The sequence below is a fragment of the Candidatus Thiothrix sulfatifontis genome, from assembly GCA_022828425.1.
GTDB classification, from domain to species: domain Bacteria; phylum Pseudomonadota; class Gammaproteobacteria; order Thiotrichales; family Thiotrichaceae; genus Thiothrix; species Thiothrix sulfatifontis.
In genome coordinates this window covers 1,833,898-1,891,568 of record CP094685.1, presented here as the reverse complement: position 1 = coordinate 1,891,568, position 57,671 = coordinate 1,833,898, and the positions used below count along the sequence as shown (strand labels likewise).

Below are 57,671 nucleotides of genomic sequence, written 5' to 3'. Positions count from 1 at the left end.
ATCCACACCGAACTGTCATCACCGAGATCGCGCAATGCTACAATTTCGCCAACCCGTGCGCCCGACACTTCCTTGCCTTCCCAGCGCAAACCGTAACCGCCCACGCTGGTATTCATCACGCGCCAGGTTTGGATACACGCCCCCTCATCCTCCGCCACGCGCTGAATCACCGCTTTGCGTGCCTCACCCTCGTCTTCGTAATCGCTGGCCATGAACACATTGAACAACATGTCTTCGGCTTCCGCATCTTCACTCACCTCGGTTTTCTGCGCACGGCGAATCACCGATAACACGTCAGGCATCCGCGTGACCATGCCAATCTGCGCATTTTTTGGAAAGCGGTTATAACTGCGATTCTGTACCGCCGTCAGGTGATAAATCACCCGTTTCGCCAGATTGCGACTCAAGCCATCCTGAAGCATCATCGCGGGTACACCCTTCGCCTCCAGCTCGCGAATATGCGCATCCATCTGCGCCACCAACGCGCTCAAATTCAGCACCCGCACGGTCGGGGAATGCGGCAAATCACTCGACAACATCATCACTGCCGGTTCATCGCTGTTGAGAATCGCAGCATGAACATACGCACCCACCTGTTCCCCAGTAGTCTCCCGCGCAATCGTCACCAGATGCGTGTATTGCGTGAAATACTGCACCAAACGCGCCACTTCGCCCTGCCGCAAGCAATAGGGTTTAGCCAGCGCCAACAAATTCATCTGGGTGTAACGGGTTTCAATCGTCGGAGCACCGGGAACAGCATCCCGCAACGCGATTTTTTCCACCTCATTTTCAACCGCCAGCAAATAGAGGTGATGAATGTCATGCCACAAGGTTTCGCGAGTGCGCACATAGACCGAACAGGTAAGCAATAGCACTTTACCCATGAAATCCAGCGCTCGATAAATTGCCAGTTGCAGGGCTTTTTTATTGCCCTCTTTTTTGGTCATCATATCCAGCGCCGCAACCTGATACGACCCCGCAAATTCCAGCATCAACGATTGCGTCAGCTCGAAAATCTTCTGACTTTTCAACGTTAATGGAAAGGCACGTGCTTCCAGATGACGCTGCAACGCCTCCAGCGCTACATCAACCGCTGGGCGTAACATTTCACTGATTTGCAACCGTGCCATTGCAGGCAGCGCCCGCCGGTTCAAATCCACCAGACCGTGAAAAATGCGCCGCGTGGTTTCACCGGGGTCGGTTAATGGCAAGGCGGCAATCCAGTCACGCGCCTTGCTGGGTGACAGGGGAATAAACCGATGGTTGGAAATCTGCGCTTCGTCGGTAGCCATGTTCGCTGTGTCCACTCTTATTTTTTATGTATTTGCAAAGTGTAGCAGTATTCCAGACAGCAGACGAACACGAGACGACAATCGCACCATTTCCCCTCACGCTTTTAGCAGAGACAGCGGCAATACATTCAGCAAACTGCGTAAATTCCAATACCCCGCCACGCCCACTAACAGACTGCCCAGCACTGTTCCAATCAGTAGCGGCAATACATTCAAACGCAAATCCAAATCAAACAAATAATACGCCAACACATTCCCCGCCGTTAACGCCAGCAACCCTGCCAACGCCCCCGCCAATGCGCCCAGCAATAAAAACTCACTCCAAATGCGCCGTTGCAACAATGCCCGCCCTGCCCCCAAGGATTTGAGGATCGCCAATTCGCGCCGCCGCTCCGCCTGTTGGGATTGCAACGCCGCGACCAACACCACCACGCCAGCAATCAGGGTGAACACAAAAATTCCCTGCACCGCCAAACTCACCTGATTCACCAAAGAACGCACTTCGCCCACCACCGCACCAATATCAATCGCGGTCACGCTGGGAAATTCACGAATCAGCGCCGTCACCAACGGTTTTTGCTCACCCAAATGGATGCTGGTAATCAAGGTTTGCGGCAATGCATCCACCGTTCCCGGTGCCGCGACCACAAAGAAATTCGGCTGCATACTGTCCCAACGCACTTCGCGCACACTGGTCACGGTATCGCTCAGCCGTTGCCCGGCAATATCAAACGTCAGTTTGTCGCCCATGCCAAACTTGAGCGTTTCACCAATGCCTTGCTCAATCGACAAACCGCCCTGCTTGCCGTCAAACCACTGCCCTTCCAACAAGGCATTGCTCGCCGGAAATGCTGCAAACGATGACAGGTTAAATTCGCGTTCCAACAACCGCTGCGCCCGCTGTTCGGAATAATCGTCCGGCTTCATGGGTTTGCCGTTGATTTCCACCAAACGCCCGCGAATCATCGGGTACAGTACCGTTTTCACGCCACGTTCGTTCAAGAAGCGTTGCAGCGGCGCGGCTTCCGCCGGTTGGATATTAATCAGGAAATGATCCGGTGCATCCGCAGGCAAGGTTTGCTCCCACCGATTCAGCAAATCGGTACGCACCGTGGTCAACAACAGCAACGCAAACAAGCCCGTGGCAAACACCACCACCAACAACACCGCCCGTTTGGAACGCCCCAACGCAGGCAACCACCCCCAACCGGCACGTTTCCCCACCTGCTGTACCAAGCGCAAACCTGCTCCCGCCAATGCCGCAAACAAACCAATCCCAACGATCAGCCCCACCAGCAATAATCCCGCCAGCAGCACATCCCGCGCTTGCAACCACAACAAGCCAAACACCGCCAACACCAAACACACCACCACCAACCAAGTTGATTGCTGCGTTCCTTGCAATGCACCCTGCAAAATCTGCATCGGCGAGGTATTCACCAAACGCAACAATGGCGGTAACGCAAACCCCAGCAGCAACACCACCGCCGTCAATAAGCCGCTCAACGCAGGCATGGCACTCGGTGCAGGCAATTCCTTACCCACAAAACGGCTCAACCATTCCGCCAACCCAAACTGCAACAGCAATCCCAACGTCACCCCAATCGCGGCTGCGAGCAACGCCGTCAACAATAACGAAAACGCATGATCCACCAACACTTGCCGCCGCGACACGCCCATCGCTTTCAACACCGCCACCGCAGGCAATTCACGCCGCATCAAACTCGCCGAGGTCAGCACTACCGCCGCCCCCGCCAACACCACGCTCAATAATGCCGCCAACCCCAAGAAACGCCCAGAACGTTGCAAGGTTTGCTGCACCGATGCCAAATCTTCATCCAAGGTGCGCACCCGCTCCGTCGGCTTCAATTGCGGTTCAAGCTCCTGCTGCAACTGTTTGATCCGCTTAAGATCACCCGCAAACAACTGATTGAAACGCGCCCGACTTGCAGGCGACAACAATTGCGTCGCGGGCAAATCCTCCAGATTCATCAACACCACCGGCGCAAGCTGAAACAAATTGCTGCTACGATCCGGCTCTTGCGTCAATACCCGCGTCAGCGTGAATGTGCTGCGCCCCAACGTTACCGTTGCCCCCGGCTGCACGCCCAATTCCGCAAACAACCGCGCTTCCGCCCAAATTTCGCCCTTTGCAGGCACACGTCCGGTGGAAAGCACTTCAACCGCATCCGGTGCATCCGCCGTTTTCAAATCGCCCCGCAAAGGGTAAGCGCTGGAAACCGCTTTCAATTGCGTCAATTGCAACTTCTCACCGATGGATGCCATGCTGGGGAAACTCACGGTTTCCGCCGTTTCCAAACCCAGCGCCTGCGCCTGTTGCACATAAGCTTTGTCCAAGGGACGTGCCGATGTCAGCACCAAATCGCCGCCCAACAGTTGGCGTGCTTGCGCTTGCATTGCGTTTTCCACCCGACTGGTGAAAAAGCCCACCGATGTCACCACCGTCACCGACACCACCAATGCCAGCAATAACAAACGCAACTCCGGCATCCGCCAGCGTTGTTGCCAATGTTGAAACAGCAACTTCATACCAGCGTCCCCTCTTCCATCCGATAATGCCGCTGGCAACGTGCCGCCAGCGTGTCATCGTGCGTCACCAGAACCAAGGTCGTCTGGAATTTTTCCTGCAACGCAAACAGCAATTCACTGATTTCATGCCCCGTGGCGCGGTCAAGATTACCGGTTGGCTCATCCGCGAACAAAATTTGCGGGCGGGTCACAAACGCCCGTGCCAACGCCACCCGTTGCTGCTCCCCGCCTGAAAGCTGGTTCGGGTAATGGCTCAAACGCTCACCCAAGCCCACTTGCTGCAAGGCTTCCGTTGCCAACTGCACACGCGCATTCCCAGCCGACCCCAATTCCAATGGCAACATCACATTTTCCAACGCCGTCAAATTTTCCAATAAATGAAACGCCTGAAACACAAACCCGACCCGCCCCAGCCGCAACGCCGCTCGCTGGTCTTCATCCAAACCGTCAAGGTTTTGCCCAAATAACATGACCGTGCCACTGGTCGGCAAATCCAAACCCGCCAGCAAACCCAGTAACGTGCTTTTGCCCGAACCCGACAACCCGGTAATCGCAACCGACTCGCCGGTGTCAATAGCAAGGCTTACGCCTCGGAGAATTTGCAATTCACGCCCCGCTTGGGGGATAGTTTTGATCAAGTTGGTGGTCTGAATAATCGTTTTGTTCATATTCTTAAGGAATCCGTTAATGTTGCGCACACTTTACCTGATCTTTTGCCTATGCGGTTTTTTACCAGTCACGACTGTGGTTATGGCAGAAGAGACCGCCCCTGCCAGCAAACATGCCGCAACCGTATTGGTCTGGGGGGATAGCCTGAGTGCGGCGTATGGCATTCCGGTCGAAACAGGCTGGGTCAGCTTGTTACAAACCAAGCTGGGCGACCATTATAAGGTGGTGAATGGCAGCATCAGCGGCGAAACCACCGCAGGCGGTTTAACCCGTTTACCGGAAGCGCTCAAACAGCACGAACCCGATTATGTCTTGCTGGAACTCGGCGCGAATGATGGCTTGCGTGGCATCGACTTGCCCACCATGCGCCGCAATCTGGAACAGATGATTACGCTTTCACAAACTGCCGATGCCAAAGTTATTTTATTAGGCATTCAATTACCGCCCAATTACGGCACAACTTTCACCGAAAAGTTCGCTGCCACCTACACCGACTTAGCCAAACAGTATACAATTCCGCTGCTGCCTTTCTTACTGGACGGTGTGGCGGAAAATTGGGATTTGATGCAGGCGGATGGTTTACATCCCACCGCAGCAGCCCAACCGCAACTCCTCGCCAATGTGTGGAAAGTATTAGAGACAGCACTCTAGGGGCAAATCTGGAGCAAAACATCATTAACGCTTGGGCATGAATCTTGCTAGATGTATCACAACAATAAGGTTTGCAGGCTGTTGACAGCCGCTGTTTACAACATCGACGCCTGACTGGAATAAGTCTATGAAAAAAGAATGGAATCAATACGATCCTCGCTCGTTGTACGACGAATTGATTGCTGCGGTGCATCAACCGCGTGAAGCCAGCTACAAGTTGGTCGAGTATTTACGTCACCTCACCCCCGACCGTTTTCGCCAATGTGTGCAAGAATCCGAAGTGGTTATCCGCGAAATGGGGATAACGTTCACGGTTTACAGCGATGCGGGCAACATCGACCGCGCTTGGCCGTTCGACATCATTCCGCGCATTATTCACGCGGCGGAATGGGATCGCACCGAAATAGGGCTGAAGCAACGCATCCGCGCACTGAATATGTTCATTCAAGATATTTACAACGGCGGACAAATCCTCAAAGACGGCATAATGCCCGCTGACATCGTGCTGCAATCGAAAGGCTACCGCAAAGCGTGCATTGGTATGACCCCACCGCACGGTGTTTGGGCGAATATTTGCGGCTCGGATTTGGTGCGTCACAGCGATGGCGTGTTGTATGTGCTGGAAGATAACTTGCGTGTGCCGTCTGGCGTGGCGTACATGCTCGAAAACCGCAACATTACCAAGCGTGTATTGCCGGAAATTTTCAATACGCTGCCGATTCGTCCAGTGAGCAATTACCCCGCACAATTGTATGAAATGCTCGCGTCATTGCGCCCTGATCTGGATGACCCGACCATCGCACTAATGACCCCCGGCGTCTACAACTCCGCTTACTTTGAACACGCTTTCTTGGCGCAACAAGCCGGTTTGGTATTGCTGGAAGGCGCGGATTTGGTGGTGGGCAACGACAATTACGTTTACATGAAAACGATCAAGGGCTTAGAGCGCGTTGACGTGATTTATCGCCGCATTGATGACGATTTCATCGACCCCGAAGTGTTCCGCGAAGATTCCATGCTGGGAGTTCCCGGTATTATGCGTGCTTGGAAAGAGGGCAAAGTCGCCATTGCTAATGCACCGGGATGTGGCGTGGCAGATGACAAAGTGATCTATGCTTACGTGCCGGACATGATCCGCTATTACCTTGGCGAAGAGCCGAGCTTGCCGAATGTGCCGACTTACGTGTGCCGCCGTGACGAAGACCGTGCTTACGTGCTGGAACACTTGGCAGAATTGGTGGTGAAACCTGCCAATGAATCGGGCGGTTACGGCATGTTGGTCGGCCCCCATTCCACGCCGGAAAAAGTCGAGGAATTCCGCAAGCTGATTCAGGAAGACCCGAATAATTACATTGCCCAGCCCACCTTGAGTCTGTCGGTCACGCCAACGTCGTGCGAAACCGCTGATAAAGGATACATCAAAATTGCCCCGCGCCATGTGGATTTACGCCCGTTCATCCTCAGCGGTAAAGACATTTTTGTAACACCCGGCGGCTTGACCCGTGTGGCGTTGGTGGAAGGTTCGTTGATTGTGAATTCGTCGCAAGGCGGCGGCAGCAAGGATACGTGGATTGTGGGCGATGTGCAGGAAGGGGAGGATAACTGATGCTATCACGAGTGGCTGAACGTGTTTATTGGATGGCGCGTTATTTAGAACGTGCCGAAAAAACTGCCCGCCTGATTAACGTGCATACCGCGTTGCTGATGGATTTACCGGGGCGCATGGAAATCAACTGGTTCACCCTGATCCGCTTGTTCAATGCCGAAAAGGTATTCAGCGAACATTACGAGCGCGGCAATGAAGCCAATATCATGCAATTTTTGATTGCGGATACCAACAATTCATCGTCGTTGGCAACGTCCTTGGCGAATGTGCGCGAAAACGTGCGTACCTCGTTGGATGTGTTGCCGGAAGAAATTTGGGAACAGGCTAACCAGATTCATTTGCTGATGACGAATAGCTTGCCGCGTATTTCTGATCGTTATTCCCGCCAGATATTTCTGCGCGAAGTCATGAAGCATTGCCAGTGCATCCGGGGTGCGTTGGATAGCAATATGAGCCGCGACCATAGCTTCGATTTCATGCAAATCGGCAAGCATTTGGAACGTACCGACATGACCAGCCGAATTCTGGAAATGACTTCGTTGCTGTTGTCGGAAGACCGTAGCGATACTTTGCGCAAATACGACGGCATTGTGTGGACAAACTTGTTGCAAGCCTTAGGCGGACGGCAGATGTATTTGCAGCACATCCATTCGCGGGTGGAAGGCGCAAGCGTGATGCGCTTTTTGATGAATGACAACGTATTCCCCGGCTCGGTCAGCTACTCTCTCGCCGCCATGAGCCGCCGGATGCGCTATTTACCCGACCCCGAAATGGCGATGACGATGGCGTATCGGGTGTTAGAACACACCAAACGTGAAGATGTCGGCGCGATTCCAGCCGAAAAGGTACACACTTTAATGGACTATTTGCAGAGCGAACTGGGTATCTTGCATACCGAAATTGCCAAGACATGGTTTCATCCTGATCGCAGCGATCAACAGCAATCACAAGGATAAGGGCTTTACATGAGTATTCACGTCGCTTTAAACCATTACACCGGCTATAAATTTGACCGTCCGGTAAGCCTGTCGCCGCATGTGGTGCGTTTGCGCCCTGCGGTGCATTCGCGCACGCCGATTCTGGCGTATTCCCTGAAAATCAAGCCGGAAAAGCATTACATCAATTGGCAGCAAGACCCGTTTGGTAACTGGCTGGCACGCTTGGTATTCCCGGAAAAAACGATGGAATTCAGCGTGGAAGTCGATGTGGTTGCCGATATGGTGACGATTGACCCGTTCGATTTCTTTGTGGAAGAGTACGCGCAAAAATTCCCCTTCAAGTATGACAAAGCCTTGCAGAAAGAGCTGATTCCGTATCTGGAAATTGCCGAAGATGGCGATTTGCTGAAGAAGTGGTTGAAGGGTGTTGACCGCAAGCAGCCGAATACCGTGCTGTTCTTGGTGGGCATCAATGGGCGTTTGCAGCAGGACATTGGTTACAACATCCGCCTCGAACCGGGGGTGCAATCGTGTGAGGAAACCCTGACCACGAAAACGGGTTCGTGCCGCGATTCGGCTTGGTTGCTGGTGCAAATTTTGCGGCATTTGGGGCTGGCGGCGCGGTTCGTGTCGGGCTATTTGGTGCAATTGACGGCGGACCAAAAGGCATTGGATGGCCCTAGCGGGACAGAGGTGGATTTCACCGATTTGCACGCTTGGACGGAGGTGTATTTGCCGGGGGCGGGCTGGATTGGGCTTGATCCGACTTCGGGGCTGTTTGCGGGTGAGGGGCATATTCCGTTGGCGTGTACGCCTTCACCGGGCAGTGCTGCGCCGATTGACGGTTTCACCGATAAATGCGAAGTCGAGTTTGATTTCCACAATAATGTGCGCCGGATTCTCGAAGACCCACGTGTGACCAAGCCGTATTCGGATGAGCAATGGGCGGACGTGCTGGCCTTGGGTAATCAGGTCGAAGCCGATTTGGTGCGTGGCGATGTGCGCCTGACGATGGGCGGTGAACCGACGTTTGTTTCCATCGACGATATGGATGGGGCGGAGTGGAACACGGCGGCGTTGGGTGAACACAAGCGCGAACGGGCGGGCGTGTTGTTGCGGCGGATGCAGAAGGTGTTTGCGCCGGGCAGTGCGCTGCAATTTGGGCAGGGCAAGTGGTATCCGGGTGAACCGTTCCCGCGTTGGGCGTTGGGTTGTTTTTGGCGACCGGATGGTGTGCCGGTGTGGAAAGATCCTGCACTGGTGGCGGATGATCAGAAGGATTATGGCTATAAGGATACGCACGCGAAGGTGTTTGCTGAGGCGGTTTGTGCCAAGTTGGCGTTGAACAAAAAGTACCTTGTGCCGGGTTACGAAGACCGTTTGTATTACTTGTGGAAAGAAGCGAATCAGCCTGCGAATGTGGATTGGTTAACGCTGAATCTGCGTGACAGCAAGCACCGTAACGATTTGGTGATGGCGTTGCAGCGCGGTCTGGATGTGCCGACGGGTTACGCGCTGCCGTTGCGTTGGGATGATGCGGCGAAAAGCTGGGCGAGTGCGCCGTGGGAATTCCGCCGCCGCGAGATGTATTTGATTCCGGGCAATTCGCCGATGGGTTTCCGTTTGCCACTGGATAGTTTGGCGTGGACGGCTGAAGATGAGCGCGAAGTCGAAGCACAGCCTTGCCCGTTTGAAGACCGCCCGGCGTTAGCGGATTTCCACGGTGAAGTGGAACAGCGTTACAGCGCGTATGTTGCACCACCTGAGCCGACTTTGCAGCACGCGGATGCGACCAAAACGATGGTGAAGGAATGGCGCGAAGTGCCGCGTACTACCTTGTGCGTGCAGGCGCGGGAAGGGCGTTTGTATGTGTTCCTGCCGCCGTTGCATTTCTTGGAGCATTATCTGGATTTGGTGGCGACGCTGGAAACCACCGCTGCCGAATTGAAGATGCCGATTTTGCTGGAAGGCTACGAGCCGCCGTCTGATCCGCGTTTGAAGTCGTTCAAGGTTACGCCTGATCCGGGTGTTATCGAGGTGAATATTCACCCGGCGACGACGTGGAAGGAATTGGTTGAGAATACTGAAATTCTGTACGAAGAGGCGCGGTTGTCTCGGCTGGGTGCGGAAAAATTCATGCTGGATGGACGGCATACTGGCACGGGTGGCGGTAATCACGTCACGCTGGGTGCGGCTACGCCGAGCGATAGCCCGTTCTTGCGCCAGCCGGATGTATTGCGCAGTTTGTTGACATTTTGGCAGCACCATCCGGCACTGTCTTACCTGTTTTCGGGGATGTTCTTGGGCCCGACCAGCCAAGCACCACGGGTGGATGAGGCGCGGGATGAGAGCTTGTATGAGCTGGAAATCGCGTTCCAGCAAATGCCGAGTGGACACAATGATCAGCCGTGGTTGGTTGACCGTTTGTTGCGTAACTTGCTGATTGATATTACGGGCAATACGCATCGGGCGGAGTTCTGCATCGACAAGCTGTATTCACCGGATTCTTTCAGCGGTCGCCAAGGTTTGCTGGAATTCCGTGGGTTTGAAATGCCGCCTCATGCGCGGATGTCGTTGGTACAGATGTTGCTGATCCGTACCCTGATGGTGCGTTTCTGGAATACGCCGTATGCGCATCGCTTGGTGCGTTGGGGTACGGCGTTGCACGACCGTTTCATGTTGCCGCATTACGTGTGGGAAGACATGAAGGATGTGTGCGCGGACTTGCAGGCGGCGGGGTATCCGTTCCAGTTGGAGTGGTTGGCTCCGTTCCACGAGTTCCGTTTCCCGGTGTATGGGCGGGTGCAATATTGCGGCATTGAGCTGGAATTGCGGGCGGCGTTAGAGCCGTGGAATGTGTTGGGTGAGGAATTGAGTAGCCAAGGCACGGCGCGGTTTGTGGATTCGTCGTTGGAACGGGTGCAGGTGAAAATCAATGGTTTGACCGATTCGCGTTACGTGGTGGCGTGTAATGGGCGGCGTGTGCCGATGAAGGCGACCGGCGTGAAGGGTGAGTATGTGGCGGGGGTGCGCTTCCGTGCTTGGCAGCCGCCTTCCGCGTTGCATCCGACGATTGGGATTCATGCGCCGTTGGTGTTTGACATTATTGATACCTGGAATGGGCGTTCGGTGGGTGGTTGCACTTACCATGTGTCGCATCCGGGCGGGCGCAATTCCGAGATCTTCCCGGTGAATGCGTATGAGGCGGAAAGTCGGCGCTTCTCGCGCTTCCGTGAGGAACATACGCCGGGTGTGATTGAGCCGAAGTTCTTGTCGGAGGCGACGCGGGCGTTCTATGAGCATGGGGCGAAGCCGCAGCCGATGAGTCCACCGCCGGAAGAGGTAAATGCGGATTATCCGTATACGCTGGATTTACGGCGGGGATAGCGTAAGCACTTTATAAATCGTCCGTCTAAACTTAGGATATGGCATTATCCGTAGAACAATTGATATGATGCGAATCTCAAGCAAGGTTAGGCTTGCTTGGGAGATCAGTAGGTTGATTTTTGTTTATGTATTTAATGATGCAGTATGATTTCAGGGAATCGTTACATGAAAAGCAAAATATTCGCAACATCAGTTTTTATATTTTCTTTAATGCTAGTGGCGGCAATAACGAATAATATATTGCAAACTGAGAAAGACGAAGAGCTAAATTTTAACAAATTAAAATCATCAGCTAATCAGGGAGATATTACATCAATAAATGCGTTAGGGAATATTTATTTAAAAGGAGATGATTCCGTAAAAAATGAACAAGAAGCTATAAGGTGGTTTAGAAAGGCTGCTGACGCAGGGAGTGTTGAAGCACAAACTAATCTAGGAGATATATATTCTGCGGGAAAAGGAGTGGCTATAAACGAGAAAGAAGCTACGATATGGTATAGAAAAGCTGCTGATCAAGGAGATGCAAAAGCTCAAGTTAATCTTGGATTTGCTTACTTCATAGGGTTGGGAATAAGAAAAGATAAATCTGAAGCATTAAAATGGTTCAATAAGTCAGCAAGTTGGGTTAAGGAGTCTGCTGAAAAAGGGGATGTTGAGGCGCAAGTCAGCCTTGGAGGAATGTATTTTCTAGGTGCAGGGATCAAGAAGGATGAAGCAGAAGCGGTAAATTGGTTTAGAAAAGCTGCGGATCAAGGAAATTCCGAAGCTCAAGTCGGTCTTGGATTTTCCTATTTTACGGGAAAAGGAGTAAAAATGGACGGGCCAGAAGCAATAAAATGGATTAGAAGAGCTGCTGAAAAAGAGAATATCTCAGCCCAAAGTACTCTTGGACTTTATTTGATAAATACCGAGACTGAGAAAGATCAAGAAGAAGCAATAAAATGGATTAAGAAGGCTGCTAAAGGTGGAGATATCTTGGCTCAAGTTACTCTTAGTGGTCTGTATCTAACAGGACAAGGGATTGAAAAAGATGAAGTCGAGGCAACAGTATGGATTGAAAAAGCAGTAAATCAACTTAAAAAGTCTGCTGAATGGGGAAATATTCAATCTCAATTCTACTTGGGAAATATGTATCTGATAGGGCAAGGAGTTGAAAAAGATGAAGCCGAAGCGGTAAAATGGATCAGGAAAGCTGCCGAAGAAGGGAGTGCCGAAGCCCAGAGTACTCTCGCGAGTATGTATCTGATGGGGCAGGGTGTAAAGAAAGATGAAGTCGAAGCGGCAAACTGGGTGAAAAAAGGGGCTGAACAGGGAGATACATATGCTCAGAGTACTTTAGGCACTCTATATAGTGCAGGGATAGGTGTCAAAGAGGATCCAGTAGAAGCTATAAACTGGCAGAGAAAGTCGGCTGAGCAGGGAAACGTTGTGGCACAAATTAGTATGGGTATGGCGTATGCCAATGGGCATGGTGTTAATAAAGATAGGGCAGAAGCATTAAAGTGGCTGAGAAAAGCTGCGGAGCAAGATAAGGTTGGATCTAAAGAGGCTCTCTTGCAAGTATTGGCGAGAGATAGACCCCCACAACGACCGGATAAAGAAATTCCTGTCGATACCTTAAAGTCATGGAGCGTTCAAGGCGATACTACTGCGATGAATATGTTAGGCGTAATGTATATTCATGGTGATGGAGTTAGTAAAGATGAGAAAGAAGCTGTCAATTGGTTTAGAAAAGCGGCTGAACAGGGAAACTCTGAAGCCCAAGTAAACCTTGGTGTAATATATGATGAAGGCAATAGTATAGAAAAAGATGAAATTGAGGCGGCGAAATGGTTTAGAAAATCGGCGGAGCAAAATAATATTGATGCCCAAGTCAGGCTAGGGCTTGCTTATGAATATGGTTGGGGAGTAAATAAAGATAGAATAGAATCTATCAAGTGGTTTGGTAAAGCAGCAGCGCTGGAAAGTGATTCAGCTAAAGAGATATTACACGATATTAGTAGTCTTGCTAATGAAATTGACAAAGAATAATAAAAGAGTTCATACTATATGATGCTTTAAAAAGTATTATTATAAGGTTTTATCCACCCCGCTTCACTAGGAGCAGGTAAATCAGGACAAGTTTTTTGATAGGGTAGTGTATCGCTTATGACAAGTTTCCATTCAATGAGGTCAAAGTTTCGATTGACAATGGAGCAAGCTTTTTTTACCCATAGAGAAGGTTCCATTTCCCATATACTGATACCTTCTGGGCCACTAGCAGCTAACAACTTATCATCTGAACTGAATGCTATGTCTTGGGGAGGATTATTTTTAAGTTGTCCGAAATATCCATACTTATACCGATGTTCTCCAATCGGAGTGCTGGTCTCTACATCCCATAATATTACTTCTCCTATGTTATCTTTTTTATTATCACTAGTGCTAGCCACTAGCTTACCATTATGGCTAAAAGTGACAGAGGTGATTGTATCATTGTGTCCTCGCCATGGGAAACCAATTGGTTTCTTTGTTTCCATAGACCATAATGTTAAGGCATTATCATGACCACCACTAATTACCAGCTTTCCATCTGGGCTAAAGCTTACACTAGAAATATAAGCTGTATTTCCATCCCTCCAGAATTCTGAAATTTGTTTTCCTGTGTTAACATCCCATAACAATAACTTTCCATCCCAACCGCCACTTACCACTTGTTTTCCATCTGGGCTGAAAGCAACTCCTTCTACAGTTCCTTGATGGGCCAACCAAGGTTTACCGATAGGCATTCCTGACGAAACATCCCATAGCATTAATGACCTATCAGAACTCCCGCTTATAACTTTTTTACCATCAGGACTAAATCTAACTTGATAAACATAGTCATCATCATCATGTCCCACCCATGGTTTTCCGTTTCCGATTAACTCCCCAGTGGTTACATCCCATAGTCGTAAAACCCCTTTCTCCCCTGCACTAACAACTTGTTTTCCATCGGGGCTGAATGCGACACTACGTATAGTTTCATTGACCCACAGATCACTTGTGCACTTTGCTGTAGCGATATCCCATAACTCTAAGCCATGTGAAAACCCTGACAATATGTATTTATTATCAGGACTGAAGGCGAGTGTTGAAGACAAAGTGTCAAAATGTTTGCCTATTGCCAAACCTGCATTCCGACTCCATTTACGCAAAGTCCCATCCCGCCCCCCGCTGAATACATACTTGTCGTCGGAGGAAAATACTACACTCGATACCCCGCTATTAAATCCTTCACCTTCATGACCTAACCAAGGCTTCCCAATTGCTTGACCAGAATTGTCCCATAAAATTAGGGTATTATCTTGTCCACCACTAACAACCCATTCTCCATTGTGACTAACTGCAACGCTTGTCACACCGCTTGTATGTCCTTGCCATGGAGACTTAATAGTTTTACCCGCAGTTGCATCCCATAATATCAAGCTCTTATCATCACTACCGCTTACTACCCAGAGACTAGAATCTGCTAAAAATGCAACGCTAGTAACTGCACCAGAATGACCATGCCATGGTTCTCCGATAATTTCACCTGTTGCAACATCCCATAATCTTAAGGTTTGATCGTCACTACCACTAATTATTTTTTTTCCATCTGAGCTGAAGGCAATAGTATTAGTTTTGGCACTATGACCAGTAAAAGATTTATTTAGCAATTTGTTAGTCGCTATATCCCATAGCATGATATTACCTGATTCGTCTCCTGCTGCTATTAATTTTCCATCTGGACTAAACCTAATACACATAATCTCATTACCTTGTTGAAACTTACTATGCAACTTACCTGTTTTGCTATTCCATAATTCCAAAATTCCACCATATCCACTTGATGCCATGAGATTTCCATCAGGACTAATTGCTTTCTTTCCATTTCCTACTATAAAGCCGTGCCAAAAACTCGTTGACTTCTTTCCTGATACTTCATCCCATAGCTGTACTGATCCATGCTCTCCAGAAGAAAATATTAATTTTTCCTTATCATTTATCTCAATATTATTAATTGGCTCATTCCAGTATAAAGTCTTTATTAAGTGAGTGGAATACAAAATATCTAATAAGTTTTTTTTGGCAGTAAGACTTTGGGGATCTAAATTGAATGCCTCTACTGCCATTAATATACCTCTATTGATATGCTTTTTATCGGTATTTCCGATGCCAGAGTTAAACATGGACTGACTGGATATTTTACCAACAAGAGCATTATTTGCCTGTCGACTTGCTTCTCTCTGTTGTTTTTCCGCCTCTTGCCACTGCCAAGTGGTAGCAGCTATACCTGCTAATAAAACAATTATAAATAAAGCGATTGAAATAACGAACTTATTACGTTGCCGTTTTTGGTGTTTGATGCCTGATTTAATAAAATCCCTATCGTTATTTCCAATCAATAATGACTCAGGATAGCGTGCAAGAAGTTCTTGAGCCTCTGCTAGTCGCCCATCTTGTAGTAGGCTACCACCAGTTCTCTTCCAGTCAATAACATCCTCTTTGATCCGTTCACGCCAGCTAATAATTTCACGGTTAGTTTGAAGCCAAGTGCCTAATTGAATCCAGTCACGAATTAATACTTCATGCGCTACTGTCACTGTGGGCATGTTTTCTGGTGTACTACCTTTGGTCAATAAGCGGTAGTCTTCTGAAGCCAATCGTTCTATCAATGCATGGATTGTGTCTTTGTATTCTAGTTGATCATTAGTCAACTCTTTCATCGTCAAAGTACGGCGAGTATATGCACCGTCATCTTCTCGATGTTGAGTTAGACTGACCATTAGCCATTCCAACAAAAGTTTTTGCTTTTCGGTCAGGCTCTCGTAAAACTCGTTTGCTTTTTGGTTGAGGATACCACGCAGCCCACCACCATGTTCTTCCCCTAACTGTTGGTATAAATCCCACGTCAGGGTGCTGTTACCTTTGCGCTTTACCTCAGTCCAGAGTTCCTTTAATGTGTATTGTAGAAGCGGCAGGCTACCTTTTTCACCTAGCGATTTTGCTGACAACTCATTAACCAAACCTCCATCAATCGTCATGCCAATCAGCTTCAGTGGTTCGGTGATAGCTTCATATAACTCATCGGAATCCAATGTGGGAAGCAGTTCAATAAGCCGTAAATATTCCCGCATGTCAGGGTGAACATCGTTGGCATATTGCAGGAAGTCTTCCAGAAAGTCCCAACGTAAAGTCAGCATAAGATAAAAATGGCTATTGGCTTGCACCGCCATGCTGAGAAGATGTTTGAATACAATCTTTTCTATTCCATCAGTGCATTGGGTAAATACTTGCTCAAACTGATCAATAACTAGCAGAAATTTTTTACCTTCTGGTATTTGTTGCAACACGGCTTGCTGCACAGTCGCTGCATCGTGCTGACCACCTACGGCTATGCCTAAAATATCCTGAAGGTTTTGCAAAGGACAACCGCTTGCAGGTTGTATAATTCTTACTTCCCAGTCGGTTTCCAGCAGATTAGGTATAATACCCGCCAAAACCAGCGAGGATTTACCACTGCCCGAAGCTCCAATAATTGGGACTAGGCGTTTACCACCTTCTTGTTCCAATCTGTCGAGATACTGTTGAATGATGCGTTTACGTCCGAAGAAATACTTTGCATCATTCTGTGTAAATGCTTCCAGACCTTTGAATGGACATTCATCGGGGGAGATCCTATCGCTTTCTGGCAAGGGATGATCACAGAAAGTCAGCGGAAAATAATGCTCACCGTGTACAAATAGCACATGTTGCAAAGGAGGCAAATCGCGGCGATGTTGTTTCAGGTAACGTACCAGTTCAAACGTGGTGACTTCTGGTCTGGACGTTTCACATGGTTTCAATGCTTGGCAGAGCAGTTGTGTCAGAAAGCTGTTACCACCATAAGGAGCAAGTGCCGAACCAAATTTAGAGGCTGCCGCCACAACACAATAATTCTTGCCTTTGAGTTCTTTGAAATCCAGTACACCACCACTGTGACAAGCATCCAACCAGATACAAACATTTTGAATATGACTGTTTTCAACCCGATCCAGCAGGTTAAGCAAGGTAATAGCTTGTGCGTTATCAGTAGTGGCAAGGAAAGCCTGCCGAGTTTTGTTATCATACGTTCCGTGACCAGAAAAATAGAAAACAGCAAGGTCTACTGCTTCAGCCTCCTCTTGGGTAAAAAGGTTATCTAAAGCTTTCTCCAAGTCATCCGTATTGACAACACCTTCCATCCAGCGGCCATGCTTGTCTTGTCCTTCATGGAGCAGAATGGGAGGCAGGTCGAAATTACCGTATTGGCGTAACATCTCATAGACAACCTGTGCATCTCGTACAGGTGCGGAAAGATTAGATAACTCAGTTTCAGGAGCATACTGGCTGACACCAACAATCAATGCTTTGCGACTTGGCATAGGATTTTCTTTACCATAGCAGGGTATGACTTATGATAGTATGAAAACTCTACAGCATCAAATGGATAATATTATGGCAATAGTGAAATTGGTTGAACTAGAAAATGGTCAATGGGTATATATGCAGGTTGATGAAAGCATTACGCTTCCCACTCCGCCAGCACAACATGGTGGTTATGAGCGCAAAGGTGGTGGCTCACCTCCCAAAATCATTACCAAACTTAGTGACATGATCCGAGCTATGACTGAAACCACTGCTAATGCCGTACAAAACTCAACACTGGGATCTGTTGACAAAGTTACGCTGGAGTTTAGCGTTACCTTAGGCGGTGAGTTGGCAATTCCGTTAGTGACAAGCGGTAAGGCTGAAGGCTCAGTTAACGTAACCGTAGAGTTTACCCCGAAAAAAGAAGCGGTGTAGATCAATTCTGCCGGTTGTTGATTGACGTAACGAGAGAATACGCATCGGGCGGAGTTCTGCATCGACAAGCTGTATTCACCGGATTCTTTCAGCGGTCGCCAAGGTTTGCTGGAATTCCGTGGGTTTGAAATGCCGCCTCATGCGCGGATGTCGTTGGTACAGATGTTGCTGATCCGTACCCTGATGGTGCGTTTCTGGAATACGCCGTATGCGCATCGCTTGGTGCGTTGGGGTACGGCGTTGCACGACCGTTTCATGTTGCCGCATTACGTGTGGGAAGACATGAAGGATGTGTGCGCGGACTTGCAGGCGGCGGGGTATCCGTTCCAGTTGGAGTGGTTGGCTCCGTTCCACGAGTTCCGTTTCCCGGTGTATGGGCGGGTGCAATATTGCGGCATTGAGCTGGAATTGCGGGCGGCGTTAGAGCCGTGGAATGTGTTGGGTGAGGAATTGAGTAGCCAAGGCACGGCGCGGTTTGTGGATTCGTCGTTGGAACGGGTGCAGGTGAAAATCAATGGTTTGACCGATTCGCGTTACGTGGTGGCGTGTAATGGGCGGCGTGTGCCGATGAAGGCGACCGGCGTGAAGGGTGAGTATGTGGCGGGGGTGCGCTTCCGTGCTTGGCAGCCGCCTTCCGCGTTGCATCCGACGATTGGGATTCATGCGCCGTTGGTGTTTGACATTATTGATACCTGGAATGGGCGTTCGGTGGGTGGTTGCACTTACCATGTGTCGCATCCGGGCGGGCGCAATTCCGAGATCTTCCCGGTGAATGCGTATGAGGCGGAAAGTCGGCGCTTCTCGCGCTTCCGTGAGGAACATACGCCGGGTGTGATTGAGCCGAAGTTCTTGTCGGAGGCGACGCGGGCGTTCTATGAGCATGGGGCGAAGCCGCAGCCGATGAGTCCACCGCCGGAAGAGGTGAATGCGGATTATCCGTATACGTTGGATTTACGGCGGGGGTAGAAGAATCCCCCCCATCCCCGACCCTTCCCCCGCAAGGGGTGAAGGGAGTAGGAGTTAGCTAACTGTCAGGATGCTCTTCTTGCTTTTTCCTGCCTTTACCCTACAATGAAGTTACATCTAATTTTTAGGGTATTCGCATGACTACTGTAAATCCCAGTCCGTTGGCTGAATTGTCAGCCGCAGAGAAGGCGGCGGCTTTTTCGGTGTTTCGTGATCGAGGGGTTAATCCCGCTCAGCTTTTTGCTGATTTACTGCGTTTTGTGGCTATTACCAAAAAAGTCCCGTTTGCGATTGGAAAGGGCGAATCGGTCACGGATGCGCTTGCCATTCTGGATGAGCTTGAAGAGTGGGCAGAGCGTGAAAAAATCATTCAAAAAATCGAAGCCGAAACAGGGCGCAAGGTAAACAGGACAGCATCGGTTGAGCAGTGGCTGGATGATGCTGTGCAACACGCGGTACACCCTGACCTTGAGGCGATGACCGATGACGAATTGCTTGCGATGGCAAATATTGAAGTCAAACAACACCGCGCTGAAAAACGGGCGTTGGAAGCTATACAAGCCAGTCGTCATTAACCAAAGCCACACATGACCCGCACAACAAAAAAACTCATTTTTGATACCAGTTCCCTGATTGGGGCGGTCATCAATGCCAAATCCTTGCCTGCTTTGGTCTTTGCCCAAGCCAAACAAGCGCATACATTGTTCATTTCGTTGGAAACTATCGCCGAACTTCAAACAGTTGTTGCCAGAAAGAAATTTGACCACTATTTCATCGGGAAAGAGGCGAGCCGGAGAGAAGATTTCTTTGCTGAATACCGTGCAATCGCTCAGCTTGTTGAACCCACGCATACCGCGACGGAGTGCCGGGATGAAAACGACAATATGTTTTTATCTTTAGCGTTATCGGTTGAAGCGGATATGATCGTCTCCAGTGATAATGATTTGCTGGTGCTGAATCCCTATAAAAATATTCGGGTACTGACTGTCAGGCAGTATGCGGAGGAAAATGGCTTGCTCTCTGGTTCATGATACACGGGCGGGCTTGATGCCTGCCTTGCTTACGCCTATAGTCAGAGTACCTAAATTACTAGAGAACGCGCTCTATGACTGCGATCACTATTCAAATACCGGATTCCGTCTTGCCTGTGCTGCACCTTGACCCCGCAGGCTTTGTGCAAGAGATGCGCCTTGCCGCTGCCATCAAATGGTATGAGTTACGGCGAGTGTCGCAGGAAAAGGCGGCAGAAATCGCCGGAATCAGCCGCGCTGATTTCATCACTGCATTGTCGTTGGCGAAGGTTTCTCCTTTCCAGCTAACAGCGGATGAGATACGCGAGGAATTGCATGACCTCTATTAAGCGGGTGGTGATTAATGCCTCACCATTGATTACCTTGTGCCGTAGCCAATTGCATGATCTGTTGCCGCAATTGTTTGAAGCGGTGTATGTGCCTGATGCGGTATGGCAGGAAGTTGTTAATGGCGGTAAGGATGATGCCGCTGCCTGTATTGTCCCTACTTTGGATTGGTTGCAACGCTTGCCACCTGTCGAGGTTGCGCTGGACATCCAACGCTGGAATTTGGGGGCGGGTGAATCGGCTGTTATGCATCATGCGCGTGAGTTGACGGCGGATCGTGCCATTCTGGATGATGCCGCTGCGCGTCGTTGTGCGCGTAGTATCAATGTTTCCATGACGGGAACGTGTGGCGTGATTGTGTTGGCGAAGCGGCGCGGATTATTGCTTAAAGCAGAGCCAGCATTTCGGCAATTACAGGCGGCGGGGTTGTGGTTGTCGGAGGAGCTGATTGTGGCGTTGTTACAAGAGGCAGGGGAGTCTTCTTCTTCACAGGGCGTTGATGGGACGTGATAATGATGCCATGCTCAATCTCGAACGTTTCACCGCTATCTACAACAGCCATCAGGGTGAGTCACAGCATAACCGTTTGGTCGCATTGGATGGATTACCTGATTTCCATGCACGGCTAGATAACCTGAAGGCTCAATACCCCGCCACCGCCTGTCATCAATCCAGCCTGAATGAACCTTTAGCACAAACCACGCCCGTAGCCACCAGTAAGTTTGCGGATGGGGATGTCAGTGAGCCTTGGTAAAAACACTAATCACCAGCAAATCGGATTAAATGACACATCATTGAGCAGGCTAAGGTCATCCCCATTCTGCCCGATCACAAACAGCCCCTTGCGGATGGCATAAGCCGCGACGTGGGACGGAATCACCATCCCCGCCACCGCTGCATACACGCACGAATCCGCATAACGTGGCAACAGTCGTTTCAATTTGCCCAAGCGTTCCAGATGCTCGTTCACATCATCAATGCTGAGGTTGCTTTTGCATTCTACCGCCACCATGTCGGTGTCGTTGACCACCAGCAAGTCCAGTTCCAGTGACTCGCCATCCCGTTTGGCGATGATGTTCTGGTGGACTTCATGCACATCAATCCCATGTTCGCGGAACAGCCGCACCGCAGCAGGACGCAATTCATACTTGATAAAGTCAGCTAAACATCCGCCCAGCTTACTAATCCGCACGGAGACTTCCTTGATTTTGATGTCGGTAGCTTGGGACATTTCCTTGATTTGTTGGTCGGTATCTTTAAACTTTTGATCAGTTTCTTTCTGGGGTGTCGCAAGGATCGTCATGATCAATTTCCCGATGATGCTATGTTCTCTATGTTAGCACAAAACACGCATCCGATTAATTCCATCTCGACAACTGACTGTCGGTCATTTAAGATTCACTTCAATCAATTGACCGGCAGTCATTAATATGAAGAACACGTTACGCACACCCCGTTTAATTTCTGCGTTGTTGCTGGTAAGCAGCGTGATGCTGTTACCCTTGCCATCGGTAGCCGCCGAAGATGCCAAGCCTGCGCCCGCTGCCAATCCCGCTCTCGCCGTCAGCGTCACCAGCCCCATGGCGCAAGACTGGGGCACGACCATTATGGCTAACGGCGCGATCAGCCCTTGGCAAGAAGCGATTATTGCATCCGAAATCAGTGGCTTGCGCATCACTGACGTGCTGGCTGATGTCGGCGATGAAGTCAAAAAAGGTCAAGAATTGGTGAAATTATCGCAAGCCGCCGTGCAAGCCGATGTCGCCCAAAAACAAGCCAGTCTCGCCGAAGCGCGTGCCAATGCCGACCGTGCCCGTCGCTTAAAAAGCAGCGGTGCCATCCCCGCGCAACAAATTGACCAATACTTAACGGGTGAAGCGGTTGCGCAAGCCGCGCTCGATGCCCAACAAATCCGCCTCGCGCAAACCCGCATCCTTGCGCCGGATGATGGCATTATCACCACCCGCACCGCCACCCTCGGCGCAGTCGTGCAAACCGGCACCGAATTATTCCGCATGGTGCGCCAACACAAACTCGAGTGGCGGGCAGAAGTCTCCGGGCGCGATGCCAGCACCATTCAAAGCGGGCAAGCCGCTCGCCTCACCCTTCCCAACGGCGAAAGCGTTACCGGCACGGTGCGCCTAGTCGCGCCCACACTCGACCCCAATACGCGCAACGCGATGGTGTACATCAGCTTACCGAACGGTAGCCCTGCCAAAACCGGGATGTTTGCCGAAGGTGAAATTCTCACCGGCGCAACCAAAGCCATGACCCTGCCCCAAACAGCGGTGATCTTGCGCGATGGCAATCACTACGTGTTTGAAGTCAGCGACGACAATCGGGTGCAACAACGCCTTGTGAAAATCGGCAAAACAGCGCAAGGCCAAACCGAAATTCGCGACGGCATCAACGCCAGCGCCCGCGTGGTGATGACCGGCGGCGGCTTTTTGAACGATGGCGATACGGTGCAAATCGTTGCCGCGCCCCCCTCCCCTGTGGCAGAGTCCGCCAGTTCGATGAGGGATAAGCCATGAACGTTTCCGCTTGGTCAATCCACAACCCCGTCCCGGCGGTGTTATTGTTCATGTTGCTAAGCTTCTTGGGAATCAAGGGGTTTCAAGCGCTCGGCATTCAAAATTTCCCCGATATTGATTTCCCCACCATTATTGTAAATGCCTCACTGGAAGGCGCTGACCCTGAACAGCTCGAAAGCGAAGTTGCCCGCAAGATCGAAAACCAGCTTGCCACGATTACCGGCGTTGAGCATTTACGTACCACCTTGACCGACAGTTCTGCCAGCATCGTCGTCGAATTCGACATTGACAAAGATACCGAGGTCGCGCTCAACGAAGTGCGCAACGCTATCGACACCATTCGCGCCAACTTGCCACCGCAAATGAATGACCCGGTGGTCTCGAAAGTGACGACTGCGGGCAGTCCACTGGTGACATTCACCGTTGCCGCGCCCAACATGGACGAAGAAGCGCTGTCTTGGTTTGTCGACAACGAGATTACGCGCGAATTAATGGCGGTCAAAGGTGTCGGTCAAGTATCACGAGTCGGCGGTGTTAATCGCGAAGTGCGTATCGACCTGAACCCGGCACTCATGGCAGGTTTGGGGGTGACGGCTGCTGACGTTTCCAGCCGTTTAGGGCAAATGCAGCAAGATGCACCCGGTGGACGTGGTGATGTGGGCGGCGGTATTCAATCGGTACGTACCTTAGGGCGTGTCGGTACGGCAACCGAACTCGGTGCCATCGAAATTCCGCTCTCAAACGGGCGGCATGTGCGCTTGGATCAACTTGCCACCATTCGCGATACCATTGCGGAACGTTCCACACACGCTTTGCTGGATGGCAAAGCGGTGGTCGGTTTCCAAGTCACACGGGTACGCGGCGCCAGTGAAATTGACGTGGTAGAAGGCGTGCGAACAGCGGTGACTAAACTGTCTAGTGCGTATCCGCAAGTGCAAATGGCGGAAGCCTACGACACCATTGAACGCATTCAAGCCAATTACACCGGCTCAATGCATTTACTGTACGAAGGTGCTGCCTTAGCCATTTTGGTGGTATTCCTGTTTTTGCGGGACATACGCGCCACATTGGTATCCGCAGCAGCGTTGCCGTTGGCGATTATTCCCACGTTTGCGGCGATGCATTACTTTGGGTTCTCGCTGAATATTCTCACCTTGCTGGCGCTTGCGTTGGTAGTCGGAGTCTTGGTCGATGACGCGATTGTGGAAGTGGAAAACATTGAACGCCATTTGCGCATGGGCAAAACGCCCAAACAAGCCGCCATCGAAGCCGCCGATGAAATCGGGCTGGCGGTGATTGCGACCACGTTTACGCTGATTGCGGTGTTTTTACCGACGGCGTTTATGGGCGGTGTGCCGGGTAAGTTTTTTGAATCGTTTGGGATTACCGCTGCGGTATCGGTGTTCTTCTCGCTGGCGGTGGCGCGTTTGCTCACACCAATGATGGCGGCATATTTCCTGAAACCGCACAATCCCAAAGCTCATGAAAAAACCGCACAGCCGGAGCGTGACGGCTGGTTTATGCGCCATTACATGACGGCGGCAGGCTGGTGTTTGAAACACCGCTTTATCACGTTAGTGGCGGCGATTGCGATCTTTGCGGGGTCAATGCAAATTATACCCTTGTTACCCAAAGGCTTCGTACCACCGGCGGATACCGCACTGACCTCGGTAACGCTGGAAATGCAACCGGGCAGCACGCTGGAAGAATCCTACGCCATTGCTGAACGCGCCCGGCGTTTGTTGCAACCCTTAGCCGATGTGAAACAAGTCTTCACACTGGTCGGTGCAGCCAGTGGCGTAAGCAGCGGCCCGATTGCCGAAGGTGGCGGTGCGGATGTGCGCAAAGCCACGCTGACCGTCAGTCTCACTACCCGCGAGGAACGTTCACGCACCCAAATCGCGGTCGAAGCCGACATTCGTCAAGCGTTGAAAGAGCTACCGGGGGTGCGTTACACCGTGGGTTCGGGCGGTTCGGGCGACAAAACGCAGGTGGTGTTAGCCAGTGATGATGGCGAGCTGTTGCTGACCGCAGCGCAGCGTGCGGAACGCGATTTGCGCACCCTGCAAGGCATCGGCAATGTGGTGTCCGGTGCCAGTTTGCAACGCCCTGAAATTCACATTACCCCCAATTACACGCGGGCAGCAGAATTAGGCGTGAGCACCGAGGCTTTGGGGCAAGTGGTGCGCGTGGCAACCAGCGGGGATTTTTCCACCCGCTTACCCAAGCTCAATTTACCCCAGCGCCAAATCCCGATTCGGGTGCAATTTGATGAAAGTGTGCGCAATGATCTCGATACGATTCGCCAATTGCGGATTCCGGGGCGCAATGGTGCGGTGCCATTAGCGGCGGTGGCGGATGTGCAATTGGGCAGCGGCCCGGCGCGTTTGGATCGTTTCGATCGGATGCGCAATGTCAGTATTGATGTGGAATTGAACGGCTTACCCGTCGGGCAAGTGACCACCATGGTGGATAAGTTGCCGAGTTTGGCAACCCTGCCCCCCGGTGTGATTCGGCAAAGTTCGGGGGATGCGGAACGCATGGCGGAACTCTTCGGCGGGTTCGGTGGTGCGATGTTGATCGGGGTATTGTTGATTTACATTGTGTTGGTGCTGCTGTTCCACGACTTTTTACAACCGATTACGATTCTGGCGGCATTGCCCTTGTCAATCGGCGGGGCGCTGTTGGCATTGTTGCTGACGGGCAGTAGCTTCTCGATGCCTGCGGTCATTGGCTTGCTGATGCTGATGGGCATTGTGACCAAAAACTCGATTTTGCTAGTGGATTATGCGGTGATGGCGCGGGAACGTGACCAGAAAAACCGCGTGGATGCGCTGTTGGATGCCTGCCACAAACGCGCCCGTCCGATTGTGATGACCACGATTGCGATGAGTGCAGGGATGATGCCAACCGCGTTGGGGTTAGCGGCTGACCCCAGCTTCCGCCAACCGATGGCGATTGTGGTCATCGGCGGCTTGCTGGCGTCAACGGTGCTGAGTTTGCTGGTGATTCCGGTGGTGTTTACGTTTATTGACGACATTTTGGTCGGATTCAGCAAGCTCAGCGGTAAGTTCAAACACGCCTGAGCATAACTGCGGGAGCAAACAGCCATTTGCTCCCGCGCCAATGTGTACACGGGTTAAAGTTGGCTACGTACCCAACGTTCAATATCCGCCGCTCCCATCGCACCAGACTGCCGCGCAATTTCTTGCCCGCCTTTAAACAACACCATGGTCGGAATGCTGCGAATATTGTAGTGCGCCCCCACCATTTGGTGATCTTCGGTATTCAGTTTCGCAAAGCGTACTCTGGGTTCCAGTTGTGCCGCTGTTTGTGCAAACGCCGGAGCCATCTGACGGCAAGGGCCACACCACGGTGCCCAAAAATCAACGAGGACGGGAATATCATTGCGGCTGATGTGTTTGGCAAAATTCTCAGCGCTTAGCTCGGTTGGGTGTCCAGTAAACAAATCGCTGCCGCATTTGCCACACTTGGCGTGTTCGCCCAGCCGTTCTGCTGGAATGCGATTGGTGACGCTGCACGCGGGGCAGACGATATTCATCGGGTTACTCATGTCATATCCTTAACGTTAATTTAGCAATGCTTTCATTATGGGTGGCATTTACCCGTTTTAAAGCGCTAATACCCATCAATATTTACCGAGAATTGCGCCCCGACCGGAAACCCGTATGATCAGATTGTTGATAATACGACAAACCATAATCGCTAGGAGAAATCTCAATGAAAGCATTAAGCCTGATAGGTATTGCCATCCTCACGCTTGCACAAGCCAACGCCCCTGCGTTTGCTGAAGAAAAACCCGCCGATGCCGCGAAACCGGAAGCGGCGGCGGAAGCCCCCAAAACCGACGACAAAGCGACCGATGCTGCTAAAATCGACGGCGAGAAAATTTACAAAGGTTTATGCATGAGCTGCCATGACGCAGGTATCGCTGGCTCGCCTAAACTGGGTGACAAAGCCGCGTGGGAGCCGCGCATTGCAACGGGTATGGATGCACTTTACGCATCCAGCCTCAAGGGTAAAGGCGTGATGCCCGCTAAAGGCGGCAACCCGGCGCTGTCTGATGATGAAGTCAAAGCAGCCGTGGATTACATGGTGGCGCAAGTCAAGTAAATTGTAACAAAATCCTGTTACTACCAGAGTCGGTAATAGGCCTATTATCATCTATTTTGGTAAAAGACTAGGTGGCTATCCAGAAATTCTGACTGGATAGCTTTTTTTTGAAAACAAGAAGCAGATTAATAAATCCGCAGTATCAGTGGATGGATAGCCATGTCAGGAACCAATCTTACTACCTGTCCCAAATGTGATTCACCTGCCCGCCGCTCACGCCCGAATTGGTGGCAACGTCTATTTTCACCTCAAAAAATCCGCTACCGTTGCAAGTGCTGCGGCAAACGTTTTTGGAGAGGTGGCTAATATTGATATGTTAAATTTTTATGAGAATTGACGAATCATCAGCATTATCAGAATTGGATAATATTTTAAAAAGCCGTCATTTTCGCTCACGTAAAGTATTGCGGGCTTTTTTACATTACGTGGTGACGCAAACGCTGGCGGGAAATATTGCAAAAATCACGCAATACGCCATTGCCGTCGAAGGATTAGGAAAATCACCTGATTTTAATAGCGCCATTGACCCGCTAATACGCATACAGGCTGGGCGCTTACGCAAGCTATTAGATGAATATTATGCCAGCGAAGGCCGTTTCGATCCCATAACGATTGAATTGGCAACACGCGGCTACTACGCCACATTTACCCACTCCATCACGCAAACCGTGTATCAACCGATAATGCTGGCAGAGACAAGCTTCAGCCTCTCCCAAGGCCCCAGCATTGTTTGTACTCCCCGCACATTTATGAATACCCCGGATAGCTGGTCACTTATCACACGTCTAACCCGCGATTACATCAATATTTTGACGCATTTTAACGGTTGCCAAGTGATATTTACGCAGGAAACCCGCTGGCAATCGCGTGATGCGTTACAGCGCCACCACGCGGATTTCGCACTATTTTTGGATTTGCATACCGCCACTGCCGAACATTACCGTCTCAAATGCAGCTTGATACATGTCCCCACGGAACAAACGGCATGGGCGCAGAGTTTCACACTCAATGCACACTTCGGCGACTCTCAACCTCAACTCCAAGCCATTTTTAAACACATCGCCCACAATACCTTAGACTATGAACAAGGCGTAGCGCACCATGTTTGGGCGCGTTACCTGACGGCCTCAGCCAAACCGATTGCCGCGCACTATCAGGTTATGTTGGCGTTACGTCAGCAATTATGGGAACGCTCCCCCGCCGCGTTTCAGCGCAGTGTCAAAATTTGTGAACAACGCTTAGCGCACGTTCCGAATGATGTGCAAGCGATGATTGTTTACGCTGATTACTGCCGAATGGACTATTTATTCCAATACCGGCAAATTGAAACGTTGGAAGAACGCCTCGCCTACATTACCGAAACCCTGCTGCAACTAGCCCCCGGCAATGCTTATTCACACTTGTACTACGCGCTGTCTTGCCTGTTGTCAGCAGAGCATGATGCGTGCCTAGCAGCTCTGCAACAAGCGCAAGCGATTAATCCGCTGGATACACACCTCGAAACAATTGCTGCGTTAATTCACAGGAGATTAACCCAAGAAAAATCAATTGCGTCAATTTCAAATTTAAATACTACTGATAAAATTATTGAGTAATAGTTATTTATTATTTTCGTAACAAATTTTGGTTACTGTTATGATTTATTCCTAAATGGTAGCATTTGCTTGTTTTAGAAATTCACACACTTAACACTCTATCATTAATTAATTTTAAAAATCTTGCATTATCCCTCGCAAGCCCTTTAAGGCTACCAGCCCCAACTGCGTAGCCTTTTTTATTTTTAATGCCCCCTTTGCGTGAAAACAGAGAATGGATGGTATAACTTTGTATGCAAACCCCTATAGTACATAACTTACGTCCACTTCCTTAAAGGTAATGCATGGAAATTGATCGTCCTGCAATAGAGGCTGAACTTGAACGCATTCTGACCAGCCGCTGTTTTCGCGCCTGCAAAATGTTGAGCCAATTTTTACGCTATATTGTGTGGGAAAGTCTGGCAGGAAAACAAACTCAGATCACACAATACGCTATCGCTATTCATGCATTGGGAAGACCAACGGATTTTAGTGCCTTGGAAAACCCTTTGGTACGTGTGCAAGCCCGACGGCTGCGGGATCAACTGGGTGAGTATTACGCGACAGAAGGACGTTTTGACACCCTCCGTATCGACTTGCCGATGGGCAGTTACTGCCCTGAATTCAGCCGCCAGCACCCTGTTTTCCCGCTGGAACTGGCAAACGCGGTGGTCAGCCAATCGCAAGGCCCTAGCATTACCTGTATCCCCCGCCATTTCGTGACCGATGCAAGCGTAGGAAACGCCTTCATCACCCGTCTGACGGATGATTATGTGGCGGTCATGGCACACTTCCGTTTTTGTCAGGTGACGTTAGCGGATGCAGCGCAACGGCATGATGTTTGGCATAGCACAGATTTCAACTTGTTTTTTGACCTTTACCCTACCGAATCCGGCTATAGCCTCAAGTGCAGTCTGGTGCATGGGTTGAATCGGCAAATTGTCTGGGCGCACAGTTTTGCACTTGATCACACCTACCCAGCTCTGGCATTACATCAACAAATCTTTAAACGCATTGCTCATGACACGGTAGGCGCAGAAAAGGGAATTGCACAAGATTATTGGGTACGCCAACTGTTGGATTCGGGCAAACCCATCCGTTCACAACATCAGGTATTGGTGACATTTCGCCAGTATTGCTCGAATATTTCTCACGATAATTTTCGTACCACGTTACGTGCTTGTGAGCAGCGACTGGAGCAATTTCCAGATGATATACCGGCACTGATTATGTTTGCTGACCACTGCCGTGGGGATTATTTACTGAAATATCATGAAATTGAACGGCTGCACGCTCGTACTGCCCAAACCGTGGAACGTTTACTTCAACTAGCACCCAATAATGCTTACACGCACCTGTTTCAAGCCATGTCCTACATACTCCAAGAAGAATACGGGCAATGTGCCGATAGCATCACCCAAGCGCAAGCCATTAACCCGCTCGACAGCCATCTTAACAATCTTGCGGGTTTGATTTACATAGGGCTAGGCCAATGGGAGCGGGGGGCAGCACTGATACAGGATTGTATTAATATCAGCCCCATTTACCCGGATTGGTATCACATCCCCTTGTGTGTATACCATTACCACGAAGGGCGCTACCTCGCCGCTGCGCAAGAGGCCAAGAAAATAAAACTCAAGCATTTGTGGTCAACCATGCTGCGCACCGCGCTGTACCATCAGGGCGGGTGGCAGGAAAAAGGCAAACAAGAATACCAACACCTAACACAGACATACCCTAAATTTGCGCAGGACAGTCACAAACTGGCGCAAGGATTTAGCCGTAAAAACAATCAAATCATCCGTCACTTATGGTCGCGTGTTACGGGGAATACGCCTGCGCCAGACGACCAGTAGCCGCATTAAAGGTAACGCATGGAACTCGATCGCCCCGCAATAGAGGCTGAACTTGAACGCATTCTGACCAGCCGCTGTTTTCGCGCCCGCAAAATATTGAGCCAATTTTTGCGCTATATTGTGCGGGAAAGTCTGGCAGGAAAACAAACGCAGATCACACAACACGCTATCGCTCTTCACGCACTGGGAAGATCAACGGATTTTAGTGCCTTGGAAAGCCCTTTGGTGCGCGTGCAAGCCCGACGGCTGCGGGATCAACTGGGTGAGTATTACGCGACAGAAGGCCGCTTTGACACCATTCGCATCGACTTGCCAATGGGCAGTTACTGCCCTGAATTCAGCCACCAGCACCCTGTTTTCCCGCTGGAACGGGCAAACGCGGCGGTAAGCCAATCGCAAGGCCCCAGCATTATGTGCATCCCCCGCCATTTCGTGACCGATGAAAATGTGGGAACTTCCTTCATCACCCGTCTGACGAATGATTATGTGGCTGCATTGGCAAAATTCAGTTTTTGTCAGGTGACATTGGCCAACGCATCTTGGCAGTCTGATGTCTGGCAACAATACGGTGCAGATTTCATTCTATTTTTTGACCTTTACCCCACAGAATCCGGCTATAGCCTCAAATGCAGTTTGGTGCATGGGGTAAACCAACAGATTATCTGGGGGCACAATTTTCCATTGGAAAAAAGCTACCCAACACCTGCAAGCATTAACCCGATATTCAAGCGTATCGCTCACGATACCCTCAACTATGAAACAGGTGTGGCACATCACTATTGGGTGCGTCAGCAACTAGATTCAGGTAAACCCATTGCTTCCCAACACCAAGTATTGGTTGCAGTACGCCAGTACCTATGGAATCCATCCCCCACAACCTTCCGAACCAGTTGGCAAGCCTGCACACAGCGGCTTGAACAAGCCCCCAATGATGTACCAGCTTTATTTGTCTACATCAATCATTGTCTTGCAGAATATGGCTTGAAACACCAGGTCATTGAATCCATAGAAACCAAGGTGGCTCATGCTGCCGATACCTTGCTGCAACTCGCTCCCGCTAATGCCTATTCACACGCATACTACGCAGCAGCCTGCTTGTTTAATGGGGACAACGAACGCTGCCAGACAGCAGCAGAACAAGCACAGACGATCAACGCACTAGACAGTTACCTGAATATCCACCTCGGTTTGATTTACATCGGCTTGAGTGAATGGCAAACCGGGGCGCAACTTATACAGAACAGCATCAACATTAGCCCAACCTATGCTGACTGGTATCACCTTCCCTTATCCGTTTGCCATTATCGAGAAGGTCGCTACCTCGCAGCCATGCAAGAGGTTAACAAGGTCAGGCTCAAACACCTCTGGACACCGCTGCTACGCACGGCATTTTATCAATGTAATCAACGACTCGAACAGGGAACAAAGGAATACCGGCAGTTGCAAAATAAACACCCTAATTTTGCGCAGACCAGCCGCAAATTGATACACGATTTCCCACAGCAAATGAACCGCACTATCCAACAAATCTGGTCGCACCTCCCCCTGCGCTAACGGTAACGATGTGTCGCTTTTCCTAAAAGATCAACCTGTTGCCACGCCATGCTCGCGGGTGGAATGGAACTTAATGTCAGGCCATTTTTCCTGCGCCATTTGCAGGTTGATGCGGGTTGGTGCGATATACACCAGCTCCCCAGAATGGTCGTAAGCTAAATTCTGCGCGGCTTTGGTCTTAAATTCCTCGAACTTTTTCTCGTTGGTGGATGTGACCCAACGCGCGGTTTGCACGTTCACGCCTTCAAACAGCGCATCGACTTTGTATTCGTCTTTGAGACGTTGCGCCACCACATCGAACTGCAATACACCGACCGCGCCGAGGATCAGGTCGTTGTTGTTGACGGGTTTGAAAAGCTGGGTTGCGCCCTCTTCGCACAACTGCTCCAAGCCTTTCTGCAACTGCTTCATTTTCAGCGGGTCACGTAATTGCGCACGGCGGAACAGTTCCGGCGCAAAGTTGGGGATGCCGGTGAATTGCAGGTTTTCGCCCATTGTGAAGGTGTCGCCGATGCGGATGCTGCCGTGATTGTGCAAGCCGATAATGTCGCCGGGGTAAGCGTCTTCGACATGTTCACGGTCGGATGCCATGAAGGTGAGCGCGTCGGGGATTTTCACCTCTTTGCCGATGCGCACGTGTTTAACCTTCATGCCCTTTTCAAACTTGCCGGAACAGATGCGCATGAATGCCATGCGGTCGCGGTGTTGCGGATCCATATTCGCTTGGATTTTGAAGACAAAGCCAGTGAAAGGCTCTTCCGCTGCTTCGACTTTGCGGGTAGTGGTTGGGCGGGCTTGCGGCGCGGGGGCATTTTCCACGAAACCATCCAGCAATTCGCGGATGCCGAAACTGTTTAGAGCTGTGCCAAAATAGACTGGGGTGAGCTTGCCGTCGAGGTAGGCTTGCAGGTCGAATTCGTGGCTTGCGCCTTTCACCAGCTCGATTTCTTCGCGTAATTCGTCGGCTTGTGTGCCGAGCAGTTTGTCGAGTTCGGCGTTGTCCAGCCCTTGGATTTCGTCGTAATCCTGACGGCGTTCGGTGCTGGGTTTGTAGAGGATTACTTTGTCTTCGTAGAGGTGGTAAATCCCTTTGAGGCGTTTGCCCATGCCGATAGGCCAGGTGATCGGGGCGCATTGGATATTGAGGACGGTTTCGACTTCATCCAGCAACTCAATGGGTTCTTTGCCTTCGCGGTCGAGCTTGTTGATGAAGGTCATGATCGGCGTATCGCGCAGGCGGCACACTTCCATGAGTTTGATGGTGCGTTCTTCGACCCCTTTTGCCACGTCGATGACCATGAGGGCGGAATCGACAGCGGTTAAGACGCGGTAGGTGTCTTCCGAAAAGTCTTCATGCCCCGGCGTGTCGAGCAGGTTGACGATGCGCCCATTGTAGGGGAACTGCATCACCGATGAGGTGACGGAAATGCCGCGTTCTTTTTCCATCGTCATCCAGTCGGAAGTAGCATGGCGACCGGCTTTGCGCCCTTTGATCGTGCCTGCAAGCTGGATTGCGCCCCCGAATAGCAGCACCTTTTCGGTCATGGTGGTTTTACCGGCATCCGGGTGGGAAATGATGGCGAAAGTGCGGCGGCGGGCGGTTTCGGTTAGGCGGTCGGTCATGGTGTCCACGGGGTTGGGCTATTGGAAAGGGGGTGATTATAGCGGAAACGACCAACAGGTGTAAGAAAGCCATTCGACAAACTACCGTCCGACGAGTGGCAGTAGCAAGCTATCAAGTTATCAAGTTATCAAGTTATCAAGTTATCAAGTTATCATTAGTAAATCGCTAATCACAACCCGACAAATAGTTTACCTAAACCCCAAGTACAATAAAGGAAAACATAAAATGCAAAAAGCTGTTATACCTGTCACTATCACTATTCTTGGTGGAATTATTACAGTTACTCTTGGTGTTGAATACACTGTTGCTATTGGATTAGTAGTTGCAACACTAGCTTTTAATATATGATAAATTAATACACTGCTTCACATGAAGCTTCGGTAGATTCAAATATTTAACGACCAAAAAACCTGACAGTTACATGAAACTATCTCATTATTACCTAAGAATAAAAAGGAACAGACATGGATTTGGAAAATGAAAACAATCCATTAATGGTGCTTTGAATATATTGAACATTTGCTGTTTTCTTAATAGCATATCCAAGTTCTGATATAACATGGTGGAAAGCATTACTTGTTTCTCTGCTATGGTCAATAGTCTCGGCTGCGGGGATTCTTGGGTTTGAACCTGACCAATGTGCATGTATTTCTTACTAAATTAATGAAAACTACTTAGTATAGAACATGAAGCCCCGATTGCTTTTTCGGGGCTACTCGACAAGGGTTCTACCCACCATTCCGCATATATACGCACACGATGACCAAACTCAAACAGGTTACGGGATATAATCTGCCATCACTTGGATGGACATTGCGTGGTAACTACCCAGTGGAATCATAATAACGCATGAGTTCAAGCAACCGCATACCCCGTATGCACGCGCACCGCAGGCGAACGAAAGCCCAGCACAATATCTTCCCGTGCCACACCGCCAGCCATCAATTCCTGAGCAATATCGCCTTCCGTGCCATTGTGTTGCAGCCAAACTTTACCATTGATCAAATCCAAGTGAATAACTGAACCGTAGATTCGCTGCCCATTTATCCAACCAACATGCATGAGTTGATAGTGGTCATGAGTTTCATCAAACAGCAGTTGGGTGTCCACATCTTTATCCGCTGCGGAAAGATCAGCATATTCTTTAAGCAGATTTTTAATAGCTTGACGATACAGCATTAACTTATCCATTGCGTGATAACCTCTTGATTAGGCATGAATACAATCAGCTTAACTTGATACTGATGCAATACATCTTGAATGAATGGTTGGGTGAAAAATGAATCATAGGTGTCAGCAGGTACGGCAAGATACAAAACACGATCGGGTTCTTGCTTACTCAAAGCAAGGCGATAGTTCATGAATTGTCCCAGCGCCGCATGGAACTCAGAAATATCAGAGGCTTGTAAAAAGCATTTAATTTCTACCGCAATTTTCTCTTCATTTCTATTCGCTGCCAGTAAACGTTCTGCCCCCAAATCCACATACATGGATATTGCGCCAGCGCGTAACAAAAATGGGTCAGCCGTAACATTCCAGCCGCTTTTTTCTAGGGCATGTTTGACGGTGTTGTGGTAGATGTCTCTGGCTGGCATGGTTGGGCTGCACTCTATTTGATTACCTTAAAATATTATCAAAAGTGGCTCTCTAATGCGATCTGAATGACTACACCAACACACAACCAATCATCACCTGTTTACCATTCCCACAAACAAACACACTTCCCGCCTTCAAACTCCGATAGCTGGTATAGCGCTCATTTTCCGGCTGCTGGAACACTTCAAGGCAATTTTCCTTCAGGTTAACCAACCAATATTCAGGGATGCCGTGACAAACATATCACAAATACTCTCGAACCTAATCATCGGCAAAATCAGGGGCAACACGCGGAAGAGAACGAACCGGAGTCTGTAAATCGTCCCCACCCGTCAACACCATCACACGCTGGTGTAATCGCGTTCCAAAACCTTTCCGTGGTGTTGGTGAAAACAAAACTGGCTTCTCTTCAATCGAACCATTTTGCACAGCACTGATAGGCGCGACAACTACAATATCCATTACAACCCCCGCGCACACTCCGCAACCTTCAATTGCCCCCCTGCCCGCAAAGGCTCATCCCATGCAACATTATTGAGCTGCATAACCGCTTCGGCATTAACACCAAGCTTCACCACCACCTGTTCCAAAGTATCACCCGCTTGGACAGCGTAAAAAAATGCACCATAACGCCCGCTGCCACGCTGCGCCGTTTGCGCCAGCAAAGCCGCTGGCACCTCCTCACAAGCTTGCAAACCCTGTGTTGTAGGTTGTGGTTGTTCTACCGCTTCTGCCGGTGCTAACTCAACAGTGCTCACATGCTTTACGCGCACAATGCCTTGGTCAACTGCTGCGGCGGTGATCAATTGCACATCGTCCGCAGCAGTTCCAGTATCTGTCACCGTTGGCAAAGCTTTTTCAGTGCGCATGAATGCCAACGTCATTTCGGGGTCGAACATGGCTTTTTCTTCTGGAACGGGAGCAAATTCCGGCTCAGCCACTGCCAGCGTTTCACCACGCAACGCCGCTTGGTATTCCAACTCTGTCTGTTCCCACCCCGCTAACAGCAAACGGGCGTCTTCAATCGATTTTTTACCCTGTTCCAGTTTATTCAAATTAGTCAGCACGTTACGGATATAACCACGGGTTTCGGTAAACGCAATCGTAATGGGTGCACCCTGCTCTATCCTGCCCGCACCCGCATTGTATGCCGCAATCGCATGAGGCACGCTACCGTCGTAACGTCGCAATAACCAACTGAGATAACGCGTGCCAGCATTAATGTTCTCTTGCGGATCAAATATATCAAGCACGCCCAGCTCTGCTGCCGTTTCCGGCATTAATTGCATCAAACCCGACGCGCCTTTGTACGACACCACCATTTCCCGGTAGCAACTTTCAGCAGCAATTACCGCTTTAACAAGCGCAGGGTTCACTCCGTGGCGTTTAGCCGCTTGTCGGATAATGTCATCATAAGGCGCAGCTTTCGTTTGCAAGGTTTTGGCACTGAAACCACCGCAACCCCTAGCGTCAGGTGTGCGCGGGTAATGCACCTTGGTTAAACGCGACTGAAACCAGGTTTTAGCGGCTTTAATATCCGGGCGCGGCAACACCGCCAACGCTGTGTGATAGACCTTGGTGGAATTCGCCCATTTTTTCAATAATGCCGCCGCTTGACGATTGGCTTTTTTATTGCCATCAAGCTTGAGCAGGGTCGTCAAGTGTTGCTTAACAGGTTCCTGAATCAGCTCAAACGCCACGGGTAACTCCGGCTCATGCCAAAGCGTGCCGCTATTGGCAACATAGGCCGCTAATACTTCCGCCACACTGCCTTGGTAACGCCGGAGCAAATAACTGAGGTAACGGGTTCCGGCATCAATATTGGCTTCCGGGTTAAATACATCCAACGCCCCAAAGCGCTTAGCGGTATCCATCTGCAATTGCATCAAACCCACCGTCCCCGTGGGCGCGACATACGCATGATTAAAGCAACTCCCGGTAGCAATCACCGCCTTGATCAGCGATGGATTGACGCTGTAACGGTTGGCGGCTTTTTTGATTTCTGCTTGATACGCGTTAGCGTGCTGATTAAGTGTTTTCTCATTGAAACCCGAGCAACTTGCCGGTTCTGCTGCCGCAAATACACTGAGTGGCAGACACAAGCAACCCACGGTCAGCCACACTAAGCCAAGCTTCTTCACTATTTTTCTCATGACAATAAGGTACTCACTGAAATGCCCGCTCATTAATATAGTTTAATGACCCTAATTCTGCCGGAAAATTCCCAAAAATACTTGTAACGATTCAGGCAGTGGCCAGTTAAGCCGATGAGCGGTGTTTTACACCCAATTTTTTTCCATGTCGACCAACTGCTCCAATTCTTCAGCACTAAAACCCGCCTGCAAACGTGCCTCGGTATAAAACGGGCCACGCAACGGCGCGGGCAAAGCTTCACGGAGTAATTGCCGGAAAGTGGCATCGGGTTCTAAGCCACGTTGCGCACAGCAGTAATGAAACCAACGCGAGCCAATCCGCACATGCCCGATTTCATCTCGCAGAATAATTGTTAGAATTTCAACGGTTTCGGCATCGTCGACTTCGCGTAAGCGCTGCATCATACCGGGGGTAACATCCAGCCCGCGTGCTTCGAGCACTCTTGGCACCAACGCCATGCGCACCAACACGTCATGGTCGGTTTTACAGGCTTGTTCCCACAGGCCATTGTGCGCAGGCAAATCACCATAAACACAGGAAAAATCCTGCATCCGGGCGCGTAATAAACTGAAATGGTAAGCCTCTTCCGCCGCGACTTGTAACCAATCGCCGTAATAAGCATCCGGTAATTCGCGAAAACGGTAGACTGCATCCAGCGCCAAATTAATCGCATTAAATTCAATGTGCGCAACCGCGTGTAATAATGCCCGCCGCCCTTCTGGGGTGCTGAGTTTGCGCTGTTTGACATGCTTGGGGTGCACCAACTCCGGCTTGGCAGGGCGACCGGGAATCAAAATAGATTGCACCGGAAAACTCGACTCATTATCGCGCAATAAGTCGCCCTGTTGCCAAGCGGTGTAGAGTTGCTGCGCACCGACCAATTTCTGGTCAATATCCGCTTGCATTAAGCAGGCGTGAGCTGCTCGGTAGAGGTTTTGCATGGTAATTTTAAACCGATAATGACATCCATAACATTCGTACCCGTCGGCCCTGTGTGAATCAGGTCGCCGCTGGCTTCAAGGAATGTACCGGCATCAGCGGCACGTAAACAAGCCCAGGGGTCAAGATTTTGCGATTTACCACGCCGGATAGTGCCATTATCGATCAACGCTCCGGTATCGGCTGTCACCCCGTCCGAACCATCCGTCCCGGCAACCAATAGGTAAATGTCAGCGTCTGGGTTTAGGCAAAGCGCCGCTGCCAAGGCCAAATGCTGATTGCGCCCGCCGCGACCGGGATTCAACGGCAATTGCACCGTGGTTTCCGCCCCCCACAGGTAAAGACCGGGAGCGCTCGCTTGCAACTGTTCCACACACCATTGTGCAATTACTTCCGCATCACCTTCGATGAAATCAGGCATTAGCTGCACCGGCAAACCGGCTGATTCGGCGGCAGCCATTGCCGCCAGCAGTTGGCGATTGCTGGCGACAATTTGCCAATCAAACCTGTCATGCGGTGCGGGAAACAGTAATCCCGAACCAATTACTGCGGGATCATCGCCGGGTACATCAGACATCAGTAAACAACTGACTGGACGTTACCCCAGATATTCCCATAATTTGCCGCCTTTAATTAAAGACAGCGCTCGCCGCATTGCATTAATGTCGCTAATAACCGCCCCGTTTGCCAACATCGCTTGGGTCGCTTGTTGCAAACGCGGCAGGTTCCAGCCCACATCCAACACTTCGACCAAACTGGAAGTGCCACCGGAAATCAGAAATAGCACCGGCGCATGATCAGGCAGGGTTTGCAAGTAATTCAGCAAAATTTGACCCGCCGCTAATGACGATTCATCAGGCACCGGATGCGCCGCTTCAACAACTTGCACATAAGATGGCAGTGGAACAGTGGCATGAGCGTGTTTGGTGATCAGCAAGGCGCTGTTTATCTGCGTGGTTAGGTAGCGACTTGCCCCGATAAACATCGCTTCCGCCGCTTTGCCAATCGCCACGACATGGCAAGTCTCGCGTTTACCCTTGGCAAGCAATGCTTGGTAAACAGCCATTTCGCCATTGACGGCGCTTAGGCCAGCAGCATACATTTCTAATAACAGGGTACGGTGATCGGTCATTTTGTCGTGCTCATTCCTAAGTACATGGGAGCAATAAGGTGATCAATCTACTATACAACACCTGAAAGCCGATGTTCAGCCTCCTCACAGCACCACAGAACAGGGAATCGTTTATGCAACATGCATTAATTGTCGAAGATGTGCCAGAAACTAGCGAATGGCTCCGTGATATTCTTACCCAAACGTTTGGAGACATACGCACCACGCAAAGCATGACCTGCCAGCAAGCGCGTGATGCCCTGCAAACCCAGTATTTCAATTTAGCTTTGCTGGATCTCAACTTGCCCGATGGCAGCGGTATCGACTTGATCAGTTGTGTGCGCCAACGCTGCCCCGATGCTTACATCGTAATCACCACCATTTTTGACGATGAAGAGCATATTCTCAAGGCATTGCGGGCGGGGGCGCATGGCTATTTATTGAAAGATTCGCCCGATGCACGGTTTATTCAGAAATTGCGCGGCATTCTCAGCGGCGACCCGCCATTATCACCGAGTATTTCACGGCGCATCTTGCGCTATTTCACGGAAGTAAACACCGAACAGCCCCAACCTGCGGTGGTTAATTCCCCACACGCCGAAGCAAGCCAGCTCAATCAACTCAGCCCAAGGGAACAGGAAGTGCTAACACTGGTCGCAAAAGGCTTGAGCCGCAATGAAGTGGCGAAATTATTAGCGCTTTCCAACAATACCGTGGCGCGTTACATCCGCGACGTATATCAAAAACTGAACATTTCGAGCCGCGCCGAAGCAGCGGTGGAAGCTTGTCGCATGGGGTTGGTCAATACGGATTCGCACTAATGCGCTGGTTAGCGGCGATTCCCCCGCCCAAAGCGTCACCCGCGAATGCCTTGCTGTTGGGTTTGGTATTTATCTGTTTGGTTGAAGCGCTGACGTTGTACCTACGCCTGCAATTGCCTTGGACAGGCGTACAACTTGCCGTCAAAGAGCGGCAGGTGATTGGATTGGTCGCGCACAATTCACCTGTTGCGGGTCAATTAACCAATGCCAGCGCTTTGCAGGCTATTGAAACCCCGACGGCGCGGGTTGAGTTACAACCCATATTGTTGCTAGAACCCTTGTCCATTCCAACCTATGCGGAACTCAACCAATACATCGCCCTGCAAGCGCAGTTAGCACAGGCATTCACTGGTGATGTGCCGGTCAATCTCATCACGGCGGAACAACAACGCATTGCGTTAGCTATCAAACCCCGCACGCCGCTGGCGCAGATACCCGCTTTCTTTTGGTGGTTCGCACTTGCCAATATTGCTGGATTATTGGTTGGCGTGGTGGTGTGGACGTATAAGCCGCATACCTTGGAATCCACCTGTTTGTTGTTGGCTTGCCTGAGTTATTACTGTGCCGGTAGCATTTTTCGCTTGCTGATTAGCCGTGAGTTTTACCTGCCACCTGCTTGGCTTAAGGTGATGATACCGACCGAGGCATTAGCCATGAATGTGTTTCTGGGTAGTTTATTGACCATTTTGTGCTATTACCCTCGGCAAATAGCCCCCAAGTGGGGAATGCTGGCAATCGCTGGCATCATGTTGCTGTTGACGCTTAACTATTATTTTCAATGGGTTGCGATGCCTTTACATATTTACATCACCCCCATCACGCCGCTTATCATGACTGGCACATGGCTATTTTACAAACAATGGCAACAGACGCAGGGCAACCCGGTTGACCGCACCACGGTATGGATTTTGCAATTCTCGGCGTTGTTACCGGCTTGGCTGATTATGCTGTTATACGGATTTCCGCTGATGTTCGAGGTGCAACCTTTCATCTCAGAAGTGACAACCCGTGCGTTGCTGGTCGCTACGTTTACGGGGTGGGCGGTCGGGATTCTGCGGTTTCGGTTGTTTGAAATCGAGTATTGGTGGTTTCGGTCGCTGTTGTGGTTGGTGGGTGGCAGCGTGGTGCTGATATTGGATTTGGTATTGGCAGCGACGTTTCAGGCTTCAGCCGCTTATGCGTTGGGCGGGTCAGTGATCTTAGCGGGTTTTGTGTACTTCCCCCTGCGGCAGTGGTTATTTGAAAAAATCATGCCGGATGAGCGGCAATCTTTGCAGGCATTTTTGCCGGTGTTTAGCCAAAGCATGGCAGATGCCACGTCCAAAGAAGGCTTTGAGCAGCGTTGGCAGGCGGCATTGCAACAACGCTTTCACCCCTTGCATCTGGAACGTTTGGCGGAACAAAGTAGCGCGGTGATGTTGGCGGATAATGGCTTGCACCTAACCGTACCGAGCCTTGGCAATCACCATGCTTATCGGCTGAGTGGCAAACAGATGGCGGCGCATTTGTTCAATAAAGCCGATAGGCAGCAAACCGAATCGCTGTTGACGATTGCTCGCATGGCGAGTGTTGCCAGTGAAACCCGCCAACAAACGGTAATGGCAGAACGGCAGCGCATTATGGGTGATTTGCATGACAGCGTGGGAGCGCAATTGATGACGCTGATGCACAAATTGCCAAACCCGGAACACAAGCAGGCGGCACGGCTGGCATTGACGACGTTGCGGGATACGATTCGTTTGTCGCAAAAAACCAGCCCGCTGCGCTTGGTCGATCAGGTGGCGGATTGGCGGGTGGAGATTGCGGAAAGAGCGGAGGCGGCAGGGGTCGAATTGGTGTGGCAGCAGGGGGAGTTGAATGGGTTTACGTTGAATGCCAAGCAGGTGCTGGAGTTGTCGCAGGTTCTGCGCGAGGCAGTGAGTAATGCGTTGCGCCATGCGTTGCCGGAGGTGTTGGAGATTGGAATTTCGGTTAAAGAGCGGCGTTTGCATGTTAGTGTCGTTAATGATGGAAAAATTTCCCTGCCCGCAACGTGGCGAGCGGGGACTGGGATGAATACCATGCAAAAGCGAGTGCATGGATTGAGTGGAAATATTCAATTTCGGTTGAGTAGCTTGCCTAAGGCGAAAATACAGGTATTGTTGAATGTGCCGCTGTACGCTACCAACCTCGGCAAGTGATTTAGGTAAACGTGCGTTAATTGTCATATCACTGCATTGGCAATCGGATACTCGATGAAATAAGTACAATATTCACCATGTCTTTTCTAGTGATCGGGTTGGATGAATTAGCCCTGTCTCTACAGCAATCGGCAACCAATATATTAATGCATCTTGTAAAGAGTTAGCAGAAAATCCCGTTATCTGTGCAATAATATCTATGTTTTGGTGAATATCGGGTGTTTTCTGAAGCGTCATTAGAAAATGGTATTGCCAAGGTTGCAAGGTGTATAATGAAACTTGGAAGTTCAGCCGGGTAATCGCAACAAAACTCTCTTGTGGCAAAGGAATGGCGGGTGAGGCATCTCCTTTATCAATAGCTTGCAAAAAAGGAATCAGTGGAAAGGAAAGTTCCAGCAGCCGTAGGCAAGGGGGGGTAACTAATATGATGTCAGATTGCTGGAGATAATTGTGTGGTTCAATAAAATAAATAGACTGTGTGTGTTCCAAACCTCTTTCTCGCATGACTTCGGTTCTTTTTCTTTCCAGTCTAGCTAAATCTAGCGGTAATTGCAGGTGTGTATCCCATTCAAAAGGCATGGTGTTGTCTTTAGTTTGGGTTTGCCCAAGAAAATCAGCAAAACTCGCACCTAAATCAAATAGGGTGGTTGATTGTGAGGGATGATTCAAAATATACGTCAAAGCGAAAAAGTCGAATAATTCTTTACCCATCACATTTTTTAAGGCAGGAAAATCAGCTTCGAGGCATTGTAATAATCTTAGGGAGTAGCTATTGAAGTAAATGCTCAAACGCCCTTGGTAATCCCCCCGGATAATGTCGTTTGCCAACAAATCGTGGCGTAACGTTGCGTGTGTGAGTCCTTGGTTCAAACCGACTGGATTTGCTAAAGCGGTTATCATCCATGCTTGGATTTGTTGCAATTCAGGCATTGTCATACGCCACCAAGCTGATAATTTAAGGGTGTCGAGACGGGAGGGCTAGACGGTATTAGTAACGGTGAATGGTCAGGAATGTGACCATCTCTCACCATTTTTGCCTTATACAGTTCTTTTAATAACTCAGGATAACTAGGGATATTAGAATCCCACTCCAATAGCGTTGAGACGCCATCTGTGAGTTCAATCAAACGAGCGTATAGTTGCCATACAATTGTTGGAACTGGTTGGTCATGGGTATCAATAAGATAGGGGGCGTGATACGTAGGACCCGCCAAGTGAATTTGAACCACTTTATCCAGCGGTATTGCCTTAAGATAATCAAATGGATCATAACCATGATTATGACTAGAAACATAAATATTATTCAAATCCAATAACAGACCACAACCTGTTTGCTGTGTTAATTCTGCTAAAAATGTCCATTCAGGGAGGGTGGAATGTGTGAACTCCAGATATGTGCTAGGATTTTCCAAAATAATAGGCTGCCCTAGATAATCTTGCACGATATTGAGTCGGGTTGCCACATGATACAAAGCTTCTTCTGTTAGTGGTAACGGTAAAAGGTCATGTGAATTGATGCCTGAAACGCCTGTCCAGCACAGGTGATCTGAAATCCATACTGGTGATAATTCCGCCGCAAGTGCTTTTAATTGCTTCAAATAAGTCATATTTAAAGGGTCTGTGCTGCCGATGGAAAGCGACACGCCATGCATGACAAGCGGAGTGCGTTCGCGGATACTATCCAGTGCATAGCGGGCATAACCATAATTACCAATGAAGTTTTCACTGATGATTTCAAACCAATCGACCCCAGCGCCGTGCGAAAGAATATGCTTTAAGTGCTTATTTCTTAAGCCAACACCATAACCCAAGTTGGGATAACCCATACGCGATAATTTAGTGGAAGTTGCCATAAATTTGGTTTTTCTGTTAAAAAAGCATTACCCGCTAACACAAGCAGCGGGTAATGCCGGGAGAGGTTACACGGGAGCCAATACCAAACGAATCAGGTCAGTTTCCGGTTTTGTCCCCGGATCTTTGCTTCTGGTCTCCATCACCTTCGTGTAGGCTTTCCAAGCTGTGTCGTAAACCGATTCACCTTGCTTGAAGGTGATAGTTTGCTCCAAGTAGCGTGGTTGATTGGGCGGATTATTTGCTGCACTAACAAAGTCGTACAGTTTCATAGTGAAATCAGCGTCGATACGCTTGCCTGATTCGTCCCGGAAATCTTGTCTACTAACACGTAGGAGCTGTGATGCGGATATAGGCACAGCGCATCCTCCTAATGATTTACACTGGTTGTCAGCAGGAGGGGAATATATATCAGCAGCTTTTTTAGCGCATTCTAACGGCTCAGTGACCAAAGTTTCGCAGTCTTTTGCTACCGTTCCACAAGCGCCTTGCGTTCTGCATGAGTTGGCACCGGCACAGGTGTGGTAAGCCTCTCGTGCGGCACAACTGTTACCCGGATTATCAAAGCTCAGCCCTTGACAAGCATTGTGGAGGGTAGCCAGCTTGTCAGGATTGCCAATACCCAGGCTCAGATTTGGAGTTTCACCATAAACTGCCCAGATAATGGACATACGTCCGTGTGAGGCACGCATAGCACCTAAAGGCAGCGTAAAATTTACATTACCTTTAGCGTCTACATTATCCTTATTCCAAAACTCGCGCAGTGATTGAACAATACCGTAGATACCACCGACGGCAACGCGATTCAGGTCATCAAAACGGTCAGATGAGGTGCCGCGCAGTGCTTTCAGTTCGTTCATCGCAGCAGCAATTGCCTTGGTTGATGGCAGAGGCGAGGGATTACACAAGTTAGGCTGTCGGACAGGATAGTCGCAGTCATCGTTGGTTTCCAGCATGTCACTCGTCCAGCAGTTCCCTGCTTTATGCCAATCGACCCATGTTTCAATATCGCACAAGTTCTCGCGAATTTCTTGGAGACGTTTATAGTGCGTAAAACGAGCGTAATCACACCGTGCTTCAGCATCAGCAGATTGCGGTTCTTTTATCCCACATGCATCGAAAGAGGGGTAATTTGTATTCATGGCATTTTTGTCGGGTTGGTGCGCAGCAAAAACAAAATTTTCCCAACAACAAACATCATACTGAGTCATTTTGAAATTGCTGCGACCCTCTAGGTATGCCGATAAACGTTGCAATAAATAAAGTTTTCCGAAATATTTTACTATAGGAGCCTTCGAGGAAAAATCTTTCCATTTTGGCGTTCCATAATATTTGACAATATCAGTTATATCCTTCTCATCTAACTTGTCGCTAACATCTCTTAAGTGTTCATTGAGATATTTTACGTCGAGCAGCTTTTCAACCTCATCAAAATTGATGTTCCAATTTTCTCTTTGTGCGCGTTTTTGCATGTAAACAATATGGTTCTTTAATCTGTTTGAACCATGATTACTTTGTTTTTGTTCAAATTTTGTACTGTTTTTAATAATATTATCTGCATCAAACACCATTTTTTCTTTAAGGCTCTTTTCGTCTGGATGAGATTTCATCAAAGTAACCAAGAAATGTTCTCCAAAACCATTCATATTGTAGCCATTGGTAGAATCACAAGGCGGATTAATAAAAATCCCAAAAATCTGATAAATCAAGTATTCACAGCGCAACCTGTAAACGAAATCACTACTGTAAACCGATGAACATTCAGTATCTGATGTTAGGGGGAATAGTGAGATCCCCTCGGAGGAATGCCCTTCCCCTTGATCAACAATTGCATTAACCATGTCTTGCAGTTGATCGTTAGAATCTTCTGGAGCTACACAATTAAATGTGGTTTTTATACTTGGGAATTCTATGCCAAGGTGATCCGGTGGAATTTCCTTATTGAATATGAAGTTTTGGATTCTGGTTGGCTCTGCTGCTTCATACAGTATCTGGAACAGGGTTTTACTAGGATCATCCGAATACTTGATGCAAGCATATTTTAACAAACATTCGTACATATGCCCAATGGAGCCAAACAAAGGCAGCGGGTCGCAGGCACTCCATCCGTCAAACGGTACAGTGGGAAAATAACGCTCTAACGCCTCTGGCTTTATCGAGCTTTTTGCCTGTTCCTCTGGTTGTTCAATAGCAAGCATGAGACTGACCATTTCCAAATTTAATGGTCCTAAATTAACTTTCACATGCGAGTAACGTGTTGTATCACGTAAATCAACAATGCCCGGAATCATAGTTTTGTCACTGCCATAGCATGTCCAACCGTGATCACCGTCCTGCAAGGCAGAATGCGTAAAACAAGGTTTTATGCCAATAGCCGACGAAATATTAGCAACCAATTCAAGATGAAACATTTCTTGAATAAAAATCCCAAACATAGCATTAAATGCTTTTTGGTTTTCATTAACTTCATTAGCTAAAGGTTTGATGCCGGGCCACTGACGGTTTTTGTAAACATCGAATTTATTCCCAAATGTTACTTGGTGAAAGCCCTTGATAGAATACATGCTGCTCATGTATAGCGGAATGGTAAACAATTCAACATTAACTGCCATTTGTATGATAGCAATTAATGCTGCTTTGTCGGTTTCTTTGTGCTTGGGGTTTCTATTAGTAAGCATAAATATTACTTTCCTAGATGATGTGGCAACCAATATGTTATTTGTAAAAACTTGAAATCATTAGATTTTACTTTGTGTTTCCTCGCAAGGATCTCTAGGTTTGTGGACGCCTTTGATCATTGTGTTAATGGATATGTGAGGCCAGCGAATTCGACCAGGCAAGTCATCAGAACGAATGACATGGAAATCTAAAATTACAGTTTGTAGATACTGCAAAATTAGTTTAGGTTCAGTATCACCTACAGGTTCGTCTAATTCATGAATCCAAAATGTGGCTCGCATTGCAGCAGCATTTGCTTGCCTAGTGACAAATGGAATATTGAGAATCCCCCCCGTACCGAAGTCAGTATCAAAATATATTTTAGTAGTCCTTTTTATTGGAAAATCGCCGTTAATTTTAAAATTCTCAACGCCAAGTGCTTTCTTGAGATCTTTGAACAATCTTGCTTGAGGCACTACTGGATTAAATTCATCATCTGTACCTTTATCAATTATTGTTTCTCGATATGGCTCCAAATACCCAGCGTTCACTAAATCTTGCGTGGTTCCTTGCGGCATTCCCATAAGAATACTGTCTTCAGGAATTGCAAGGTATTCACGCATTGCGTCATCTGCTTCATCACCATTGATTGCATCTGTGATTTTTTTGAGTTCCTTTTTTGAATACTCCAAAATTTCACAGCTACCTAGCGCTAACACGGAATTACCGTGTGGAATCGTTGCCAATCGAGCCAAATTTAGAGGGATATTTCGCACCGTTGGTTTTCTTTGGATAATTGTTTCGACAGGATTTGTCGTACGCAGAAACAAACCAGGTTCATGATGAATTTTTTTGCAAACTGTTCCTGTTTCTTTTGAACCATCTTCTGTTGGAACATCAGGAAAACTAATTGCTTCTACTTGCGAAATCATCTGAATGTAATTCAAAGTGAGTACTCTTTGATCTACAGTTGTGAATTTTCCGGGTTCGATATTATCGCTTTTATGGCATTTTTCGACTAAATCAGTGTCATTTTCACACTCACTTGCCGGTTCAACACCACGGTTTGGTACGGCTTTATCAACCGTCGTGAACTCTAACGCTTCCAAATATTTATTCGTCAACACACGATAGCCACGGGATTCTGCTTGGTCGGCATCTTTAAAGGGAAGTGCGATGATATTAAATCCGAATTGCTTCCCATTATTTTGCCAAACTCCTTGTGGTAACCATTTAAAAGGACCAAGATCTTCATCACCACTAACACCAGGCGAAATCGAACGTGTCATGTTTTTCATTTTATCTTGCCAAATTTTACTCATTTCTTTTCTCCTGAATTAAAGACTAAGTTAAGATCGGTAAAGTTATTTGCAAAAATCGAAAAAGCTTGCCGCCGACGGATACCATCGCGCACGTGCAAAAGCTGATCAGCGGGAACAGAAGACAACAAAGGATTAACAGATGGTCTTGCCGTGTCGGTGCTCATAACATACGTCCTGTAAGTTTTTCTCCCTACAGAATAAAGCCATAATCACGACGCAGACACTACCTATTTGAATACACTCGAATGAGTCAAGGTCTATTGGTGTTTAAATATTGATGGTCAAATTACATTCAACAACGCGGCAACTTTCTTCCGATCCGCCCGTTTCATCGCCTTGCCCGTGATCGGGCTAATCGGCGCACTCGCAAAGCGATCATCATGCGGAAATACCATCAACTCCACTTCCACATCATCCACATAAAAGCGCAATAGCGGAAAATATTCCTGCTTTTTGTTACCCAAACGGGTACGGCGCTCGTGCACTTGAAACGGAATGTGTTGATCTTCGAGAAAAAATATCACCTGTTCCACCCCATCGGCTGACAAATACAGCGTCACCGCCGAATGCGGGCTGGAGGTCCCCTCCAACGCTGCACCTGTCAAATAAGGGTTGTAGGCTTGCAAAAAATCCATCGCTTCCAACGCCACTTCACGGTGCTGGCGCAACAACGCAGGTTGTGTCTCCGCGTCGAACAATTGAATGCGTTGATGAATTGCCGCCTCAATCTCTTCATTGGTTGGCTGGGAACTGCCGTGGGCAGAAACGCCTAATTGTTCGGCTGCACGCAACTTAGCCAAGCGGTAATCGCGCATTCCCTCTTCGTAAATCAGGCGGGCGGCTTCTTCAGCCACCAAATGGCGGGTTTCTTCACGGGTATTACGCATTAGAACAGTTGCTCAGGAATTTCTACCCGTTCCGGTGTCCGTTGCGGGGCGGGTGCACGCGGTGCGCTACCGTTTTGTGGGGCTTGACGCGGCGCAATGTCACGCTCGCTCTTGTACTGAAAGCCAGCACTTGCATCGTCCGCACGCGACGCACGCCGCCGGGGTTTATCGTTCTCAATACCCAAATCCAAATCCGCTTCTTTCATATCCAGCGGCTTTTCCCATTCTTTCGACGGCTCACCCTTCAAGACACGGTGCATGAAATCAATCCACATCGGTAACGCCACATTGGTCGCCGTTTCGCCCTCGCCTAACTTCGCCATGTCGTCAAAACCGACCCAAGCGACCGTCACAACGCTGGGCGTGAATCCGCAAAACCACGCATCTTTTTGATCATTGGTGGTGCCGGTTTTACCCGCAATGTCTTTACGGTTCAAACTGCGTCCCGCACGCGCTGCTGTTCCTGACTGGGTAACGTCTTGCATCATGCTCACGATCTGGTAGTGAGTTCTGTTATTCAGAATGCGTTTAGCCGCCGGATAAACCCCCTCTTCGCCCACTTTGGGGCGTTCAACAGCCGCCGTTTCCCAAATGGGTCTATCATCAGCCACTTCAGCAGGCGCAGCCGTCTTGCCATCCTTGCCTTCGTAGTCTTTTTCGGGCAGGCCAGTGTTGTCTGCGGCTTGTTTTTCGACCACACACACGTCCGTTTCACCGACGCAAATTCTGGGTGAAGTCTCTTTAAACAATACCTGATGGTTGCGGTCTTCAATTTTGGTAATAAAGTAACTGTCGACTTTATAGCCGCCATTCGCAAACACCGCGTAAGCCGTTGCCATTTCCATCGGCGTGGTCATGGCAGTGCCTAAAGCCAGCGTCAAATTGGGGGGCAAATTTTCCTTGGGAAAACCGAACTCGTGCGCAAAATCAATGGTGTAATTAATCCCAATGCTGCGCAATAAACGGATAGAAACCAGATTACGTGATTTTGCTAACGCTTCGCGTAACGTGGTCGGGCCAATGTACTTGCCGCCGAAGTTTTCAGGTTTCCAATCACTTCCCGGAATATCGATCGGCGCATCATTCACCACACTGGCGGGGGTAAAGCCTTTCGACAAAGCCGCCGCGTACACAATTGGCTTAAAGCTGGAACCCGGCTGGCGCATGGCTTGCGTCGCCCGATTGAATTTGGAATGTTGGAAATCAAAGCCGCCCATCACCGCACGGACGGCACCGTCAGTCGGATCCAGTGAAACCAATGCCCCGCCAACGGTCGGCACTTGCGAAAGCACCCAAGTATTTTTTTCTTTGTCTGTTTGACGCAAGCGCACAATCTCACCCGGACTCACGACATCGCTTACCCGTTTCGGGAAGGAGCCACGGCGATCTTCGCTTTTAAACGCCCGCGCCCACTTCACCGCGTCCAAGCCCAGCGTCACACGGGTTTCACCCACCAATAATTCAGCGCTGCTGGCTCCGGCTTGCAGCACTAAGGCGGGCTGCAAATCGCCAAACGTGGGATAAGACGAGAGCTTGTCGCGCATCTCATCCTCATTTTTCAATTCACTCAAGGACAATTTGTCTTCAGCACCGCGATAACCGTGCCGTTGGTCATAGGCGGACAAGGATTTACGTAACGATTCAGCGGCTTCTTTTTGGGTAGCGGAATCCAAGGTGGTGTACACATGATAACCTTGGGTATAAGCATTGGCTTCACCAAAACGCTTTACAATGTCTGCACGCACCATTTCGGCAAGGTACGGTGCATCCGCATCAATCTCGGTTTTATGGCGTTGCGCGGTGTTGGGTTCGTTGATGGCGGTTTGGTAGTCAGCGGGGGAAATATGACCGAGTTCCAACATGCGCTTGAGGATGTAGTTGCGGCGGATCATGGCGCGTTCAGCATTAGCCAGCGGGTTATAACGCGACGGCGCTTTGGGCAATCCGGCAATCATCGCACTCTGCGCCAAGGTCAGTTCCGCCAAGGTTTTGCCGTAATAAATTTCCGCAGCGGACGCAATGCCATACGCGCGATTGCCCAAGTAAATTTTGTTGAGGTAGAGCTCCAGAATCTGGGGCTTATCCAGCGTCTGTTCCATTTTTATGGCTAATAGCGTTTCTTTAAGCTTACGCTCGAAATTTTTACCGGAATCTAGGAAGGAATTTCGCGCCAACTGCATGGTAATGGTGCTGGCACCTTGGCTGGCAGAACCCGTGGAAACAACACTGCGCAATGCCCGCAACACCCCTTTTATATCAACCCCTTGGTGTTCATAAAAGCGAGCGTCTTCAATGTCTAAAAAGGCTTGTTGCAGATTTTTAGGCACATCATCCAATTTCACTGGGCGACTGCGGTGTTCGCCGTATTCAGCCAGCAGTGCGCCATCGCGTGCATAAATGCGCAATGGCACTTGAATATCGATTTTACGCAATTCCGCTGCATCAGGTAACTGCGGGGAATAGTAAGAATAAAGTGCAAATAATCCCACCGCCCCTAATGTGAGGAGTGCGAAGAAAGCACCAAAAACGAGCTGAAAAAACTTATAGATGAACCGCATGACTACATTGGACTTTTATTCATTTACGCACGGCTCCCGTTTATCTGAAAGCACGCCACCCAAGATGGGCAGAGTAGACTATTTTGGGATTCGACGCTACCATTGCCCTGAAAATAATTAAAAGATACACCTTACAACGTTTAATAATAACAATAACCTCGGAATTGCCTGTGTTTTCAATATATCCCCGAAAAGAAAGCTTACTCGGTCTGGACATCAGCTCTTCCGCCATAAAACTGGTGGAAATGACCCGCAAGGGTCGCGACTACCGGATTGAAAGTTATGCCGTTGCCCCGCTACCGGAGGGCGTTGCCAATGAAAAAGACATCGTGGAACCGGAACCCGTGGGCGAAGCCATCCGCAAAGCCTTGCGTGATAGCCGCTCCAAACTGAAGCATTGCGCTTTGGCGATTCCGACGTCGATGGCTATTAGCAAAATTATTCCCATGCCCGCCTCCATCCCCCAAGCGGAATTGGAAGCGCAAATGTCGATGGAAGCCGAGCAGCACATCCCCTACCCCATGAACGAGGTCAATTACGACTTTGAAATTCTGGGGCCGTCCGCCAATTCGCCGGAAACCGTGGATGTATTGCTGGCTGCCACCCGCTCAGAAAACGTCGAAGTCCGGGTAGCCGCTGCGGAAATGGCCGGTTTAACCGTGGATATTGTCGATACCGAAACCCACGCGCTGGAAAAAGTCCTACGCCACCTGACCAACGAATTGGAACAACACGATTCACTGGCGATCGTCGACTTTGGCGCAACCATGACCGGCATTAGCGTATTCGAGCGCAGTCGCCTCACGTTTTCCCGCGAACAAGCGTTCGGCGGACGTCAACTCACCGAAGAGATCATGCACCGCTACGGGCTGACATGGCAGGAAGCAGGCTTAGCCAAAAAAGAAGGCAATCTGCCAGAAAACTACGTGTCCGAAGTGCTGGAACCGTTTAAAGACAATATGGTGCGCCAATTGCACCGCTTTCTTCAGTTTTACTACGCCTCCAGCCAGAAAGACAGCGTGGCACAAATCCTGATTTGTGGCGGTTGCGCCCGTATCCCCGGTGTGGACGAACAAATTCAATCCACCATCGGCATTCCGGTCAGGGTCATTAATCCCTTCACACGGGTAGCATTGGGGCCGCGTGTCAGCCCGGTGCGTTTCACCAATGATATGCAAGCCTTGCTGATTGCAGCGGGTCTATCACTGCGAGGATTGGAATAATGGCTGGCCTAAACCTCCTTCCTTGGCGAGAAAAAGCCCGCGAGGAAAATAAAAAGCAATTTTTTGCCCTCGTGGGTGGCAGTGTCTTATTGGCAGCGGCAACAGTGTTTGGTGCGCACCAATACATGCAATACGCGATCGAACACCAAGAGCAGCGCAACCAATATTTGACCACGCAAATTGCCGAGTTGGATAGGCAAATCAAAGAAATTGAGCAACTCGACGCCACCCGCCAAGCCTTGCTGGATCGGATGCAAGTCATCGAAGATTTGCAAAGCACTCGCCCCGCTATCGTGCATTTGTTTGATGAAATGGTGAACGCCCTCCCCAAAGGCATGTACCTGCTGCACCTGAAACAAGATGGCACCAAAGTGGAACTCGAAGGCAAGGCCGAATCCTATGCACGGGTTTCCAGTTACATGAACCGGCTGGATGCTTCAACCTGGTTGAGCTCATCCAACTTGAACATTATTTCCACCAAAAAAGAAGGCGACAACGGGGAATTGGTGCTCAGGGATTTCAAACTGGATGTGACCCAATTGCTGCGTCAAACGCAAGATGAGGCCAACGTCGAACCGGGTAAACCCGCAACAAATGCAGCGCCCGATGCCAAGAAACCCAACAAAAAACAGGAGGGTAGTCAATGAAGCTGCACGAGCTTAATAATTTAGCTGATGATCCCGGTAGCGTCTCTTGGTCAATCAAGGCGCTGGCGCTAGGGGTCATCATGATCGTTATTTTAGTGCTGGGCTACCAACTGGTGATTGTGGATGAATTGGAGGCACTCGCCAATGTCGAAGCCAAAGAGCAACAATTGCGTACCGACTTGGAAACCAAACAAAAACGCGCCAGCCAATTGCCACAATACCAAGCCCAAATGGAAGAAATGCAGCGCTCTTTCAGCGTCTTGTTGCGTCAATTGCCTAGCGATACCGAGATACCGGGCTTGATTCTGGATATTTCCGAAAAAGGCTTATCCAATGGTTTGGAGTTGGAACTCTTTGAGCCACAAAATGAAGTGCAAATGGAGTTTTACGCGGAAAAACCCATTAAAATTATTGCCAAAGGTTCATACCGCGAACTGGCGACTTTTGTCAGTGATATTTCCGGGTTGTCACGCATTGTGACCATCAACAATATCGACCTAAAACCCGAAGAGCAAAGCGGACGCTTGCGTTTAGAAGCGACTTTAAAAACCTATCGTTATTTAGAAGACGGTGCCGAGAGTGATGCACCTGTTAAACCCACTAATAAAGTTGCCAGCAGCACCAAGGGGAATAAAGGATGAAAACACCCGCACCCACCCCATTCGTCGCATCTATTAAGTTAATATCAAGTTTTAGCTTAGTATTCTTATTGACGGCCTGTAATAGTGACATGAGTGATTTAGAACAATACGTACAAAGTGTTAAGGCGAAACCAGCCGCGCCAATTGACCCGATTCCCGAAATAAAACCTTATGTACGGTTTATTTACCCTGGACACGAATTAAATCCGTTTGATTCCAAGATTCTTGCCCCCGATACCGTGGCAGACCCCGGCAGCGCCGTTATGCCCGACGCGAATCGTGTCCCTGAATTTTTGGAAGGTTTTCCGTTGGACAGCCTGCGCATGGTTGGCACGCTCAACCAAAATGGTGCATTGTGGGCGCTTATCCGCATCCCGGATGGCGCTATTCACCGCGCTCGCGCAGGCAATTACCTCGGTAAAAATCACGGCAAAATCAATAAAGTTGAAGAAACCAAAGTGATGGTTCAGGAAATTGTCGAAAACGGTTTTGGTGGTTTCAAAGAACGGGAAAATGCCATCGCCCTCTCTGACCTTAAAGATGTAAAAAAATAATACACAGGACTAGCAACAAAATGAAAACAATAAAGCAAAGTGTTGCGTTGGCAATTCTCGTGGCCTGCACCCCTGCCAGCAGCTTGGTGTTTGCAGCCGATAAGCAACTGCAAAATATCACCGCGCAAGCAGCAGGCAATAAAACCGAAGTTCAATTGCAATTCAGCTCCCCTGTGCAGTTGCCCCAAGGTTTTCTCATGGAAAACCCTTCACGGCTAGTCTTTGATTTTCCTGCGACCGACGTTGCCCCCAATACCCGCAGCAAAGCGGTCAATTTGGGGAATGTGCAAACCGTTGATGCCGCCAATAACCAAGGCAAAGCACGGGTGGTGGTACACCTGAATGGCTTGGTCAACCACACGCTAGAATCCCGTGGCAACACCGTTGTCATGTTATTCGACAATAACGGCAAACAGCAAACAACGCCCAACGTGCAGCGCAGCGGCAAAGCCAGCGCCGACAATTTTACCCCCGCGCCCAAACCGTCCCCCTCCATCGTACCAACCGTGACGCCAGCCAGCCAAGCGTTGCCATTGCCGGAATTGCCCGTTCCACAAGCATTGCCGAAAGATTACGCTTGGTATACGCCACCGGATGCTGTCACCCCGCCAGCACCCGTGGTTACGCCTGCACCTAAACCCGTGCTCACACCACCGATGGCAGCAAAACCCGCACCGTTAGCAAGTGTCGCTACCCCGGCACCGATGCCAGTAGCCGCACCAGCCAACACTGTGTCGCAATTACAAAGCGTAGACTTCCGGCGTGAACCCGACGGTAGCGGACGGATGATCATTAATTTACCTTCCGCCGATACCAATGTTAGCGATAGCAAAAGCGGTAACACCATTACCGTTACCTTGGCGGACGTTGACGTGCCCGCGAATTTGCAAAAACGCATGGATGTGATGGACTTCGGCACGCCCGTGAGCAGCATCGACGTGGCACAACGCAACGATGGCGCACGAATTCGCCTTTCCAGCCACGAAGGGTTTGAATACCGCACCAATCGCAACGGCAATGAATACACCGTTTACATCGACAAACTCAAAGTATCGCCCGAAGAAAAACTCGCGAGTGAACAGAAAAAGAAAACCTTTACCGGCGAAAAACTCTCGCTCAACTTCCAAGACATCGAAGTGCGGGCGGTATTGCAATTGCTGGCTGACTTCACCGACAAAAATATCGTGGTCAGTGACACTGTAGCGGGCAATATTACGGTGCGCCTCAAAGATGTGCCGTGGGATCAAGCGCTCGACATCGTGCTCGAATCCAAAAATCTGGCGATGCGCGAAAACGGCAACGTCATTTGGGTTGCGCCTGCCACAGAACTGGCAGCCAAGGAACAACAAGAACTGGAATCCATCAAGTCCAAGCAGGCACTGGAACCCTTAGTGACAGAATACATTGCCATCAACTTCGCCAAAGCTACCGACATGGTAGCGATCATCGAAAAATCCAAGGGTGATGACAAGCAAAATGACAAACAATCCCTGCTCTCCTCACGTGGCAAAGTATCGGTGGATGAACGCACGAACACCTTGTTAGTACAAGACACTGCTGCACAGGTCAGCGCCATCCGCGATTTGATCAAAGTGCTGGACGTGCCGGTCGAACAAGTCCTAATCGAATCACGCATCGTTATTGCCAATGACACCTTCGGCAAAGAACTCGGCGCACGCTTCGGCATTACGCCAAACTGGATCAATCAAGACAGCATTGGCATTGGCACGGGGCATCTTGGCTCCGGCACTGACGATTACTGGGAAAGTGCGACCAAAGCACTGGCTGACCCTACCGGCGACAATACCGTGACAATTCCCGGCCTCAGCGACCGCCTCAGCGTCAACCTGCCTGTCACCGGCGCGATTGGCAGCTACGGCTTCTCCATTTTGAGTAAGGACTTTTTGGTCGATCTCGAACTCTCTGCCTCACAAGCCGAAAGCAAGAGCGAGACCATTTCCAGCCCACGGGTGATTACCTCCAACCAAACCAAAGCGTTGATTGAGCAAGGGGTGGAAATTCCTTACCTGCAAGCATCTTCCAGCGGTGCGGCGAACGTGGCCTTCAAAAAAGCGGTACTCAGCCTTGAAGTCACGCCACAAATCACCCCGGACGAACACATTTCCATGGATTTGAAAGTGAATCAGGACACCGTGGGGCAAATCTTCTCCGGCGTCCCTAGCATCAACACCCGTGAAGTGCAAACCAAAGTGTTGGTAGAAAACGGGCAAACGGTGGTGCTCGGTGGCGTGCATGAGGAAGAAAACCTGAGCGGCACGACCAAAGTTCCGGTGTTAGGCGATGTGCCGGTGTTAGGCCGACTGTTCCGCACCGACAACAACAGCAACAAGAATCGTGAGCTACTGATCTTTGTTACCCCGAAGATTGTGGACAGTAAACGCTAAAGCAACCCACAAGCTGCTTGATTCCCGCGCCCAGTGCTGGCATAAATCCCCCATGCAAAACAGTATCATTCTGGTGGGATTGATGGGCGCGGGAAAATCCACCATAGGCCGACAACTTGCGCGACGACTGAACCTAACCTTCTACGATTCCGACCGGGTGATCGAAGAGCGCACGGGCGTCAGCATCCCCACCATCTTTGAAGTTGAAGGTGAGGATGGCTTTCGCGAGCGCGAAGAACAAGTCATCGCCGAACTCACTGCCCTCCCCGACATTTTACTCGCCACCGGCGGCGGCAGTGTTTTGCGCGAAACCAACCGCCAACATCTCAAAACCGGCGGGTGTGTGATTTACTTAAGGGCTTCTGCCGACCAACTGTTTCAGCGCATCAAACACGACCGCAGCCGCCCCTTGATGCAAACCGAAAACCCCTTGCAAACCTTACGCAACTTGCTAAAAGCCCGCGAACCGTATTATTTGGAAGTCGCTGATTTAGTCGTGCCAACGGGCAAACAAAAAGTGAACGTTATCCTGCGCGACATCCACAACAAACTCAAACAATTACAGGAAGTTACCCATGCAAACCCTTAACCTCGACCTTGGCGAGC

Annotated in this window: 49 protein-coding genes (2 of these 49 only partly in view); 27 read left to right on the top strand and 22 right to left on the bottom strand. The window is 49.6% G+C overall.

The features are described from left to right. The 3 genes from L3K52_09725 to L3K52_09715 form a co-directional block, all read right to left on the bottom strand. Positions 1–1,292: the 5' portion of a hypothetical protein gene (locus L3K52_09725; GenBank protein ID UOG90488.1), read on the bottom strand. It extends 379 nt beyond the left edge of the window; the window shows 1,292 of its 1,671 coding nt (coding positions 1–1,292); the start codon lies at positions 1,290–1,292; the stop codon falls past the left edge of the window. A 96-nt stretch (positions 1,293–1,388) separates the two neighbouring features. Then, positions 1,389–3,842 carry an FtsX-like permease family protein gene (locus L3K52_09720; protein ID UOG90487.1) on the bottom strand — a complete coding sequence of 818 codons (2,454 nt, stop codon included), beginning with the start codon at positions 3,840–3,842 and terminating at the stop codon, positions 1,389–1,391. Further along, a complete protein-coding gene (locus L3K52_09715; protein UOG90486.1) occupies positions 3,839–4,510 on the bottom strand; it encodes an ATP-binding cassette domain-containing protein in 672 nt (223 codons plus the stop codon). The genes L3K52_09720 and L3K52_09715 overlap by 4 nt, the downstream gene beginning before the upstream one ends. 82 nt (positions 4,511–4,592) lie before the next feature. Between L3K52_09715 and L3K52_09710 the strand changes: the two genes are divergently transcribed. The 5 genes from L3K52_09710 (at position 4,593) to L3K52_09690 (ending at position 13,124) form a co-directional block, all read left to right on the top strand. Then, entirely contained in the window at positions 4,593–5,162 is a 570-nt protein-coding gene (locus L3K52_09710) for an arylesterase (protein UOG90485.1), read from the top strand. 127 nt (positions 5,163–5,289) lie between these two features. After that, positions 5,290–6,768 carry a circularly permuted type 2 ATP-grasp protein gene (locus L3K52_09705; protein ID UOG90484.1) on the top strand — a complete coding sequence of 493 codons (1,479 nt, stop codon included), beginning with the start codon at positions 5,290–5,292 and terminating at the stop codon, positions 6,766–6,768. Then, positions 6,768–7,724, top strand: coding sequence for an alpha-E domain-containing protein (locus L3K52_09700; GenBank protein UOG90483.1), 957 nt, complete (start codon positions 6,768–6,770; stop codon positions 7,722–7,724). Before L3K52_09705 ends, L3K52_09700 begins: the two co-directional genes overlap by 1 nt. Positions 7,725–7,733: 9 nt before the next feature. Next, positions 7,734–11,093: a transglutaminase family protein gene (locus L3K52_09695; protein ID UOG90482.1), complete on the top strand. Its 3,360-nt coding sequence runs from the start codon at positions 7,734–7,736 to the stop codon at positions 11,091–11,093. A 165-nt stretch (positions 11,094–11,258) separates the two neighbouring features. Beyond that, complete coding sequence (locus tag L3K52_09690) at positions 11,259–13,124, top strand: sel1 repeat family protein (GenBank protein UOG90481.1); 1,866 nt, start codon at positions 11,259–11,261, stop codon at positions 13,122–13,124. A 26-nt stretch (positions 13,125–13,150) separates the two neighbouring features. On the opposite strand, the gene L3K52_09685 is transcribed toward L3K52_09690, so the two are convergent. Continuing rightward, positions 13,151–17,497 (bottom strand): caspase family protein, encoded by a 4,347-nt coding sequence (locus L3K52_09685; GenBank protein UOG90480.1) that lies wholly within the window; start codon positions 17,495–17,497, stop codon positions 13,151–13,153. A 40-nt stretch (positions 17,498–17,537) separates the two neighbouring features. Here L3K52_09685 and L3K52_09680 point away from each other — a divergent pair, with 40 nt between their 5' ends. From L3K52_09680 to L3K52_09650, 7 genes are all read left to right on the top strand, one after another. Next, entirely contained in the window at positions 17,538–17,918 is a 381-nt protein-coding gene (locus tag L3K52_09680) for a hypothetical protein (protein ID UOG90479.1), read from the top strand. A gap of 69 nt (positions 17,919–17,987) precedes the next feature. Further along, a complete protein-coding gene (locus tag L3K52_09675) occupies positions 17,988–18,884 on the top strand; it encodes a transglutaminase family protein (GenBank protein ID UOG93989.1) in 897 nt (298 codons plus the stop codon). A gap of 137 nt (positions 18,885–19,021) precedes the next feature. Next, positions 19,022–19,459 (top strand): hypothetical protein, encoded by a 438-nt coding sequence (locus L3K52_09670; GenBank protein ID UOG90478.1) that lies wholly within the window; start codon positions 19,022–19,024, stop codon positions 19,457–19,459. 12 nt (positions 19,460–19,471) lie between these two features. Beyond that, positions 19,472–19,915 carry a putative toxin-antitoxin system toxin component, PIN family gene (locus L3K52_09665; protein ID UOG90477.1) on the top strand — a complete coding sequence of 148 codons (444 nt, stop codon included), beginning with the start codon at positions 19,472–19,474 and terminating at the stop codon, positions 19,913–19,915. Between the two features lie 74 nt (positions 19,916–19,989). Further along, a complete protein-coding gene (locus L3K52_09660) occupies positions 19,990–20,244 on the top strand; it encodes a UPF0175 family protein (GenBank protein UOG90476.1) in 255 nt (84 codons plus the stop codon). After that, a complete protein-coding gene (locus tag L3K52_09655; protein UOG90475.1) occupies positions 20,231–20,752 on the top strand; it encodes a DUF3368 domain-containing protein in 522 nt (173 codons plus the stop codon). Before L3K52_09660 ends, L3K52_09655 begins: the two co-directional genes overlap by 14 nt. Continuing rightward, entirely contained in the window at positions 20,742–20,996 is a 255-nt protein-coding gene (locus tag L3K52_09650; protein UOG90474.1) for a hypothetical protein, read from the top strand. Before L3K52_09655 ends, L3K52_09650 begins: the two co-directional genes overlap by 11 nt. Positions 20,997–21,005: 9 nt before the next feature. On the opposite strand, the gene L3K52_09645 is transcribed toward L3K52_09650, so the two are convergent. Then, on the bottom strand, positions 21,006–21,545 hold the full coding sequence (locus tag L3K52_09645) for a hypothetical protein (protein ID UOG90473.1): 540 nt from the start codon (positions 21,543–21,545) through the stop codon (positions 21,006–21,008). Positions 21,546–21,672: 127 nt separating this feature from the next. Between L3K52_09645 and L3K52_09640 the strand changes: the two genes are divergently transcribed. Both L3K52_09640 and L3K52_09635 read left to right on the top strand, forming a co-directional pair. After that, positions 21,673–22,776, top strand: a complete 1,104-nt coding sequence (locus tag L3K52_09640; GenBank protein ID UOG90472.1) for an efflux RND transporter periplasmic adaptor subunit — start codon at positions 21,673–21,675, stop codon at positions 22,774–22,776. Further along, a complete protein-coding gene (locus L3K52_09635) occupies positions 22,773–25,862 on the top strand; it encodes an efflux RND transporter permease subunit (protein UOG90471.1) in 3,090 nt (1,029 codons plus the stop codon). Before L3K52_09640 ends, L3K52_09635 begins: the two co-directional genes overlap by 4 nt. A 53-nt stretch (positions 25,863–25,915) precedes the next feature. On the opposite strand, the gene trxC is transcribed toward L3K52_09635, so the two are convergent. After that, positions 25,916–26,350 carry a thioredoxin TrxC gene (gene trxC, locus L3K52_09630; GenBank protein UOG90470.1) on the bottom strand — a complete coding sequence of 145 codons (435 nt, stop codon included), beginning with the start codon at positions 26,348–26,350 and terminating at the stop codon, positions 25,916–25,918. Between the two features lie 167 nt (positions 26,351–26,517). On the opposite strand from trxC, the gene L3K52_09625 reads away from it, so the two are divergent. The 4 genes from L3K52_09625 (at position 26,518) to L3K52_09610 (ending at position 31,894) form a co-directional block, all read left to right on the top strand. Beyond that, entirely contained in the window at positions 26,518–26,910 is a 393-nt protein-coding gene (locus L3K52_09625; protein ID UOG90469.1) for a c-type cytochrome, read from the top strand. 326 nt (positions 26,911–27,236) lie between these two features. Further along, on the top strand, positions 27,237–28,505 hold the full coding sequence (locus tag L3K52_09620; protein UOG90468.1) for a hypothetical protein: 1,269 nt from the start codon (positions 27,237–27,239) through the stop codon (positions 28,503–28,505). A gap of 284 nt (positions 28,506–28,789) precedes the next feature. Next, entirely contained in the window at positions 28,790–30,340 is a 1,551-nt protein-coding gene (locus L3K52_09615) for a hypothetical protein (protein UOG90467.1), read from the top strand. 18 nt (positions 30,341–30,358) lie between these two features. Further along, the gene (locus tag L3K52_09610) at positions 30,359–31,894 is read left to right on the top strand and encodes a hypothetical protein (GenBank protein UOG90466.1); all 1,536 of its coding nucleotides are present in this window, start codon (positions 30,359–30,361) and stop codon (positions 31,892–31,894) included. Between the two features lie 30 nt (positions 31,895–31,924). On the opposite strand, the gene L3K52_09605 is transcribed toward L3K52_09610, so the two are convergent. The 9 genes from L3K52_09605 to L3K52_09565 all read right to left on the bottom strand — a co-directional run bounded on the left by L3K52_09605 (position 31,925) and on the right by L3K52_09565 (position 39,339). Continuing rightward, positions 31,925–33,517, bottom strand: a complete 1,593-nt coding sequence (locus L3K52_09605) for a peptide chain release factor 3 (GenBank protein ID UOG90465.1) — start codon at positions 33,515–33,517, stop codon at positions 31,925–31,927. 856 nt (positions 33,518–34,373) lie between these two features. Beyond that, positions 34,374–34,709, bottom strand: coding sequence for a XisI protein (locus tag L3K52_09600; GenBank protein ID UOG90464.1), 336 nt, complete (start codon positions 34,707–34,709; stop codon positions 34,374–34,376). Then, complete coding sequence (locus L3K52_09595) at positions 34,697–35,113, bottom strand: XisH family protein (protein ID UOG90463.1); 417 nt, start codon at positions 35,111–35,113, stop codon at positions 34,697–34,699. The genes L3K52_09600 and L3K52_09595 overlap by 13 nt, the downstream gene beginning before the upstream one ends. Positions 35,114–35,183: 70 nt before the next feature. After that, positions 35,184–35,327 (bottom strand): hypothetical protein, encoded by a 144-nt coding sequence (locus tag L3K52_09590; GenBank protein UOG90462.1) that lies wholly within the window; start codon positions 35,325–35,327, stop codon positions 35,184–35,186. A 48-nt stretch (positions 35,328–35,375) separates the two neighbouring features. Then, the gene (locus tag L3K52_09585) at positions 35,376–35,576 is read right to left on the bottom strand and encodes a plasmid stabilization protein (GenBank protein ID UOG90461.1); all 201 of its coding nucleotides are present in this window, start codon (positions 35,574–35,576) and stop codon (positions 35,376–35,378) included. Beyond that, complete coding sequence (locus L3K52_09580) at positions 35,576–37,255, bottom strand: transglycosylase SLT domain-containing protein (GenBank protein ID UOG90460.1); 1,680 nt, start codon at positions 37,253–37,255, stop codon at positions 35,576–35,578. Before L3K52_09580 ends, L3K52_09585 begins: the two co-directional genes overlap by 1 nt. Before the next feature lie 138 nt (positions 37,256–37,393). Then, positions 37,394–38,209, bottom strand: a complete 816-nt coding sequence (locus L3K52_09575) for a ferritin-like domain-containing protein (protein UOG90459.1) — start codon at positions 38,207–38,209, stop codon at positions 37,394–37,396. Next, a complete protein-coding gene (locus tag L3K52_09570) occupies positions 38,173–38,784 on the bottom strand; it encodes a glycerate kinase (GenBank protein UOG90458.1) in 612 nt (203 codons plus the stop codon). The genes L3K52_09575 and L3K52_09570 overlap by 37 nt, the downstream gene beginning before the upstream one ends. 21 nt (positions 38,785–38,805) lie before the next feature. Then, the gene (locus L3K52_09565) at positions 38,806–39,339 is read right to left on the bottom strand and encodes a glycerate-2-kinase family protein (protein UOG90457.1); all 534 of its coding nucleotides are present in this window, start codon (positions 39,337–39,339) and stop codon (positions 38,806–38,808) included. A gap of 113 nt (positions 39,340–39,452) precedes the next feature. Here L3K52_09565 and L3K52_09560 point away from each other — a divergent pair, with 113 nt between their 5' ends. Beyond that, complete coding sequence (locus L3K52_09560) at positions 39,453–40,139, top strand: response regulator transcription factor (GenBank protein UOG90456.1); 687 nt, start codon at positions 39,453–39,455, stop codon at positions 40,137–40,139. Then, the gene (locus tag L3K52_09555) at positions 40,139–42,319 is read left to right on the top strand and encodes a hypothetical protein (GenBank protein UOG90455.1); all 2,181 of its coding nucleotides are present in this window, start codon (positions 40,139–40,141) and stop codon (positions 42,317–42,319) included. Before L3K52_09560 ends, L3K52_09555 begins: the two co-directional genes overlap by 1 nt. 72 nt (positions 42,320–42,391) lie before the next feature. On the opposite strand, the gene L3K52_09550 is transcribed toward L3K52_09555, so the two are convergent. From L3K52_09550 to L3K52_09520, 7 genes are all read right to left on the bottom strand, one after another. Continuing rightward, a complete protein-coding gene (locus L3K52_09550; protein UOG90454.1) occupies positions 42,392–43,249 on the bottom strand; it encodes a DNA-binding domain-containing protein in 858 nt (285 codons plus the stop codon). 2 nt (positions 43,250–43,251) lie between these two features. After that, positions 43,252–44,172: a DUF692 domain-containing protein gene (locus L3K52_09545; protein UOG90453.1), complete on the bottom strand. Its 921-nt coding sequence runs from the start codon at positions 44,170–44,172 to the stop codon at positions 43,252–43,254. A 66-nt stretch (positions 44,173–44,238) separates the two neighbouring features. Then, positions 44,239–46,848 carry a ferritin-like protein gene (locus tag L3K52_09540; GenBank protein UOG93947.1) on the bottom strand — a complete coding sequence of 870 codons (2,610 nt, stop codon included), beginning with the start codon at positions 46,846–46,848 and terminating at the stop codon, positions 44,239–44,241. A gap of 60 nt (positions 46,849–46,908) precedes the next feature. Beyond that, a complete protein-coding gene (locus tag L3K52_09535; protein ID UOG93946.1) occupies positions 46,909–48,150 on the bottom strand; it encodes a heme-binding protein in 1,242 nt (413 codons plus the stop codon). Further along, complete coding sequence (locus tag L3K52_09530) at positions 48,147–48,314, bottom strand: hypothetical protein (GenBank protein ID UOG93945.1); 168 nt, start codon at positions 48,312–48,314, stop codon at positions 48,147–48,149. Before L3K52_09530 ends, L3K52_09535 begins: the two co-directional genes overlap by 4 nt. 117 nt (positions 48,315–48,431) lie before the next feature. After that, positions 48,432–49,037, bottom strand: a complete 606-nt coding sequence (locus tag L3K52_09525) for a hypothetical protein (protein ID UOG93944.1) — start codon at positions 49,035–49,037, stop codon at positions 48,432–48,434. Further along, complete coding sequence (locus L3K52_09520) at positions 49,037–51,595, bottom strand: penicillin-binding protein 1A (protein UOG93943.1); 2,559 nt, start codon at positions 51,593–51,595, stop codon at positions 49,037–49,039. The genes L3K52_09525 and L3K52_09520 overlap by 1 nt, the downstream gene beginning before the upstream one ends. A 170-nt stretch (positions 51,596–51,765) precedes the next feature. Here L3K52_09520 and L3K52_09515 point away from each other — a divergent pair, with 170 nt between their 5' ends. From L3K52_09515 to aroB, 7 genes are all read left to right on the top strand, one after another. Then, positions 51,766–52,818: a pilus assembly protein PilM gene (locus L3K52_09515; protein ID UOG93942.1), complete on the top strand. Its 1,053-nt coding sequence runs from the start codon at positions 51,766–51,768 to the stop codon at positions 52,816–52,818. Continuing rightward, positions 52,818–53,465: a PilN domain-containing protein gene (locus L3K52_09510; GenBank protein UOG93941.1), complete on the top strand. Its 648-nt coding sequence runs from the start codon at positions 52,818–52,820 to the stop codon at positions 53,463–53,465. The genes L3K52_09515 and L3K52_09510 overlap by 1 nt, the downstream gene beginning before the upstream one ends. Further along, positions 53,462–54,106 (top strand): type 4a pilus biogenesis protein PilO, encoded by a 645-nt coding sequence (locus L3K52_09505; GenBank protein UOG93940.1) that lies wholly within the window; start codon positions 53,462–53,464, stop codon positions 54,104–54,106. Before L3K52_09510 ends, L3K52_09505 begins: the two co-directional genes overlap by 4 nt. Positions 54,107–54,195: 89 nt before the next feature. Beyond that, a complete protein-coding gene (locus tag L3K52_09500) occupies positions 54,196–54,660 on the top strand; it encodes a pilus assembly protein PilP (GenBank protein UOG93939.1) in 465 nt (154 codons plus the stop codon). Between the two features lie 20 nt (positions 54,661–54,680). Then, entirely contained in the window at positions 54,681–57,065 is a 2,385-nt protein-coding gene (locus tag L3K52_09495; GenBank protein ID UOG93938.1) for a type IV pilus secretin PilQ, read from the top strand. Positions 57,066–57,117: 52 nt separating this feature from the next. Beyond that, entirely contained in the window at positions 57,118–57,654 is a 537-nt protein-coding gene (locus L3K52_09490) for a shikimate kinase (GenBank protein UOG93937.1), read from the top strand. Then, on the top strand, positions 57,641–57,671 hold the start of the coding sequence (gene aroB, locus L3K52_09485; GenBank protein ID UOG93936.1) for a 3-dehydroquinate synthase. The gene runs 1,046 nt beyond the window's last position; 31 of the gene's 1,077 nt are visible here — the first part of the coding sequence; its start codon is at positions 57,641–57,643; its stop codon lies beyond the right edge, outside the window. Before L3K52_09490 ends, aroB begins: the two co-directional genes overlap by 14 nt.

What these genes read in the sequence shown, in the direction of transcription:
- L3K52_09525 (UOG93944.1), bottom strand. Translation starts at nt 49,037, where the DNA reads ATGCGTAATACCCGTGAAGAAACCCGCCATTTGGTGGCTGAAGAAGCC.
- L3K52_09545 (UOG90453.1), bottom strand. Translation starts at nt 44,172, where the DNA reads ATGGCAACTTCCACTAAATTATCGCGTATGGGTTATCCCAACTTGGGT.
- L3K52_09720 (UOG90487.1), bottom strand. Translation starts at nt 3,842, where the DNA reads ATGAAGTTGCTGTTTCAACATTGGCAACAACGCTGGCGGATGCCGGAG.
- L3K52_09520 (UOG93943.1), bottom strand. Translation starts at nt 51,595, where the DNA reads ATGCGGTTCATCTATAAGTTTTTTCAGCTCGTTTTTGGTGCTTTCTTC.
- L3K52_09585 (UOG90461.1), bottom strand. Translation starts at nt 35,576, where the DNA reads ATGGATATTGTAGTTGTCGCGCCTATCAGTGCTGTGCAAAATGGTTCG.
- L3K52_09635 (UOG90471.1), top strand. Translation starts at nt 22,773, where the DNA reads ATGAACGTTTCCGCTTGGTCAATCCACAACCCCGTCCCGGCGGTGTTA.
- L3K52_09505 (UOG93940.1), top strand. Translation starts at nt 53,462, where the DNA reads ATGAAGCTGCACGAGCTTAATAATTTAGCTGATGATCCCGGTAGCGTC.
- L3K52_09695 (UOG90482.1), top strand. Translation starts at nt 7,734, where the DNA reads ATGAGTATTCACGTCGCTTTAAACCATTACACCGGCTATAAATTTGAC.
- L3K52_09670 (UOG90478.1), top strand. Translation starts at nt 19,022, where the DNA reads ATGACTACTGTAAATCCCAGTCCGTTGGCTGAATTGTCAGCCGCAGAG.
- L3K52_09715 (UOG90486.1), bottom strand. Translation starts at nt 4,510, where the DNA reads ATGAACAAAACGATTATTCAGACCACCAACTTGATCAAAACTATCCCC.
- L3K52_09645 (UOG90473.1), bottom strand. Translation starts at nt 21,545, where the DNA reads ATGACGATCCTTGCGACACCCCAGAAAGAAACTGATCAAAAGTTTAAA.
- L3K52_09550 (UOG90454.1), bottom strand. Translation starts at nt 43,249, where the DNA reads ATGCCTGAATTGCAACAAATCCAAGCATGGATGATAACCGCTTTAGCA.
- L3K52_09565 (UOG90457.1), bottom strand. Translation starts at nt 39,339, where the DNA reads ATGACCGATCACCGTACCCTGTTATTAGAAATGTATGCTGCTGGCCTA.
- L3K52_09540 (UOG93947.1), bottom strand. Translation starts at nt 46,848, where the DNA reads ATGCTTACTAATAGAAACCCCAAGCACAAAGAAACCGACAAAGCAGCA.
- L3K52_09655 (UOG90475.1), top strand. Translation starts at nt 20,231, where the DNA reads ATGACCTCTATTAAGCGGGTGGTGATTAATGCCTCACCATTGATTACC.
- L3K52_09555 (UOG90455.1), top strand. Translation starts at nt 40,139, where the DNA reads ATGCGCTGGTTAGCGGCGATTCCCCCGCCCAAAGCGTCACCCGCGAAT.
- L3K52_09660 (UOG90476.1), top strand. Translation starts at nt 19,990, where the DNA reads ATGACTGCGATCACTATTCAAATACCGGATTCCGTCTTGCCTGTGCTG.
- L3K52_09600 (UOG90464.1), bottom strand. Translation starts at nt 34,709, where the DNA reads ATGGATAAGTTAATGCTGTATCGTCAAGCTATTAAAAATCTGCTTAAA.
- L3K52_09640 (UOG90472.1), top strand. Translation starts at nt 21,673, where the DNA reads ATGAAGAACACGTTACGCACACCCCGTTTAATTTCTGCGTTGTTGCTG.
- L3K52_09530 (UOG93945.1), bottom strand. Translation starts at nt 48,314, where the DNA reads ATGAGCACCGACACGGCAAGACCATCTGTTAATCCTTTGTTGTCTTCT.
- L3K52_09610 (UOG90466.1), top strand. Translation starts at nt 30,359, where the DNA reads ATGGAACTCGATCGCCCCGCAATAGAGGCTGAACTTGAACGCATTCTG.
- L3K52_09500 (UOG93939.1), top strand. Translation starts at nt 54,196, where the DNA reads ATGAGTGATTTAGAACAATACGTACAAAGTGTTAAGGCGAAACCAGCC.
- L3K52_09700 (UOG90483.1), top strand. Translation starts at nt 6,768, where the DNA reads ATGCTATCACGAGTGGCTGAACGTGTTTATTGGATGGCGCGTTATTTA.
- L3K52_09710 (UOG90485.1), top strand. Translation starts at nt 4,593, where the DNA reads ATGGCAGAAGAGACCGCCCCTGCCAGCAAACATGCCGCAACCGTATTG.
- L3K52_09595 (UOG90463.1), bottom strand. Translation starts at nt 35,113, where the DNA reads ATGCCAGCCAGAGACATCTACCACAACACCGTCAAACATGCCCTAGAA.
- L3K52_09705 (UOG90484.1), top strand. Translation starts at nt 5,290, where the DNA reads ATGAAAAAAGAATGGAATCAATACGATCCTCGCTCGTTGTACGACGAA.
- L3K52_09490 (UOG93937.1), top strand. Translation starts at nt 57,118, where the DNA reads ATGCAAAACAGTATCATTCTGGTGGGATTGATGGGCGCGGGAAAATCC.
- L3K52_09665 (UOG90477.1), top strand. Translation starts at nt 19,472, where the DNA reads ATGACCCGCACAACAAAAAAACTCATTTTTGATACCAGTTCCCTGATT.
- trxC (UOG90470.1), bottom strand. Translation starts at nt 26,350, where the DNA reads ATGAGTAACCCGATGAATATCGTCTGCCCCGCGTGCAGCGTCACCAAT.
- L3K52_09570 (UOG90458.1), bottom strand. Translation starts at nt 38,784, where the DNA reads ATGTCTGATGTACCCGGCGATGATCCCGCAGTAATTGGTTCGGGATTA.
- L3K52_09680 (UOG90479.1), top strand. Translation starts at nt 17,538, where the DNA reads ATGAAAACTCTACAGCATCAAATGGATAATATTATGGCAATAGTGAAA.
- L3K52_09620 (UOG90468.1), top strand. Translation starts at nt 27,237, where the DNA reads ATGAGAATTGACGAATCATCAGCATTATCAGAATTGGATAATATTTTA.
- L3K52_09615 (UOG90467.1), top strand. Translation starts at nt 28,790, where the DNA reads ATGGAAATTGATCGTCCTGCAATAGAGGCTGAACTTGAACGCATTCTG.
- L3K52_09605 (UOG90465.1), bottom strand. Translation starts at nt 33,517, where the DNA reads ATGACCGACCGCCTAACCGAAACCGCCCGCCGCCGCACTTTCGCCATC.
- L3K52_09560 (UOG90456.1), top strand. Translation starts at nt 39,453, where the DNA reads ATGCAACATGCATTAATTGTCGAAGATGTGCCAGAAACTAGCGAATGG.
- L3K52_09685 (UOG90480.1), bottom strand. Translation starts at nt 17,497, where the DNA reads ATGCCAAGTCGCAAAGCATTGATTGTTGGTGTCAGCCAGTATGCTCCT.
- L3K52_09495 (UOG93938.1), top strand. Translation starts at nt 54,681, where the DNA reads ATGAAAACAATAAAGCAAAGTGTTGCGTTGGCAATTCTCGTGGCCTGC.
- L3K52_09575 (UOG90459.1), bottom strand. Translation starts at nt 38,209, where the DNA reads ATGCAAAACCTCTACCGAGCAGCTCACGCCTGCTTAATGCAAGCGGAT.
- L3K52_09510 (UOG93941.1), top strand. Translation starts at nt 52,818, where the DNA reads ATGGCTGGCCTAAACCTCCTTCCTTGGCGAGAAAAAGCCCGCGAGGAA.
- L3K52_09650 (UOG90474.1), top strand. Translation starts at nt 20,742, where the DNA reads ATGGGACGTGATAATGATGCCATGCTCAATCTCGAACGTTTCACCGCT.
- L3K52_09690 (UOG90481.1), top strand. Translation starts at nt 11,259, where the DNA reads ATGAAAAGCAAAATATTCGCAACATCAGTTTTTATATTTTCTTTAATG.
- L3K52_09535 (UOG93946.1), bottom strand. Translation starts at nt 48,150, where the DNA reads ATGAGTAAAATTTGGCAAGATAAAATGAAAAACATGACACGTTCGATT.
- L3K52_09625 (UOG90469.1), top strand. Translation starts at nt 26,518, where the DNA reads ATGAAAGCATTAAGCCTGATAGGTATTGCCATCCTCACGCTTGCACAA.